Annotated in this window: 47 protein-coding genes and 1 pseudogene (2 of these 48 running past the window's edge); 9 read left to right on the top strand and 39 right to left on the bottom strand. The window is 72.8% G+C overall.

Annotation, left to right across the window (positions count from 1 at the left end; all coding sequences use genetic code 11):
- Positions 1–234 carry the 5' portion of a Bug family tripartite tricarboxylate transporter substrate binding protein gene (locus NRP21_RS12070; RefSeq protein ID WP_257716445.1) on the bottom strand. 762 nt of this gene lie to the left of the window's left edge, so 234 of the gene's 996 nt are visible here — the first part of the coding sequence; its start codon is at positions 232–234; its stop codon lies off the left edge, out of view.
- A 28-nt stretch (positions 235–262) separates the two neighbouring features.
- Positions 263–1,051 carry a GntR family transcriptional regulator gene (locus tag NRP21_RS12065; protein WP_257716444.1) on the bottom strand — a complete coding sequence of 263 codons (789 nt, stop codon included), beginning with the start codon at positions 1,049–1,051 and terminating at the stop codon, positions 263–265.
- Positions 1,052–1,212: 161 nt separating this feature from the next.
- Between NRP21_RS12065 and NRP21_RS12060 the strand changes: the two genes are divergently transcribed.
- Positions 1,213–1,986 (top strand): SDR family NAD(P)-dependent oxidoreductase, encoded by a 774-nt coding sequence (locus NRP21_RS12060; RefSeq protein WP_257716443.1) that lies wholly within the window; start codon positions 1,213–1,215, stop codon positions 1,984–1,986.
- Between the two features lie 74 nt (positions 1,987–2,060).
- Here the strand turns inward: NRP21_RS12060 and NRP21_RS12055 are convergent, their stop codons facing one another.
- From NRP21_RS12055 to NRP21_RS12040, 4 genes are all read right to left on the bottom strand, one after another.
- On the bottom strand, positions 2,061–3,647 hold the full coding sequence (locus NRP21_RS12055) for an ABC transporter substrate-binding protein (RefSeq protein ID WP_257716442.1): 1,587 nt from the start codon (positions 3,645–3,647) through the stop codon (positions 2,061–2,063).
- 104 nt (positions 3,648–3,751) lie between these two features.
- Positions 3,752–5,353, bottom strand: coding sequence for a gamma-glutamyltransferase (ggt, locus tag NRP21_RS12050; RefSeq protein ID WP_257716441.1), 1,602 nt, complete (start codon positions 5,351–5,353; stop codon positions 3,752–3,754).
- A 14-nt stretch (positions 5,354–5,367) separates the two neighbouring features.
- Positions 5,368–6,771 (bottom strand): M20/M25/M40 family metallo-hydrolase, encoded by a 1,404-nt coding sequence (locus NRP21_RS12045; protein ID WP_257716440.1) that lies wholly within the window; start codon positions 6,769–6,771, stop codon positions 5,368–5,370.
- Positions 6,772–6,883: 112 nt separating this feature from the next.
- The gene (locus NRP21_RS12040) at positions 6,884–7,756 is read right to left on the bottom strand and encodes a helix-turn-helix domain-containing protein (RefSeq protein WP_257716439.1); all 873 of its coding nucleotides are present in this window, start codon (positions 7,754–7,756) and stop codon (positions 6,884–6,886) included.
- A gap of 248 nt (positions 7,757–8,004) precedes the next feature.
- Between NRP21_RS12040 and NRP21_RS12035 the strand changes: the two genes are divergently transcribed.
- From NRP21_RS12035 to NRP21_RS12010, 6 genes and pseudogenes are all read left to right on the top strand, one after another.
- Positions 8,005–9,828, top strand: coding sequence for a CocE/NonD family hydrolase (locus NRP21_RS12035; protein ID WP_257716438.1), 1,824 nt, complete (start codon positions 8,005–8,007; stop codon positions 9,826–9,828).
- A 69-nt stretch (positions 9,829–9,897) separates the two neighbouring features.
- Complete coding sequence (ggt, locus tag NRP21_RS12030; protein WP_257716437.1) at positions 9,898–11,517, top strand: gamma-glutamyltransferase; 1,620 nt, start codon at positions 9,898–9,900, stop codon at positions 11,515–11,517.
- Between the two features lie 953 nt (positions 11,518–12,470).
- A complete protein-coding gene (locus tag NRP21_RS12025) occupies positions 12,471–12,680 on the top strand; it encodes a hypothetical protein (protein ID WP_257716436.1) in 210 nt (69 codons plus the stop codon).
- 153 nt (positions 12,681–12,833) lie between these two features.
- Positions 12,834–13,001, top strand: coding sequence for a hypothetical protein (locus NRP21_RS12020; RefSeq protein WP_257716435.1), 168 nt, complete (start codon positions 12,834–12,836; stop codon positions 12,999–13,001).
- Between the two features lie 18 nt (positions 13,002–13,019).
- Positions 13,020–13,208: pseudogene (locus NRP21_RS12015) on the top strand (Gfo/Idh/MocA family protein); the annotation flags it as partial.
- Entirely contained in the window at positions 13,209–13,949 is a 741-nt protein-coding gene (locus tag NRP21_RS12010; protein WP_308219887.1) for a Gfo/Idh/MocA family protein, read from the top strand.
- Positions 13,950–14,074: 125 nt separating this feature from the next.
- Here the strand turns inward: NRP21_RS12010 and NRP21_RS12005 are convergent, their stop codons facing one another.
- From NRP21_RS12005 to NRP21_RS11870, 28 genes are all read right to left on the bottom strand, one after another.
- The gene (locus tag NRP21_RS12005) at positions 14,075–15,346 is read right to left on the bottom strand and encodes an NAD(P)/FAD-dependent oxidoreductase (RefSeq protein ID WP_257716434.1); all 1,272 of its coding nucleotides are present in this window, start codon (positions 15,344–15,346) and stop codon (positions 14,075–14,077) included.
- Positions 15,343–15,621 carry a c-type cytochrome gene (locus NRP21_RS12000; RefSeq protein WP_257716433.1) on the bottom strand — a complete coding sequence of 93 codons (279 nt, stop codon included), beginning with the start codon at positions 15,619–15,621 and terminating at the stop codon, positions 15,343–15,345. The genes NRP21_RS12005 and NRP21_RS12000 overlap by 4 nt, the downstream gene beginning before the upstream one ends.
- Positions 15,618–16,355 (bottom strand): sulfur oxidation c-type cytochrome SoxA, encoded by a 738-nt coding sequence (gene soxA, locus NRP21_RS11995; protein ID WP_257716432.1) that lies wholly within the window; start codon positions 16,353–16,355, stop codon positions 15,618–15,620. The genes NRP21_RS12000 and soxA overlap by 4 nt, the downstream gene beginning before the upstream one ends.
- Positions 16,352–16,681, bottom strand: a complete 330-nt coding sequence (locus NRP21_RS11990) for a thiosulfate oxidation carrier complex protein SoxZ (RefSeq protein ID WP_257716431.1) — start codon at positions 16,679–16,681, stop codon at positions 16,352–16,354. The genes soxA and NRP21_RS11990 overlap by 4 nt, the downstream gene beginning before the upstream one ends.
- A gap of 2 nt (positions 16,682–16,683) precedes the next feature.
- Positions 16,684–17,121, bottom strand: coding sequence for a thiosulfate oxidation carrier protein SoxY (locus NRP21_RS11985; protein WP_257716430.1), 438 nt, complete (start codon positions 17,119–17,121; stop codon positions 16,684–16,686).
- Positions 17,118–17,546, bottom strand: coding sequence for a sulfur oxidation c-type cytochrome SoxX (gene soxX, locus NRP21_RS11980; RefSeq protein ID WP_257716496.1), 429 nt, complete (start codon positions 17,544–17,546; stop codon positions 17,118–17,120). The genes NRP21_RS11985 and soxX overlap by 4 nt, the downstream gene beginning before the upstream one ends.
- A 19-nt stretch (positions 17,547–17,565) precedes the next feature.
- A complete protein-coding gene (locus tag NRP21_RS11975) occupies positions 17,566–19,743 on the bottom strand; it encodes a xanthine dehydrogenase family protein molybdopterin-binding subunit (protein ID WP_257716429.1) in 2,178 nt (725 codons plus the stop codon).
- Positions 19,744–19,756: 13 nt separating this feature from the next.
- Entirely contained in the window at positions 19,757–20,218 is a 462-nt protein-coding gene (locus NRP21_RS11970; protein ID WP_257716428.1) for a (2Fe-2S)-binding protein, read from the bottom strand.
- A 343-nt stretch (positions 20,219–20,561) separates the two neighbouring features.
- Complete coding sequence (locus tag NRP21_RS27900) at positions 20,562–24,647, bottom strand: DUF4157 domain-containing protein (protein WP_308219885.1); 4,086 nt, start codon at positions 24,645–24,647, stop codon at positions 20,562–20,564.
- Entirely contained in the window at positions 24,644–25,606 is a 963-nt protein-coding gene (locus NRP21_RS11960; protein WP_257716427.1) for a DUF6734 family protein, read from the bottom strand. Before NRP21_RS11960 ends, NRP21_RS27900 begins: the two co-directional genes overlap by 4 nt.
- Positions 25,606–28,167, bottom strand: coding sequence for a DUF6519 domain-containing protein (locus tag NRP21_RS11955; RefSeq protein WP_257716426.1), 2,562 nt, complete (start codon positions 28,165–28,167; stop codon positions 25,606–25,608). Before NRP21_RS11955 ends, NRP21_RS11960 begins: the two co-directional genes overlap by 1 nt.
- 66 nt (positions 28,168–28,233) lie before the next feature.
- Positions 28,234–30,222, bottom strand: coding sequence for a hypothetical protein (locus tag NRP21_RS11950; RefSeq protein ID WP_257716425.1), 1,989 nt, complete (start codon positions 30,220–30,222; stop codon positions 28,234–28,236).
- Positions 30,219–33,149, bottom strand: coding sequence for a baseplate J/gp47 family protein (locus NRP21_RS11945; protein WP_257716424.1), 2,931 nt, complete (start codon positions 33,147–33,149; stop codon positions 30,219–30,221). Before NRP21_RS11945 ends, NRP21_RS11950 begins: the two co-directional genes overlap by 4 nt.
- Complete coding sequence (locus NRP21_RS11940) at positions 33,146–35,680, bottom strand: putative baseplate assembly protein (protein WP_257716423.1); 2,535 nt, start codon at positions 35,678–35,680, stop codon at positions 33,146–33,148. Before NRP21_RS11940 ends, NRP21_RS11945 begins: the two co-directional genes overlap by 4 nt.
- Positions 35,677–36,039, bottom strand: coding sequence for a GPW/gp25 family protein (locus NRP21_RS11935; protein WP_257716422.1), 363 nt, complete (start codon positions 36,037–36,039; stop codon positions 35,677–35,679). The genes NRP21_RS11940 and NRP21_RS11935 overlap by 4 nt, the downstream gene beginning before the upstream one ends.
- Positions 36,040–36,042: 3 nt before the next feature.
- Positions 36,043–36,372, bottom strand: coding sequence for a DUF4280 domain-containing protein (locus tag NRP21_RS11930; RefSeq protein WP_257716421.1), 330 nt, complete (start codon positions 36,370–36,372; stop codon positions 36,043–36,045).
- The gene (locus tag NRP21_RS11925; protein ID WP_257716420.1) at positions 36,369–36,854 is read right to left on the bottom strand and encodes a phage baseplate assembly protein V; all 486 of its coding nucleotides are present in this window, start codon (positions 36,852–36,854) and stop codon (positions 36,369–36,371) included. Before NRP21_RS11925 ends, NRP21_RS11930 begins: the two co-directional genes overlap by 4 nt.
- The gene (locus tag NRP21_RS11920; protein ID WP_257716419.1) at positions 36,851–37,999 is read right to left on the bottom strand and encodes a hypothetical protein; all 1,149 of its coding nucleotides are present in this window, start codon (positions 37,997–37,999) and stop codon (positions 36,851–36,853) included. The genes NRP21_RS11925 and NRP21_RS11920 overlap by 4 nt, the downstream gene beginning before the upstream one ends.
- A gap of 4 nt (positions 38,000–38,003) precedes the next feature.
- Positions 38,004–38,291, bottom strand: a complete 288-nt coding sequence (locus tag NRP21_RS11915; protein ID WP_257716418.1) for a hypothetical protein — start codon at positions 38,289–38,291, stop codon at positions 38,004–38,006.
- A 7-nt stretch (positions 38,292–38,298) separates the two neighbouring features.
- Complete coding sequence (locus NRP21_RS11910) at positions 38,299–38,952, bottom strand: hypothetical protein (RefSeq protein WP_257716417.1); 654 nt, start codon at positions 38,950–38,952, stop codon at positions 38,299–38,301.
- Positions 38,949–39,248: a hypothetical protein gene (locus NRP21_RS11905; protein WP_257716416.1), complete on the bottom strand. Its 300-nt coding sequence runs from the start codon at positions 39,246–39,248 to the stop codon at positions 38,949–38,951. The genes NRP21_RS11910 and NRP21_RS11905 overlap by 4 nt, the downstream gene beginning before the upstream one ends.
- Before the next feature lie 5 nt (positions 39,249–39,253).
- Positions 39,254–41,158: an ATP-binding protein gene (locus tag NRP21_RS27895; protein ID WP_308219884.1), complete on the bottom strand. Its 1,905-nt coding sequence runs from the start codon at positions 41,156–41,158 to the stop codon at positions 39,254–39,256.
- A complete protein-coding gene (locus NRP21_RS11895) occupies positions 41,155–42,384 on the bottom strand; it encodes a DUF4255 domain-containing protein (RefSeq protein ID WP_257716415.1) in 1,230 nt (409 codons plus the stop codon). Before NRP21_RS11895 ends, NRP21_RS27895 begins: the two co-directional genes overlap by 4 nt.
- Positions 42,381–43,148 (bottom strand): hypothetical protein, encoded by a 768-nt coding sequence (locus tag NRP21_RS11890; RefSeq protein ID WP_257716414.1) that lies wholly within the window; start codon positions 43,146–43,148, stop codon positions 42,381–42,383. Before NRP21_RS11890 ends, NRP21_RS11895 begins: the two co-directional genes overlap by 4 nt.
- Entirely contained in the window at positions 43,145–43,837 is a 693-nt protein-coding gene (locus tag NRP21_RS11885; protein ID WP_257716413.1) for a hypothetical protein, read from the bottom strand. Before NRP21_RS11885 ends, NRP21_RS11890 begins: the two co-directional genes overlap by 4 nt.
- A 10-nt stretch (positions 43,838–43,847) precedes the next feature.
- Entirely contained in the window at positions 43,848–44,372 is a 525-nt protein-coding gene (locus tag NRP21_RS11880; protein ID WP_257716412.1) for a phage tail protein, read from the bottom strand.
- A gap of 39 nt (positions 44,373–44,411) precedes the next feature.
- A complete protein-coding gene (locus NRP21_RS11875; protein ID WP_257716411.1) occupies positions 44,412–45,992 on the bottom strand; it encodes a phage tail sheath family protein in 1,581 nt (526 codons plus the stop codon).
- Between the two features lie 235 nt (positions 45,993–46,227).
- Positions 46,228–47,850: an MFS transporter gene (locus NRP21_RS11870; protein ID WP_257716410.1), complete on the bottom strand. Its 1,623-nt coding sequence runs from the start codon at positions 47,848–47,850 to the stop codon at positions 46,228–46,230.
- A gap of 203 nt (positions 47,851–48,053) precedes the next feature.
- Here NRP21_RS11870 and NRP21_RS11865 point away from each other — a divergent pair, with 203 nt between their 5' ends.
- On the top strand, positions 48,054–48,749 hold the full coding sequence (locus NRP21_RS11865) for a Crp/Fnr family transcriptional regulator (RefSeq protein WP_257716409.1): 696 nt from the start codon (positions 48,054–48,056) through the stop codon (positions 48,747–48,749).
- A 48-nt stretch (positions 48,750–48,797) separates the two neighbouring features.
- Here NRP21_RS11865 and NRP21_RS11860 read toward each other — a convergent pair whose 3' ends face one another.
- From NRP21_RS11860 to NRP21_RS11845, 4 genes are read right to left on the bottom strand one after another with little or no spacing between them, the layout of a single operon-like run.
- Positions 48,798–49,307 (bottom strand): hypothetical protein, encoded by a 510-nt coding sequence (locus NRP21_RS11860; RefSeq protein ID WP_257716408.1) that lies wholly within the window; start codon positions 49,305–49,307, stop codon positions 48,798–48,800.
- A complete protein-coding gene (locus tag NRP21_RS11855) occupies positions 49,304–49,603 on the bottom strand; it encodes a PqqD family peptide modification chaperone (protein ID WP_257716407.1) in 300 nt (99 codons plus the stop codon). Before NRP21_RS11855 ends, NRP21_RS11860 begins: the two co-directional genes overlap by 4 nt.
- Positions 49,593–50,687: a radical SAM protein gene (locus tag NRP21_RS11850; protein WP_257716406.1), complete on the bottom strand. Its 1,095-nt coding sequence runs from the start codon at positions 50,685–50,687 to the stop codon at positions 49,593–49,595. Before NRP21_RS11850 ends, NRP21_RS11855 begins: the two co-directional genes overlap by 11 nt.
- Positions 50,684–52,699, bottom strand: coding sequence for a S8 family serine peptidase (locus NRP21_RS11845; RefSeq protein ID WP_257716405.1), 2,016 nt, complete (start codon positions 52,697–52,699; stop codon positions 50,684–50,686). Before NRP21_RS11845 ends, NRP21_RS11850 begins: the two co-directional genes overlap by 4 nt.
- 150 nt (positions 52,700–52,849) lie before the next feature.
- Between NRP21_RS11845 and NRP21_RS11840 the strand changes: the two genes are divergently transcribed.
- Positions 52,850–55,726, top strand: coding sequence for an ATP-binding protein (locus tag NRP21_RS11840; RefSeq protein ID WP_257716404.1), 2,877 nt, complete (start codon positions 52,850–52,852; stop codon positions 55,724–55,726).
- A 215-nt stretch (positions 55,727–55,941) separates the two neighbouring features.
- On the opposite strand, the gene NRP21_RS11835 is transcribed toward NRP21_RS11840, so the two are convergent.
- Positions 55,942–56,545, bottom strand: the 3' portion of a protein-coding gene (locus NRP21_RS11835; RefSeq protein WP_257716403.1) for an IclR family transcriptional regulator. The gene runs 251 nt beyond the window's last position; 604 of the gene's 855 nt are visible here — the last part of the coding sequence; its start codon lies off the right edge, out of view; its stop codon occupies positions 55,942–55,944.

The raw sequence follows: 56,545 nt of genomic DNA, 5'->3' as shown, positions 1-56,545 counted from the left end.
CGTCCGCGCCTCCACCACCACGGGCTTGCCGAGCGCCTCCGAGAGCGGCTGCGCGACGATGCGGGCGATGACGTCGGCGTTCCCGCCCGCGCCGAAACCGTGGACAAGGGTGATGGGGCGGTCAGGCCAGGACTGAGCCTGGCCCTGGCCCTGGCCCTGGGACTGGGCATGGGCCAGGCCGGACGTCGCGGCCAGGAAGAGGGCAGCGGCAAGCCCCCGCAGCATGTTACGCATGGGACATTTCCTCGGTTGTCGTTGCTGGTCATCGCGGCCCGCCCTTCTGTTCTGGGGCGGTGGCCGGCACGTCGAAGCTGACGGAGAAGCGAAAGCGATCTCCGCGGTAGTGGATCTGCGCCAGATCCAGGGTGCTGCCCGCCGCGTCCAGCGTCACGCCCGTGAAGAAGAGGACGGGGCTGAGCAGCGGGATATCGAGCAGCGGGCAGAGCTCGGGCGTTGCGAGTTGCGCCTGCACCGTGTCCTCGATCCGCGCGATGGGCAGGCCGAGCGCCTCCTGCAGCACGCGGGTCATCGGCCAGTGGCGAAGCATGTCCACCGGGACTCGCCGGCCGATCTCCAGCGGCAGGTAGTTCACGGCGCGGCTGACCGGCGTGCCCTCGTGCCGCCGCAGGCGCCGGAAGGCCATCACCTCGGCCTGGTCCGGGAAGCGGGCGGCCAGTCCGGCGGGCACGGGCGTCACGGACTGGTCCAGCACATCCACCTCTGTCGCCTGCTGCTGGTCGAACACCGTCTGCAGCGAGCCGGAGAGCATGAGCGTGCGGCCAGCCGGCACGTCCGGGTTCACGAAGGTGCCGCGCCGCCGCTGGCGGGAGATCATCCCCTCAGCCTCCAGCCAGCGCAGCGCCTCCCGCACGGTGATGAGGCTGACGCCATAGTGCCGGGCCAGCTCCGCCTCCGTAGGCAGCCGCAGAGAGGCCTCTGGCGCGCGGCCACGGATGGCCATGAGCAGGTGGTGCGCCACCTGGTACCAGAGCGGCAGGTGGCGGTTGAGCGAGGGAGGGGCCGGCCAGGCGGCGAGGAGGGATCCTGTCATGCGAGCGTTCGTGGCCCTGAGCGTGGAGCCACGGGCTCTTGCGGACCCTCGCCAACCCTCCTTCTCTCGGGCGCCCTCGCCATCCAGCCGCTCGACCACCTAATCCTCTTATGATTATGATGATATGCGGCGAACCGAAAAGGCAAGCGGGAGGATCTGGGTTGAGCGGGATTCGAGCGGGTGGGCAGGGCGAGTACCGGCTCCAGGGCCGTGTGGCCGTGGTCACCGGCGGCAGCAGCGGGATCGGTGCCGCCACCGTGCGGCGCCTGGCCGCGGCGGGCGCGACCGTGGCGGTGGGCTACAATGCCGGCGCAGATCGCGCACAGGCCCTGGTGGCGGAACTGCCAGGTGAGGGGCACCTGACCCTTCGCATTCCCATGGAGGACAGCGCGGCGATCGGCGCCGCCGCCGCGGAGGTGGAACGCCGCCTCGGCCGCGCCGACATCCTGGTGAACTCCGCGGGCGTCACGCGCGCCGTGCCGCACGCCGAGCTGGACGCGATGGACGATGCCAGCTTCGACCGTATTCTCGTCACCAACGTGCGCGGGCCCTTCGCCACCATTCGCGCCTTCGCGCCGCTGCTTCGGCGCGGCGGGGATTCGGTGGTCGTCAACATCTCCTCCCTCTCCGGCAGCACGGGGCTGGGCAGCAGCATCGCCTACTGCGCCTCCAAGGCCGCGCTGGACACGATGGGGATGTCGCTCGCGCGCGTGCTGGGGCCGGAGATCCGCGTCATCGGCGTCTCGCCCGCCGCGGTCGCGACCGATTTCGTTCCCGGCCGAGGTCGCGCCGGTGTGGAGAAGCAGGCGGCCACCACGCCCCTGAAGATGGTGGCCGAGCCGGACGACGTGGCCATGGCCGTGCTCGCCGCCGTCACGCATCTCCGCCTGACCACGGGCAGCACCATCGTCGTGGATGGCGGCCGGCATCTCTGACGCCGGCCGCCTGCGGCAAAGGAAGAGGAGGCGTGGACTAGGGAAACAGGAGCCGCGACAGAGAAGCGCCGGCGTCAGGCCGGCTTGATGTCCATGGCCAGCGTCCGCTCGTCCCGGCGCGGTTGGATCGAGATGTCCTTTCGCGTGGCCCAGAGGTTTTCCAGCATGAGGATCGGCATGATCGGGACATCCGCCATGGCCCGCTCTGTCGCGCCAATCAGAAGCCTCTCCCGCTTGGCGGCATCCATCTCCTCCACCGCCTCGAAGATGAAACGGTCCAGTTCCGGATTGGAGTAGAGCCCGTAGTTGTAGGACCCGCGATTACGCGACTTGTCCTGCGTTGCGATGCAGTTGGTGAGCATGTAGCCGCCCTCGAAGGTCGGGCTGCCCCAGCCCCACAAGGCCATGGAGAACTCCTGCCGGGTGCCCCGGCCGAAGAAGCTGCTCCAGGGCAGGGCCTCTACCGTGGTCTGCACGCCGATGCGCGTCCACATCTGCGCCACGGCCTGGGCGAGCCGCGCGTCATTGGGATAGCGGTCGTTGGGCGTGTGCAGGGTAAGGCGGAACCCCTGGCCGAGCCCCGCCTCTGCGAGGAGCTGGCGCGCGCGGTTCGGGTTGTACTCCGGCACCTGGACGCCGGGCGCGTAGGAGTAGCCGCCCTCCGGCATCCATTGGTTTGTCGGCGCGGCCGTGTTCAGCATGATCCGGTCCGCTAGCGCCGGGCGCTGGATGGAGCAGGAGAGCGCCTCGCGCACGCGGCGGTCGCGGAACGGGTTCTTCGGCAGGGGCTGCCCGTTGTTCCCCAGAACGAAGGGGCTCTCGCCCTCGCGGGAGAAATCGGGGACAAGGTACATGCAGCGGATGCCGCCCACCGCGGCCACCGTGACCTGTGGATCGCTCCGCAGCTTCGGAAGGTCGCTGACGGAAGGGGTGTCGATGACGCCCACATCGCCGGAGAGCAGCGCCGCGCTGCGCGCCGCCGGGTTCGAGAGGAGCCGGAGAGTCACCTTCTCCCAGGGCTGCTTCGGGCCCCACCAGCCATCGAACCTGCGCAACTCCACGCGGCTGCCGGGCGTGAAGGAGACGAAGCGGTACGGGCCCGTGCCGATGGCGGCCTTGCCGGAATTGTAGTCGGCCGTTGTCGCCCCCTCTCCCGCTCGGCGGGAGAGGATGCCGACATAGGTCAGGTTCAGCAGCAGGTCCGGCGCGGGCTGGTGGGTATGGACGCGGAGCGTCAGAGGATCCGCCACCTCCACCCGGCTGACGGCGCGCAGGAAGGTGCCGAAGCCGCCCGGGCTGTTCGGTACGTTCGGCGCGCGCTCGAAGGTGAAGACGACGTCGTCGGCTGTCAGCTCGCCGCCGTCGTGGAACTTCACGCCCGGGCGCAGCTTGAATTCCCAGAGGGTGTCAGTGACGGACTTCCAGCTCTCCGCCAGAACGGGCACGAGCTTGCCGTCCGGCGTCCGGTCCACCAGGCGCTCGAACATGTGCATCGCCACGGTGTGGTTCGGCGTCGCGTGGAAAAAGTGCGGGTCGATCGTCGTGAAGGCCCCGCCCAACCCGATCTCCAGATCGGTGCCGGCGGCCCGCGCACCACGGGGAAGAGAGGCGGGGAGCGCGGCGAGCGACGCCGCCGCTGCAAGGATACTACGGCGCTGCATGGGACATCATCTCCTTCACCATTCCTGCTCGTCTTGCCCGCCCTGTTGCCGCGGGAGAAGCGCAATCCGTGCTGCCCGGCCGGCCGGCGCAGCGAAATCCCGCTTCAGGCCATCAGCGCGACGCCGTCGCGCTGCGGATCCGCGCCGCCTGTCAGCCGCCCGTCCTCCATGCGGATCGCGTGGATCGCCGCGAAGGCGAAGCCCATGTAGGAGCGGGCAACGGGATAGCCCTGGGCCTCCAGCGCATCGGTCACGTAGCGCGGGATACGGTTCGACACGTCGATGGTGTCGCTGTTGACCGAGATGCGCGGCGCCGCCACGGCCTCGAACATCGTCATGCCGAAGTCGATCACGTTGCTGATCCCCTGCGTAAGGGCCGGCACGATGGCCGTGCCCCCCGGCGCGCCGAGGACGATATAGGGATCATCCCCCCGGAACACGATGGTCGGGCACTGGGAGGAGGTTCGGCTCTTGCCCGGCGCGATCGAGCCCGCGCGACCGGGACGGGGATCGAAGCCGTTCATCAGCCCGTTGTGCATGAAGCCCATCCCGTCCGTGATGACGCCGGAGGGATTGCCGAGCGTGTGCGTCAGCGCCACCGAATTGCCCTCGGCATCCACGACCGTGACATGGGTGGTGTCCGCCGCCTCGTAGGGCATGCGCGCGACATGCGCCTTCTCGCCGCGCCGGATGCGGGCCGCGATCTCCGCCGCGCGGTCCTTGGAGAGCAGCATCTCCACGGGAACGTCCACGAATTCCGGGTCGCCGATATGGGCGTCCTTGTCGATGGCCACCTGCTTCATCGCCTCCGCGAGGATGCGCAGGTGCTCCGCGCTCCCGTGCTCCAGCGCGCCGATGTCGAACCCCTCCAGGATGTGCAGGAGCTGGATGAGGCTGAGCCCGCCGCCCGGCGCCTGCAGGCCCGCCACGCGATGGCCGCGGTAGCTGCCCCAGACAGGATCACTGCGCAGGGTGCGGTAGTCCCGCAGGTCCTCCATGGAGAGCAGGCCGCCATGGCGCCGGAAGTCCGCCACGATCTCCTCCGCCATTTCCCCGCGATAGAAGAGATCGGGCCCGTGCTGCGCGATCCGCTCCAGCGAGCGGGCCATGTCGGGGTTGGAGACGTGCTGGCCCGGCCGCTTCGGCGAGCCGTCCGGCGCGCAGTAGATCTCGCGCCCCGTGCGGCTGAAACGGAGGTAGTCCGCGGGGTTCAGCATGCCCGTCGCGCGCTGGTCGAGTGTCCAGTAGTAGTGGACATAGGGGCGCACCATGAAGCCGTGCCGGGCCTGCTCGATGGCCGGGCGCATCACGTCGGCCAGTTCCATCGTGCCGAAGTCGGAGAGGGCGTCGGTATAGCCGCGCAGGTTCCCCGGCGTGCCTGGGGCCAGGTAGCCGATCTCGTTAACGTGGTCTTTCACGAGATAGGCGAAGCCGTCGCGGGACTGGCCCGTCACTATGTCCGCCCACATGTCCGGCTGCGCCGCACGGGGCGCGCGGGCGTAGAAGGTGAGGTGCTGGTGCACGCCGCGCCGGGGCATGTAGACCTGCATCGTCCCGTAGCCGGCGATCCCCGTCATCAGCGGGTCCACCACGCCCTGCACGAAGGCCGCGGCAATCGCGGCGTCCACCGCGTTGCCGCCGCGCCGCAGCGTCAGCACGCCCGCCTCCGCCGCCTCCGGCTGGGCCGCCACCACCATGCCCTTCATGTCCGGGGCTCCTCTCAGGCGCGCCGGAAGGGCGCGAAATCGGCGTCCGTCATCCCGCCCAGCTCGGCGAGCAGCATCGCCCAGCCGCGCAGGCCGAGCGGGATGGATTCCAGGTGGAAGAACTCGTTGGGCGCGTGCACGTCCTCGTCCGGCAGGTTGAAGCCGAACATCAGCGTGTCGATCCCCAGCAACTCCTGGAACAGCGCCGTCACCGGCACCGTGGCGCCGAGCCGCACGGGCACAGGCGTCCGCCCCATCAGCCGTTCCAGCACCGCCGAGCCCGCGCGCAGCAGAGGATGGTCCTCCGACAGGCTGGAGGCGGGGGAGTTGCCGCTCTTCGGCGTGATCCGCAACGAGACCCCGGGCGGGCAGAGCCGCGCAAGGTGCTCCGCCACCAGCGCCACCGCCCGCTCCGGGTCCTGGCCTGGCACGAGGCGCATGGTGATCTTGGCGAAGGCCTCGTCCGGGATCACGGTCTTGCTTCCCGCGCCCGTGTAGCCGCCCCACATCCCGTTCACATCGATGGCCGGGCGCAGTGTCAGGCGCTCGCGCAGGCTATAGCCGGGCTCGCCGAAGGCGGCGGCGCCCACCTCGGCACAGAAGGCGGCCTCGTCCAGCAGGAAGGCCGCCGTGTCGGCCCGCTGCTTCGGGGTCAGCGCCGGCGCGGCCTCCAGGAAGCCCGGCACGGCGATGTGCCCCTCTGCATCGTGCAGGGAGGCAATCAGGCGGGCCATCTCGTGCAGCGCGTTCCGCACGGCGCCGCCGTAGCGGCCGGAATGCAGTTCCTTGTCGGCGCTGCGCAGCGCCACCTCCAGCCCCGCGATGCCCCGCGCGCCGACATTGATGGTGGGGATCGTCTCGCTCGCCCGGCCGCCGTCGGCGGAGATCATGGCGTCGGCCCGTAGGAGGTCGCCGTGGCGCCGGACCAGCTCACGCAGGCTGGGGCTGCCGGTCTCCTCCTCGCCTTCCAGGAAGAACTTAACGTTCACAGGGCAAGCCCCGGTCACCCGAAGGAAGGCGGCCACCGCCTCGACCGCGATGGTGGTGGAGCCCTTCACGTCGGAGGCGCCGCGGGCATAGAGGCGACCGTCCTTCTCCACCGGCTCGAAGGGATCGCTGCGCCAAGCCGCGAGCGGGGCAGGGGGCTGCACGTCGTAATGGCCGTAGACCAGCAGGGTGGGGCGGCCGGGCGCCCCCTTCCAGGCCGCGTAGACGGCTGGCTCGCCGCCCCCGTCCAGCAGGTGCACGTCGGAGAGGCCGGTCCCGCGCAACCAGTCCAGCAGGAAGCCGCGCGCGGCCTCCATCCCCTCCGCGAAGCCCGGGTCGGCGCTGACGCTCGGCAAGCGCAGGAAGGCGTCCAGCCGGGCGCGGATCTCGCCCTGGCGGGCCATCAGGTCGTCGATGACCGCTTGCGTCATCCCGGCGCTCCCCATGCGGCCGCGGGGCGGCCTGCTGAGGCGGGGAGGATAGGGCAAGCCCAGGCGCCCAGCCCGCCGGAAACGGCGGGGATCGTGCAAATCCTGCTTCCGCCTAGGCGGACCCGTCCCGGAAGGCCTGCGGCGTGGTGCCCATTCGGGCACGGAATACCCGGGAGAAGTGGGAGGCGTCCTTAAAGCCGCAGTCCAGGGCCACGGCCAGCACGCCGGCCTTTCCCTCCTTCAGCAGCCCGCAAGCGTGGGTGATACGCGCCTCCTGCAGGTAGCGGTGCGGGGTGCGGCCGGTCGCGGCGCGAAAGAGCCGGGCGAAGTGGAATTCGCTGTACCCGGCCGCCCCCGCCATGTCCCCGACGGTCAGTTCGTCCGCCAGCCGGGCGCGGACCAGCGCCTCCACCCGCCGCAGCCGGGCCAGCGGCAGGGCGGGCGGGCTGGACGGGGCGGGAACGTGGTACCGGCGCAGCAGGTGGGCGACCAGCGCCCGGCACAGGCCGTCGGCCAGTTCCGTCAGGTATGGCCCGCCCTCCTCCATAGCGCCGAGGATCTGCAGGCCCAGCTCCCGGATGAGGCGGTCGGGCCCGTAGAGCGGATCGGACAGGGTGAAGGGGCCGCATCCCCGCCCGGCCATCGACTGGAAGGCCCGCGGCGGCAGCATGACATGCAGGAGGTCGAAGGGATCGGCGGTGGCCCAGCGGCGCTCCACCCCGGGGGGCACGATCCGCACGGCGTGGGACCCTATCGGCCCGGCCCAGACCTGCCGCTCCCCCAGCCAGGCCTCCGCCCGCATGGGGCGCAGGTTGAGCGAGACGATGGTGTGATCGGACAGCAGCGGTCGCATCTTGAAGGCGCCGGTTCGATGGCGGCTCCAGCGGATCACCGAAGTGCCGGTGGAGGGCAGGTCCAGCAGGGCCGCGGCCGGCGGCATACCCCACCCTGCCTGGCGTTCCCGCATGAAGTCCGCACCCGGCATGCTCTGCTTTCCGGCCTCCGGCCCCGTTGCAGCCCGGCCGCCCGCGTGGAAAGCGGGACTGGGGCGAGGAAGACCATTCTGGGGAGCCAGCTGGCTCCGCACCAGGGGGCCCCGCGGCCGGGGCGGGATGCGCCCGTTCCCTCCGGAAGCGCGTGGGGCGGATTTGACGCGGCCCGGCCGCGGGTCCATCGCTGGGCGCCCGCGACTGAGTCCCGCCCCGCCCGGCTGGAACATGCGAGAGGAGCCGCATGTCCGACAGCGATCGCAACAGCACCGCCTGGAAGGTGCCACCGAGCGCCTATTCGGCCACGCGGGAAGCGCCCTTCGCCCTGCCGGCCCGGCCGCTCTCCCGCTACCTGCCTATGCGCGACGGCTGCCGGATCGCGCTGGACGCCTGGCTGCCAGAGGGCGCGACGGGACCCGTGCCGGCGGTGCTGATCCTGACGCCCTACTATCGCCGCTTCGCCGTCACGCCGGGCAGCGAGGCCGATCCCATCCCGAATGCCGGCAAGTTCGTGCGGCACCTCGTCCCGCGCGGCTACGCCGTGGTGGTGGTGGACGTGCGCGGCACCGGCGCCAGCTTCGGCACCCGCGACAGCTTCCGCTCCCCCAAGGAGCGGGAGGACAGCCGGGAGATCGCGGACTGGATCGTCGCCCAGCCCTGGTCGGACGGGCGCATCGGCGCGACCGGCATATCCTACCCCGGCGCGGCCTCCGACTTCCTTGCCGGCACCGGGCACCCCGCGGTGAAGGCGATCGCGCCGCTCTTCGCGGTGTGGGACACCTACGCCGACAACTACTACCCCGGCGGCATCCTGCTGAAGGAGTTGGCCCGGTCCTACGACGCGCTGATGGTCGCCATGGACCACGACCGGCGCGACCTGTTGCGGAACTACGTCTACTACGCGAATCCCGACCTGCGCGGGCCGCACCCCGTGGACGAAGACCCGGACGGCGCGCTGCTTGCCCAGGCGATCCACGGGCACCTCGGCAATTTTCGCCAGCCCGACTTCATGGGCGAGTTCCGCTTCCGCGAGGAAGCGCTGCCCTACGACCCTTCCTTCTCCTCCGCCTCCTTCAGCCCCTACTCCGTGCGGGAGGGCATCCGGCCCGATGTCGCGGTGCTCGCCTGCTCCGGCTGGATGGACGGGGCGGGATATGCCAACGGCGCGATCGCCCGCTTCCTGACCCTGGCGGAGAACCCCGTGCACCTGCTGCTCGGCCCCTGGGACCACGGGGCGCGTTGTAATGTCTCACCCTGGCGGCGGGACACGACCTCCGACTTCGACCTGCTGGGCGAGTTGACCCGCTTCCTCGACCACTACCTCATGGATCGTGACACTGGTCTCGATGCCGAGGAGCGGATCCACTACTTCGCCATGCACGCGGAGGAGTGGCGCTCCGCCCCCTCTTGGCCGCCCGTGCCGGAGAACCGCCGCCTCGCCCTCTCCGGCGGTGGAATGCTGGGTGTCGCGCCCGGGGAGGCCGGCGAGGACAGCGCCCAGGCCGACTTCGCCGCCGGTTCGGGCCACGGCACGCGCTACGAGCGCATCGCCGGGATCAACAGCACCACCTACTACGCGGACTGGGCTGAGCGGCAGGCAGGGCTGCTCTCCTGGACGTCGGAGCCGCTGGAGCAGGACAGCGAGCTCGCCGGCCACGGCCTGGCGGACCTCTGGATCGAGGCCTCCGAACCTGACGCCGCCCTCTTCGCCTACCTGTCCGAGGTGGAGGCGGACGGGACGGTGCGCTACGTCACGGAGGGGCTGCTGCGCGCGCTGCACCGCAAGGAGAGCGCTGCGCCCGCCGCTTACCGCACCACCTGGCCCTTCCGCTCCTTCCGGCGCGAGGACGCCGCGCCGCTGGTACCGGGGCGGGCGGAGCGCATCCGCATTCCGCTGCTGCCCACGGCCTGGCGCTTTCGCGCGGGCAGCTGCATCCGGCTCTCCATCGCGGGCGCCGATGCGGATCATTGCGTGCAGGTGCCGCATGGCCGGCCGCCCGTGCTGACCGTGCTGCGTGGCGGCGACCGCGCCTCCTTCCTCGAGCTGCCCTTACGGGCCATTGACTGACGGATAAGGTCGCCGGCTGCAGGAAATTGCCGGCGAGGCTGGTATTCGCGGAATCCGTGGAGAGCGACAATGCGTGGCATGGTGGTGGCGGCGCAGCCGGAGGCGGCCGAGGCGGGGGTGGAGGTGCTGCGGCGCGGCGGCAACGCCGTGGATGCGGCCATCGCCTGCGCCTTCAGCCAGGGCGTGGTGGACCCGCAGATGTGCGGCCTGGCCGGCTTCGGCGCGATGCAGATCTGCATGCCCCGGCAGGGCGTGCACACGGTGCTGGAGTTCTTCGCCCGCGCCCCGCTCTCCGCCACGCCGGAGATGTGGGCGGATCGGTTCGTCGGCCAATCGCGGGACGGGTTCGTGTTCCTGCTGAGCGATCAGAGCAACGACGCCGGCTACGGCTCTATCGGCACCCCCGGCAACGTGGCCGGCTATGCCGAGGCGCTCTCGCGCTTCGGCACCATGCCGCTGCGGGAGGTGATGGCCCCCGCCATCGCCCAGGCGCATCGCGGCGTGATGGTGCGGCCGTACATGCACTACTACTGGGCGATTGACCACGGCGGCGACGGCCAGGTGAACGTCGAGGATAAGCTGCGCCTCAGCGAGACGGGCCGGAAGGTCTATTTCCGCGCGGACGGCACGCTGAAGCGCCCCGGCGACACCCTCCGCAACCCCGACATGGCCCGCACGCTGGAGCGGATCGCCGAGGGCGGCGCCGAGGTGTTCTACGGTGGCGACATCGCGCGCGAGATGGCGGCCGACATGGCCGCCCATGGCGGCCTGATCACGATGGAGGACCTGGCGGCCTACAGCGTGCGCGAGAAGGCGCCGGTGTGGGGTAGCTATCGAGGCCTGCGCGTCGCCTCCAATCCGCCGCCCGCCGGCGGCGGATCGCTGATCGAGCTGCTGGGAATCCTCGAGCACTTCGATCTCGCCGCCATGGAGCACGGGAGCCCGGAGCACCTGCGCGTGTTGGCCGAGGCGATGAAGTGGATGACCGTGGACAAGGACGCCCATATGGGCGACCCGGACTTCGTGGACGTTCCGCTGGATCGCCTGCTGTCGCGCGAGCACACCGCCGCGCTGGCGGCACGCATCCGCGCCGGGGAGAAAGCGCGCGTGATCCGTGCAGACGAGCCGCGCGACCCGCCCGACACCACGGTGGTTTGCGTGGTGGACGGGGAGGGCGGCGCGGTCGCGCTGACTCACACGCTGGGCATTCCCTCAGGTGTTATCACGAATGGGCTGGGCTTCATGTACAACGGCTGCATGAGCGGCTTCGACCCGCGCCCTGGCCGTGCTGCCTCCATCGCCCCGGGCAAAAGCCGCGCGAGCGCCATGGCACCGACCATCCTCTTCGACGGCCCGCCCGAAGGTGGGGCGCCCTGCATGGTGCTGGCCGCGCCAGGGGGCACCTACATCGTGCCCGCCTTGGCGCAGGCCATCATGAACGTGGTCGATTTCGGCATGAGCATGAGCGACGCGGTGGCTGCGCCGCGCATGGTGGCGCTGAGCGACACGATCGACTTGTGCAACCGCATCCCGCACGCCACCCAGGCCGCGCTGGAGACCATGGGCTACCCCGTCGCCCGGTCGTATCAGAGCCACGCCTTTGGCGCGCCGCACGGGCTGCTGATCCGGGAGGGCCGTTGCACCGGCGGCGCCGACCCGCAGCGGGACGGGGTGGCGATGGCGGCCTGACAACCCCCTCCAGGTCGCCGCGCGCGCCGTGCGGCTCACGCCCGGAGCTAAGCCGGCGGCCCGGAGGCGCTCGACGGCCGGCCCGTCACCGGGCCACAGCCCTCAATGCCGCTCGACGGCACCTCCCATCTCCTGGGGGCCATTCCGGCCGGCTCCAGGGAAGTCGGCGCCGCTCTGTCCTTGCATGAGCCAGACGATACGGCTGCCAGCCCATAGTTCAGCCCCCGCTTCGGCAGCCACGAGGGCCAGAGCGTGGTCGAGAGCGGCAGTATCGTCAGGGCGGTCAAAGTCGATGGGAGGATGTCGTCGACCATCCTGCCCCATCCCGTAAAGGCGATAGGTCGGCATGGCTTGAACCACGATGCGTCCGGAGGCCTTGTTACCACAGGCGGCCGGAATACCCGAGTCGAATCGTATGTTATTCCCGCGACACCGCCCGGATTTGTTCCTGGTGCTCACCGACCGAGGGATCCGATGCGTGTCGCCGGACGACCAACGGCGGGGAGGGGGTTGGTAGCAGCAGAGCTTCGTTGTAGGTCCGCCGGACACTCAGTCCGGCCGCGCAAAACCCGGGCGGTCGCGCCCGCCTCCGGGTAGGTGACGATGCAGGGCGAATGACCGGTTCAGGCACATCAGTGACACGGGACAACTCGCTTCCCATCGTTCTCTTCTCGTGCTGGCAGCATCGTCCTGGAAGCAGCCCCGCAACTTGCGCTGCGCCATAGCGGGGGCGCACTCCGCGCAGCAGTGACGGAACCCCCTTGTCCGGCTCAGAGTTTTGTCCGGCCTGCAGCGCTTCGAGCCCTGCTGGAATCTGGAACAAGCCGAGCTGCGTGCTGCAACGCACAACAAGATCCAGGGTTATAGGACTTCCTGCATGACCTGCGCTGATTCCGATCGCGCCGCAGGGTTGTTGGTGAGGTGAGTGTTGCTTCCTGGCCTGCACCCCCTGGATGGCTGGGGCCCGCGCGCTGCTCCGGGAGACGGATCGCGCCTGGGCAACGCTGGATCCGGCCGCGGCGGCGCTGGACCACGGGGTCGGCATCTTCACCGAGATGGCCGATCCCCCGACCGGCGAGTATCTCGGCAGCCTGCCGCAGGGGCTCGCCCATCTCGCGCACATCATGGCCCTCAATGTCCTTGAGGGCCAACGGGGGTGTTGAGATTCCCTGTGTCCGAGCCTCGGTTCCGGCCAGGAGACGCTCGAGCAGGCCGAGGAGCGGTCCTGACAAAGGCCGCATGGCAACACATGGCGCGTTGCAACTGCCTAACCTGCTGCTGGGACACGGTTCAAAAACCCTTGAAGGGAGCTTTCGATGTTCGGTCTCAAGAAGAAGATCCGCTACGCGGTGGTCGCGGGCGGCCAGATTTCACAGCAGGCCTTCATGCCGGGCATTGGCCGTACCGACAACTCCGAGCTGGCCGCGCTCGTCACCGGCGATCCGGTGAAGGCCGACAAGCTCGCCAAGCTCTACGGCATCTAGGCCTGGACCTATGATCAGTATGACACGTTGCTGAAATCGGGCGAGATCGACGCCGTCTACGTGGCAACGCCGAACTTCCTGCACGCGCAGTACGCGGTCCCGGCCCTGGAAGCGGGCATTCACGTGCTCCTGGAGAAGCCTATGGCTTCCAGCGTGCGGGAAGCCGAAGCGATCCTGGCGGCACAGAGGAGCAGCGGCGCCAAGCTGATGATCGCCTATCGCCTTCACCACGAGCCGGGGACGGTCGAGATGATCACACGGGCTCGGGGCAACGAGTTCGGCGAGCTACGCAGCTTTGTATCCACTTTCACCCAGGACGTCGCGGAGGCCAACTCTCGGGGTCACAACGGCTACTGGGGTGGTCCGGTGCCGGACATGGGCACCTACCCGCTCAATGCAGTTCGCAACCTGTTCGGCCTGGAGCCGGTCTCGGTGCATGCGGTGGGAACCAAGACACCCGGCCGCGGCTTCAACTTCCACGATACGGTGGCGGTGACCTTGCGCTTCCCTGGGGAGCGCGTGGCGCAGTTCACGGTAAGCTACGCGACCGCACCGTCCGAAGGGTTCGACCTCGTCGGGACGAAGGCGAGCATCCACGCCTCACCCTGCTTCATGTTCGGCGCAACCACCGGCATCGCCTATGTCGAGAATACAAGTGAGGGCAGCAAGGAGCACAGCTTCGACCCGGTCGAGCAGTTCGGTAACGAGACGCAGTATTTCTCTGACCGTATTCTGAACGACCGCCACCCCGAGGCGGATGGCGAGGAGGGGCTGCTGGACATGCGTGTCCTGGCGGCCGTCGAGCGCTCGCTCGAGACAGGCGAGACGGTAACGCTGGATCCCGCCCAGCGCAGCCGCCACGTGCAGCCCGACCAGGCTCTCAAGCTCAAGCCTGCCAAGGAGCCGGGCGAAGATGAGCTGATCAGCGTGATCCCGCAGTCGGCGTAAGCGGCCGACCGGAGGCGGCGTCACCGCACGCCGCTTCCAGCGCGATTACGTCCGCGGCTTGGCCTGTCTCGCCAAAAGCTGTGGAGCCGCTTGGCGTGCAACATGCAGCACGCGCCAGCTTCCTGTCAGCCGAACATGTCGCGGGTGATGCTGGCGTACCAGCCATCGGCGTACAGGGCCTCCAGGCGCCGCTGCTCCGGTAGGTCGCCGCGGGGGGAAGTGCCTCCAGATCCGGGGACCTCCACGAAGCTCTGGCTGCCTGCCGCCGCGCGGAAAATGTTCGCGACCGAGATCGCGTAGTCCGGCCCGACATGGGAATAGCAGGTGTTGACGAAGACCGACGCCGGCGGAGCCTCTCCGCGGAGCAGGGCGGCGGCGGCGGCCACCGCGGCTTTCGCCTCGGAATTGGCGAGGAAGCCGGATTTCGGCATGGGGCCGGGAAACATAGCGTCCCCAACCACATGGACGCCCGGCGCCGTGCGCGACTCCAGCGTCTGCGAGTTCACGGGCACCCAGCCCGTGCCGTCGGCCAGTCCGGCATCGGTCGCGATGGCGGCGGCTGATTGCGGTGGGATGACGTTCGCCACGTCCACACGGTGACGGGTGCCGAACTCCGTCTCCAGCTCCATGGCCCCGGGATCCACACGGACCACGCGCCCGTCATTCGCGGCGGAGACCCACTCGATCATACCGGGATAGAGGGCTCGCCAGGCGTCCTGGAACAACGACTGCTTGGAGAAGGCGTCCTTCGCGTCGAGAGCAAGGATCTTGGAGCGCGGCTTGTGCCTGGAGAGGTAGCCGGCGATGAGGCTGATCCGCTCGTAGGGACCCGGGGGACAACGGTAGGGGTTCGCGGGAATGACGACGCCGACGACGCCACCGTCCGGCATGGCTTCCAGTTGACGCCGCAGCAGCGAGAGCTGGGCGCCGTCGGCGGCGATCCAGGCATGGGGCATCCGTTCCGCGGCAGCCTCGTCGTAGCCGTCGAGGGCATCGTAGCGCAGCGCGATCCCGGGGGAGAGGATGAGGCGGTCGTAGGAAAGAACCTCCCCGCCGCCGAGCCGCACGCGACGCGCAACGGGGTCGTGGTGGATGGCGCGATCGTGGATCACCCGCACGCCACGGGCGCGCAGGCCATCGTATTCGTGGGTGATGTCGGCCAGGGAGAGGTCACCCGCGAGGACGCGGTTGGCGTAGGGGCAGGTGATGTACCGGGTCCGCTGCTCCACCAGCGTCACGTCGAGCCAGGGGTGTTCGCGGCGGGCGTAGGATGCGGCCGTGGCGCCGCCGAACCCGCCGCCGATCACCAGCAGGCGGGCCGCGCCCTGCGCGCGGGCCAGGGGGGGCGCGCCGAGGGCGGCGCCGAGGAGGGCCCGGCGGGAGACGGAGAAGGTCATCGCAGCCCCGCGAAATAGGCGGCCACGGCGGCAGTCTCCGCCTCTGTGTAGCCGCGCGCGATCCGGTTCATGATGGTCGCGGGCCGCTCGTTCGCGCGGAAAGCGGCCATGGCGGCGGCGAGCTCCGACGCGTCACGGCCGGCGAGGGGCGGCACCGATCCGGACCCCGCGCCGCGTGGGCCGTGGCAGGCGACGCAACTCTCGGCCACGCCACTCACGGGCTGCGCCGCGGCGGCGGTCGAGAGGAGGATGAGGGACAGCGCCGCGCGGATCATCGCCGCAGCCCCGGCGCCTCGACCGGCAGCCCCTTCGCGCGGCTCGCGAGGAAGAGCTCCAGGGTGAGGTACTCCCGCGATCCCAGCGGGAACTGCTCCGCCCGCACGCCGAGCGAGCAGGCCCGCAGGCGGCGGTGGAGCGAGCCCATCGTGTTCCACTCCAACCGATAGGCCGGATAGCCGGTGCCGAGGCCGTTGGAGATGATGTCCCCCCGGAGTCTTCGCCCCGCATTGTCGTCGTGGCATCCCCCGCAGGACAGGTTCAACTGCCCCTGCCGGGTCTCGTAAAAGCGGCGGCCCTCCTCCAGGAACGAGGCGGCCGGCCCATCCGTCGTGACCGCGACGGGCATCCCGCGTGATTGCAGCGCGATCGCCGATGCCAGCGCCAGCAGCGCCTCGCTTTCCCGGCCGAAGGCGGGCTCGCGCTGTTGCTGCGTGCGGCATCGCTCGATCCGTCCTTCAAGGTCCAGCAGCGCGCCGTCCGCCGCGACCAGGGGATAGCGCGCGGCCACCCCCGCCATGCCGGCGATGCTCCCGTGGCAGGCGGCGCAGGATTGATCTCCCGCCCGCCATAATGCCTCGCCCTCGTCCACCCAGAGCCAGCCTGGGTGGCGGGAGGGGTCTTCCTGCGCCGCGCGGATTTCCGGCGAGAGATACTCCTGCGTCGGCCGGACCTCCGCGGCCCCGAGGAGGAGGGCGATGAGCGGCAGCAGCCTTCGCCAGCCGAGAGTCACGTCACCACCAGGCGCGCCTCGCGCCGGTAGATCGTCCCGCCGTCCTCCTCCCACGCGAAGACGAGGTCGCCCGTTTCCGTGGCGACCGTGGTGAACTCCAGGTAGGGGTTTGCCGCGATGCCCGGGGAAAGCGCCATGCGGAACACCTCCTCCCCGGCATAGGTGACGCGCAGGGTGTGCAGGATCTTCCGGGGCACCGGCGTCAGCCCCGGTGCGTCCACCGCGCGCTCCATCGGGTGGCGGACAAGGACGCGCACCGTCACCACCTCGCCGCGCTGCGCGGAAGGCGGAAGCGTGATGCGCGCGGTGATCGGGACCGTACGCATGGCTATCCCGTCTCCACGCAGGCGCCGAGCACGACGATCACCTCGCGCGTCGCGCGGTGGACCGCGCCCCGGCTCGTCTCGGCGATCGCGACGATCGTCTGGCTGGTGGCCAGGCGGATGCGGGTGGCAACCTCTGCCCGCCCGGCCCGTGGTGTCAGCGAGAAGGTAGCGACGAGGGGGAAGGGATTCTTCTCCGCCAGGATGTGGATGGCCGTGATGTGGTCCTCGGCCGTCATGGGGCTGTCGACCCGGACAGAGAGGTCCACCGAGTTCCCGTTTTCCGACAGCGGCGGGATCTCAAGGAAGATCCCCCCCTCGGCCGGGGCGCGGCCGGCGAGGATGGCGCGCGTCGCCGCGGCGAAGTCCTCCGCCGCCGCGCCTGAGGCACCGGCGACCGCCAGGGGAACCGCCAGCACGGCGCGGCGGGACAGCACCGTCATCGCTCCGGCGCCTCCAGCGCGCTCAGATACGCCACCACGTCCTCCACCTCCTGTGCTGTCAGCACCGGGCGGCCCCGGTATCGCGGGTCCACCCGCACCAGCCCCTCCGTGCGGTGATAGGCCGGCATGATCGCCTGCGGGTTCCACAGGGTCGGGTCCACCACCCGGAGCCGGATCTGCCCCGGGCTCAGGCGCGATCTGACTCCCGCGAGCGGCGGCCCCACCTCTCCCATGAAGCTTTCGGCCGCGCCTGGTATGGAATGACAGATCAGGCAATTCGCCGTCTCCCGGTTCCGGACCACCGCCTCGCCCCGCGCCGGGTCGCCGCGTAGCCCGTCCAGCGGCGCCTCGATGGCGTCCTCCGCCATCGTGAAGGACGCCACCTGCCCCACCGCGGGGGCGGCGAGGAGGGCCAGGGCGAGCACCAACGCGGCCGCCCGCACCTCAGCCCCGCTGCCGGAGCTGATCCCCCAGCGGCATGTCGCGGATGCGCCGGCCCGTTCCCGCGAAGACCGCGTTCAGCACCGCCGGCGCCGCGACCATGATCGTCGGCTCGCCCACGCCGCCCCAGAAGCCGCCGGACGGCAGGATGATGGTCTCGACTTTCGGCATCTCGCCGAGGCGCATCACATTGTAGGTGTCGAAGTTCGTCTGCTCGATGGCGCCGTCCTTCACTGTGCAGGCGCCGTACAGCATCGCGGAGAGGCCGTAGACGAAGGATCCCTCCACCTGCATCTCGATCTGGCGGGGGTTCACCGCGTGCCCGCAATCCGTCGCCGCGACGATGCGGTGCACCTTCAGCTCCCCACGCTCGACCGAAACCTCGGCCGCTGCGGCGACGTAGCTGCCGAACCCCATCTGCTGCGCGAGGCCGCGGTGAACCCCGGCCGGCGCCGGGGAGCCCCAACCGATCCGTTCGGCCACCGCGTTGAGCACGGCGAGGTGCTTCGGGTGGTTCGCCATCAGAGAGCGGCGCAGCGCCAGCGGGTCCTGGTTCGTCGCGTGCGCCACCTCGTCCAGGAAGCATTCGAGGTAGATGGCGTTCTGGTTGTGGTTCACGCCCCGCCAGAAATGGGCGGGCACGTGCGGGTTCCGCATCGCATGGTCGATCAGCAGGTTGGGGAAGGTGTAGCCGATGGCTCCTTCCGCACCCCCGGCGTTCAGCCCCTGGAACTGCACGGGGTCGCGCCCGTTCTGCAGGCCGCCCGGGAAGGCGGTGGACAGGATGGACTGGCCGGAGATGCGCATGTGCAGCCCGACAATCCGGTTCTCCGCGTCCAGCCCCGCGACGAGCCGGCACTTGGTGACGGGGTGGTAGCGCCCCTGCACCATGTCCTCCTCGCGGGTCCACATGGTCTTGATCGGGGTGCCCGGCACCTGCCGGGCGATCAGGATCGCGTCCGCCAGCCAGTCGTGCACCGTGCGCCGGCCGAAGCCGCCACCGAGGTCCACGCGGTGGATGTCGCAGGCCGTCTGCGGCAGGCCCGCGGCCTGGGCAGCGGCGGCCAGCGCCGCCTCCCCGTTCTGGGTCGGGCACCAAACGTCGCAGCGCGTCGGCGTCCAGACCACCGTCGCGTTCATCGGCTCCATCGGCGCGTGGTTCTGGTAGGGGTAGGAGTAGGTCGCCTCGATCCGGCGGGCCGCGCCGGCGATGGCCGCCCGCGCATCGCCCTGCTGGTTGCCGATGAAGGCCTCGGGCGCCGTGAGTCCCTCGTCGAGTATGGCGGAGATCGTCTCGGAGGAGACGCGGCCATTCTCCCCTGTGTCCCACTCCACCGGTAGGGCGTCGAGCGCAGTCTTGGCCTGCCAGAAGGTGTCCGCGACCACGGCGACGGCGGAATCGCCCACCTTCAGCACGTGGCGCACGCCGGGCTTTCCGGACACCGCCGCCGCATCGAAGGACTTCACCGTGCCCCCGAATACGGGGCAGCGCCGCGGCACCGCCACGAGCATGCCGGGCATCCGCAGGTCCTGGCCATAGACCTGCTTGCCCGTGGTCTTGTCAGCAGTGTCCAGACGAGAGACCGGCTTGCCGATCACCGTCCATTGCTGCGGGTCCTTTAGCGGAACGTCGGCCGGAGGGGTCAGGCGTGCTGCCTCCGCCACGACCTCGGCGTAGCGCAGCGTGCGCCCGCTGCCGCTATGGGTGATCACGCTGTCCTTCGCGGAGCACTCGCCGGCCGGCACGCCCCAGCGGGTGGCCGCGGCCTGGGTCAGCATCATCCGGGCCGCCGCGCCGCCCTTGCGGACGATTTCCTGGCTCGACCGGATCCCCTGGCTGCCCGCGGTCAGGAAGTTACCCCACACCCGGTTCCGGGCAAGGCTCTGCCCGGGCGTGACGTACTCGGTGGAGAGCTTGGACCAGTCGCAGTGCATCTCCTCCGCGAACATCTGCGCCAGGCCCGTCCGGACGCCCTGGCCCATCTCGGTCTTCGCCATGCGGAGCACCACGCGGTCGTCGGGGTGAATCACCACCCAGGCGTTGAGTTCGGGCGGGGCGCTGGCGGGCGCACTCTGCGCGGCAGCGTGCCGGGAGGGCAGGTGGAACCCCAGCAGCACGGCCCCGGTGGCACCCTTCAGCAGCCCCCGGCGGGATGGGCGGACGGTGTCAAGCGTTGTCATGTCGCGCCCTCCCTCAGCCCGCGGTGCCGCCGAGGGCAGCCTGGCGGATGCCCGCGCGCACGCGGTTGTAGGTGCCGCAGCGGCAGATGTTGGTGATGGCCTCGTTGATGTCCTCGTCCGTCGGGCGCGGCTTCTCGGCCAGCAGCGCGGCGGCGGCCATGATCATGCCGGACTGGCAGAACCCGCATTGCGGCACGTCCAGCGCGCGCCAGGCAACCTGGAGGGGATGCGTGCCGTCGGGCGACAGGCCCTCGATCGTCAAGATCTTCTGGTCCTCGGCCACGGCCGAGAGCGGGAGGGCACAGGAGCGGACGGCCACCCCGTCCAGATGCACGGTGCAGGCGCCGCACTGGGCGATGCCGCAGCCGTACTTGGTACCGGTCAGCCCGATATGCTCGCGAATGGCCCAGAGCAGGGGAGTTTCCGGATCTGCATCCACCTGCACGCTTCGCCCGTTGATGTTCAGCGTCGCCATCTTGGTGCCCCTTCCCGCGCGAACTTCCGCCGCGCTGCTGCCATGACTATCGTCAGGGTCCTGCCCGGGCCGCAACGATGAAGTGTGCCATCGCCACTCCGCGCACCGAAATATTCGCTTGAGGCAAAGGGGTGCCGGATGCCGGGGTATCAGGGGGCCGAGCCCTGATCGGGACTGCAGCTCGGGTGTGCCTGACCGCCGACAGGCGCCCAACCCTGGGCGGTCGCACCCGCTTTGCCCTTCTCGGCCCCGGCGAAGGCAACGGCCAGGCGCCGTAGCGCAATGCGCCGTCACATCCCGGGAACCAGGCATCCCTCCCGGTGCGGCCGTTTCGTCCGCCCCTTCACTTCGGCGGATAATGTTCCACGCGGATACGGACGCCCTGCGCGCTGAAGATCTGCCGGAGCAGCTGCGTGGCCTCCGGGCTGGCGACGCGCCAGAGGATCGGCGTGTTCCCCGCAGCCTGCATCTGGCGCTGCGCCTCGGCCATGATGCTGGTGTAGCGCTCATTGTACCATCGCTCGGCGAAGCCGCTATGGGGATTGGCGATGTACGCGTTGGCGCCTTTCACGAAGAAGCCGTTCGCGAGGTAGTACTTGGCATCTATGAGATAGCCGTCGCGGAACCCATCGAACTGCACGGGCACGTCCGTGCCCGGGCGGGGCACGTAATAGCCCTGCCCCATCCGAAGCCCGGCGGCGTGGAGTTGGTACGCGGCGTCCTCGCGCCTCATGTTGTTGACCGAGAAGTCCCGCAGGACAGTGCCGGGCCCGCCCGGATCGGCCCCCGGCCTCCGTGCCCCGGCCCCACCCTGTGGGGTGGAACGGGCCGGGGAAGGTGGCGCTGGCGCGGCCATGCTCGGTGCCTTTCGCGGCCCGGTGGGCAAGGGCACGGGAACGGGCCGTGGCGGCCGGCCCGGTTGGGCGGGGTCGTCGTCCCGGGGCGCCGGCTTGCGCGCGACCCTGGTGCTTTCCTCCAGCGCGGGATCCGCCGCTGCCTCATGCGGACCGCTGGAGTTGACGGCGGTGGTGGGCGGGCGTCCCCGGCCCTCGCGCCGCGTGGATGGCGGCTCTGCCGGCGCGACGACATCGGCCGCGGTGCCGGTGAAGCGCTTCTGGAAGCCCTCGTACTGCTGCATCTCCGACCACCGGCGGGTCTGCAGCGTGCCGTCCAGCGCGCGATAGGTGAGGGAATAGGGCTCATTCACCGTCGGGTCGGGATCGTAGGCGAAGCGCGTGCGGTGCCGCTGGCCCGTCACCGGGTCGGTCCAGTCCAGGACCGAGTGGACAGGCTTCATCGATCCCTGCCGCTCGTGGGCACGCCGCAGCGCCCGGTAATCCGCCACCGAGGGGAGACGCCGCCAGATGTCAGCCGCGTCCGCCGGCGGATGGTAGTGCCGCTCCAGCACCCACTCGCCCCCTGCCAGATCGGGGTCCGTGCGAAGCATGGCGTAGGAGTTCCAAGTGGTGTCGCCCTGCGTGATCACGCGCTTGCCGCTCTTGCGGTCCCGCCACAGGTCCAGCTCCATGTGCGGCTGCTCGCGGATCATGCGCTCGCGCGTCCGCACGGCGTCGCGCGCCGAGGTGATGTTGTGGAGATAGTCCTCGGGGCTGAAGTGGCGGATCACGATCGTCCCGTCCGGCAGCGTGTCCGGCGGCGCGCGGGCCGGGCGGGGCGATGGTGCGGCGGCTCCGCCGCTGGACTGGTGCGGCGTTGCGGTCGCCTCCGCCGTGGCCGGCGCATGGGGCTGCGCCGCGGCGGGGTGCGCCGCGCCGCCTGGCGGCTCCGCCATCCCCTCCGCGGGCGGTTCAGCGGCGCGCGGGCGCTTCGCCCCGGGGCGGCCAGGCGCCTCCGACGCCACCCGCTGCTGCCGCACCCCGTGCACCACCTTGCCCAGGGCGGGCGCCACAGTCTGGGCGGCGGCGCCCATCGCCGCCACCCGCTGGCGGTTCGCCTCCAACCCGGAGATGCTGCCGCTCGCCTCGGCCTTGTTGATGGCGGCGATCTGGTCCAGCAGGTCTGCCCCGGCGATGAAGAGCTGCACCTCGTCCAGCGCCCGCTCGGCCAGGGCGGTTCCCCGCTGCGCCAGTACCACCACGCGCGAGCCTTCCCGGACGACCCGCAGCCGGCCGAGCTGGCCCGCCGCCCCGCTCAGGCCGCTGGCCGCCGCGCTGAGCAGGGCGAGCACGTCGCCCAGCGCCTCCGGGTCCGGGTTCTTCCAGTCCAGGCGGCCGTCCCTGTAGCGGTCGATGAGCCTGTCCGCCGCCACCGCCGCGCCCAGCACCCCGCCGACCGCCCCCAGGCCGGGCACCACGATCGCCACCGTTCCCACCACGGTCGCCAGGTCCCGCAGGCGGCTGCGCGCGAGGGCGTCACCGCGGTTTGCGTTGCGGAAGGTCTGGCTCTCCCCGGCGAAGGGCGCGGCGCCGGGAAGCCGGAACTGCAGCCAGCCCCGCCCGTAGTCGTTTGAAGCCGCCAGCTGCTTCGCCGCGGCGAAGGCGGCCTCGGCCGCGGAAGCGCCCTCGCCCACGGCGTCGCCGCGCCCGGCGGGGGAGGTCACGTCGGAGATGCGGGCGCGCCAGCCGCCGCCGGGCCGCGGCTCGGCGACCATCTGGAGCAGCAGGGGATAGGTCTGGCCCGTCACCTCGCTGGCGACCAGGGCGCGGGGCTGCAGGACCGTTCCTCCCAGGTCCGCGCGGCGAGCGGCCGCGAGACTGCTCTGGCGCTTCAGGGTTTCCACTTCCTCCCGCAGCGCGCGCTGGCGGAACGGGTCCCCTTCCCGCCGGGCTTCCTCCAGCTCCGCCTCCAGGTTGGCCAGGCGCAGGGCGAGGTACTCCTCCGGCGGCCTGGTCTCGAAGGCGTCAGCCTCGTCCACCCGGCGCTTCAGCCTGGCCAGCTCGTCAGGGTCGGCCGCCTCCTCCATCTGCTTGCGCAGGGCATCGCGCTGCTGCGCCATGGCCGCCTCGCCCTCACGCGCGATCTCCTGCGGCGGCCGCACCTCCACCTCCGCCTCCGCCACGGAGGGCCGGCGGCGGAGCACCGTGCCGTCGGACTGCGGGCGGTCGGCGGGCGTCGCCACCACGCGCAGCGTGTAGCGGCCGGGCCGGGTCGGCCAGACCACCTCCCGCTCCCAGTCGCGCGGGGAGGTGGCGGAGCCCACAAGGTTGATCGTGGCACCGACCGTCTCCACGATCGCGGTCGCGCCCTCCAGCCTCGCCGCCGCCTCGCTGGCCATGGCCGCGCCGTGCCGGCCCTCCGCCTCGTGCCGCTCCGCGTCGGCGCGGGCGGCGGCCGTGTCCTCCGCCCGCGCCCGCGCGTCGCGGCCGAACTGCTCCAACGCCCCCTCCGTCCTGGTCACGGCGCGGGCGGCGCCGCCGGCCCCCTGGACGGACCAGGCGTATGAGACCGCGTTCGCGGCCTCGAAGACCTGCAGCCGGGGGGAAGCGAAGGAGAGGGCTGCCCCGTACTGCAGGTTCATCGTGTAGATGCTCTTCCCCCCCGTCGCCTGCAGGCGCGGCCCGATCAGGGTGGCGGGGTAGGGATCAGCGACGACCACCGCGCCACCGCTGGAGGCGTCCCGCGTGGCGGAAGGGGGCGGCCGGCGCTGTGCGCCCGCGCCGCCGCCGGGCGCCACCACAAGCGGCACCGTTACCGGTCCCGACCTTGCCAGGGCATCGCCGTCGAGCTGCGTCGTGTCCACCGAGACCTGCAGGTCCCGACCGGTCATGCGGGCCCTGTCCTCCGGCCCGGCGGGGGCCAGCCCCAGGAACCACTTCGGTCTGCCCGCCCCGCCCGGCAGCGGCATGAAGCGCAGCGTGACGTGGTAGGTGCCGATGGGCAGGGTGGTCCGGGCCACCGCGAAGCGGCGCGGGCCGCCGGTGGTTTCGATGACCAGGGCGGGCTGGCCGCCCAGCAGGAGGCGCAGCCCGGTGATCCGCCCCTCCGGCGCCTCCAGCGCCAGGACGGCCGGGCCGCGTTGCACGGCCACGGGGCCCGTGGCCGAACCGGTTCCCTCCGCCAGCCGGCGCGCCTCCGCCTCCTGCGCCAGGCTGGCGCGGGCCGGCTCCGGGCTATTGGCAGCGCCGCGCTGCTGCAGCACGTGGACCAGTTCGTGGCGCAGAAGCCGCGCCCCGTCCGGCGTGCCCGGCGCGTAGCGGCCCGCCGCGAAGCCGACATGGTGTCCCACCGCGAAGGCCCGCGCGCCGAGCCGCGCGGCCAGGGCCGCCGCAGGGCCGTCGGCGTGGACGCGGACGGCGGCGAAGTCGTGACCCAGGCGCCTCGACGCGTCCTCTCGTGCCGCGGGGGGCAGGGGTGCGCCGGGCCGGGTGAGGAGGCCGCGCAAGGCCCCCCCGATCTCCGGCGCCGGGCGGGCCGGAACGGTGCTCGCCGCCCGCTGCGGCGGCGCCGCGGCCGGGCGCGCGACCTTCACGCTGCCTCCTCCCGGGGGCAGAGCGCCAGGCAGCGCCGGAACAGGTCGGGATGTTCGCGCTCCACCCGCGCCGCAAGCCGCGCGCGCACCTCCGGGTGGTGCTTGGTGTCCGCGATGACGTGGGTGAAGCCGGCGCGCCCGCCGCTCTCGAAGGCCTCCGCCTCGCTCCCGAAAAGGTAGGAGACGCCGATCCCCGCGAAGGGCGAGCCGGGCCGGTTCCGGTGGTAGTCCAGGCAAGCCGAGAGCAGGTGCTGCTCAAAGATCAGCATGTCCGTCGTCAGCGGGCGTCGCCGCGCCCAGACGGGCTGGTTGGCCGGGTGCTCCAGCATCCGCATCGCCTGGTCCACGTAGTGGGCGACGAAACCGGGGCAGGAGCCGCCGAGAACGCCGCAGTTCTCGGCCCGCAGCACGCCGCCATGGGGCATGTAGGCGTCCAGTTCCTCCGGCAGCCAGCCGCCGGCGGCGTGGATGTCGGCCCTCAGGCTGGCGCAGCGATAGCCGGATGCGCCGTAGCCCACGAACTCGGGATAGGCGGCGAAAAGCCCGGCTCCGGGCCAGTCCAGCGCCGGCGCGTCCCAGAGGTAGACGTCGCTGTCGATGTGCAGGAACGGCGCGGACTGGGCCCGGTAGGCGTGCAGCTTGCCCAGGGCCCAAAGGTCAGGGTCCACCCCCTCCAGCGCATCCAGTTCCAGAGTCACCTCGTCGAAGGCCAGGCCGAGCCCATCGACGAGGAGCTCGGCGCCCGGCCCGTCTGCCACCAGCCGGGTGCGGCCGAAATGGCGCCGCCCGCTCTCCACGGAGAGGATCCAGGAGAGGAGGTGGTCGCGCTCCGTCGCCCAGCCGCTGCGGCGCCCGCCCGCCCGCATTGGCCGGGTCCAAAGCGACCACACCGCGGCGGGTGCGGGGAGAGCAGGGCCAAGCACCGCAGGCCCGGCCGCCGTGGATCGGGCGGCCGGCATCACAGCCTTTCCGTCCCGATGCCGGGCAGGCCGCCCGCTGCGCCCGCCGCGCCGTAGCGGCCGTAGTAGCCGGACGCGGCCGTGACCATGAAGCCGGTCTCCAGGTCCGGCTCCGGTGCAAGGGCGGGCGGTGGGGCAATCCCGCGCATCGCCTGGGCCTCCTCGGCCGTGCGGAGCAGGGCGCGCTTGACCACCAGCCGCACCGGCACGGGCGCACTGGCCCCCAGCGGCAGCACCGTCTGCCTCTCGTCGTCCTGCGTGGTCCATTGCAGCCGGGTGAAGCGCGCATCGCCCTTGGCGCGACTCATGACACCGATCCGCCCCCCGGCAACGAAGGCCGTGGGCGGCGCGACGGTGCCCGCCGGCCCGGAAAAGGGCGGGATCGTGTCCACGATGCCGTTCGCCCAGGTGACGCGCGCGCCGAAGGCCAGCCCGTTGGACCGGGCGGTGATGTCGAGATCGGTGGTCCAGGCGAGCGTGCGGCCGCTGGTGTCCGTCCGCACGAAGGGCACTGTCCCCAGCACGGGCGGCGAGCCGGCGAGCTGGCCCTGGACGTAGTGGACGAGGTTGAACTCCATCACGGCGAAGGCGCCGGAGAAGCCGACGGTCCGGAAATAGAAGGAGTGGAAGAGAACCCAGAAATCCGCGTTGCTTCGCCAGTTGAACACCAGCCCCGCATCGCCCGTGCTCTGCGAGGTGAAGGATGCCCCGGCCTGCATGACCGTGCGGTCCGCCGAAGTCAGGCTGAGGGCGAGGGCCGGCGCTCCCGGCTGGAACGATCCCAGCATCCCCGCGCCGCTCTCGGCCTGCAGCAGCGTCCCGTCCGGCTGGACCTGCCATCGGGCGGCCGCGCCGGAGAGGTCGGCCGTGGTGAACTGCCGCGCGAACTCCGCCTGCGTCCCTCCGCCCGTGCGGCGGGTCAGGGTGGCGCCCAGCATGTCCTGGGCCGCGGGCAGGGGCGTGATCACCAGGCGACGTGCCGAGACAAGGGCGATCTCGGCGGCCAGCGCCACCTCCTGCGTGCCGACCACGCGGGTGTCCTTTGAGCCGGGCACCACCTGGTCCATGGTCACGGGCACGTCGGCGACCAGGCGCACGCTGGCGGGCGTCACGGAACTCGGGTCCAGCGCCGCGCCGCTCGCCACCATGATGCCGCGGCCGAAGGCGTCGAGCCGAACGGCCTGCCCCGGCGCCAGGTCCGCCAGCCGGCCATCCCGCGACCAGCGCGCCCGCAGGCCCGGCAGCCGCCCGGCGGCGGGCACGAAGAAGGTGCGGCAGTCCTCCACCAGGAAGAACAATCCGCGCGCCGCGTCGTAATCCACCAGGGCGAGGGGGACGTGGTGGTGGGGCGTGCCCTGCGGCGGGATCGCCTCTCCCTCCGGCCCCGGCCAGAGCAGGTTGCCGGTCATGGCGTCGATGGCGGTGCGCGCGGCGAAGCTCCACCAGTCGCCAACGCGGTAGTGGCCGGGGGTGAAGGCCACGGTGATGCCGGCCTCCAGCGGGACCGGCGCCTCCGCCAGCGGCACGCCGGCGGCGACCTCGGCCGGGTGATCCCAGCGGCGCAGCAGCACGGGGCCGGAGAGGTCGAGCGGCGGCACCGGCGTCGCCGGGTCGATCGTCAGCGTCCCCGCGTCGGTGTCGATGGCGGCGATCCGCAGCAGCGCGCCGCGTCCGCCCTCCAGCTCCATGCGCGCATCCAGGATCTCCGCCACGCCGTTCGGGCGGAAGCCGAGGAGGTCGTCCGCGCCGAGGTCCGAGACGGTGAGCTCCTGGCCGGAGACGGCGGTGACAGGGGTGGCGACGCTGCCGTTCTCCCGCGACCACTTGAAGGTCGGCGCCCCGGCCGCAGCGTCGTCCGGCGCCGGGCCGAGCCAGCCGCCCTGGTGCACCTCCACCCGGTAGAGCTGGTTGGAGAGCGCGGTGTAGCGGGCCTGGGGCGGGAGGGTGCAGGGGCCGGGCGCCTCTCCGGCCGGCAGCGTCTCGGCCAGCATGCGGCCGCGCGGCCGGCCCAGGGATAGCGGCTCCCAGCCGGCCGGGAAGTCCTCGGCCGCGGCATCGGGCGCGGCCTGCTCCAGCCGCAGTTGCCAGACCAGCCGCGTGCGCGTCGCCGTGTCCGGGCCGCCCAACGCCGTCTCGCGCAGGGATGGGTCCTGCAGCGCGCTCACGTCGCGCTCCCAGACATCGAGGAAGGCGAGGTAGCGGCCGGTGACGGTTGGCCAGTCCAGCCCGGCCAGCCCGTCCCGCGCGAGGGGGAGGTCGGGCTGGGTGCCGAGCGTCACGCCCGGAGCGTCGTTCTCGCAGAGCAGCCCCTCGACGAAGAGCCGCCCCGACCCGAGTATGAGGTCCTTGCCCGAGGCTGCGAGCCCGACCGCGAAGCCACCCCCCACCGCCGGGACGCCGGAGGCGCCCAGGGTTTCCGCGATCGCGGCGCGCCCGAGGTAGCGGTCGATCTCCTGCCGCTCGTTCCAGTCTGAATCGAGCTGGACGCGCCCCTGCTGCATCAGCACGCGCGTGAAGCGGCGGCCTGGGTCGAAGCCGAGCCGGCTGAAGTCGCCCTTCATGACAACGGTCCTCTCGCCGGGTGCTTGGCGGCCCGGGTGGCTCTGGGAAAGGTCGGCGCGCGGCGGTCAGGCGTCGCGGACATGGAACACCCCGCTTTCCAGCCCGAAGGGCGTGTACTCCGCCAGGCGCAGGCGCAGCCCGTTCTCGGCGGGCGTGTCGAGCGCCGCGTTCCAGGCGCCGATCTGCCCGCCATTGTCCGCCCCCGCCAGGATGGCCGGGTCGGTGGAGGCGAGGAGCCGCGCGTAGCCCGCGGCGCCGAAGCGCAGCGTGCGGAACATCGGCGCGGGCCATGCCGCGCCCTCGGCCGGGGAGACGCAGGCGTGCCGCCGCGGCGTGCGCGAGCCCGGCGGCACGAAGGAGAAGCGGACCACCCCATCCTGCAGCCGCTCCGCCGAAACGGGGCCTAGGAACAGCGTGTTGGAGGCGAGCGGCAGCGCGAGCGCCGCGACGCGCCCCCGGATCGTGGCGTTGAAGGCCCAGAGGGACGGCCCGGCACCATCCCCCGTTGCGGCGGCGATGGCGGGGGCCTCGGCAATGCCCGCATCCAGCACGCTGTCGCTGATCCGCAGGGCGGCGTGCGGCCGGGCATGGATGGGGCCCGCGATGCTGTTGCGGAGCGCGAGCGTCAGCGGCGCCTCCACCGTGACGCTGGGCGCGCCGGGCGAGGCCTGCGCGCCGTCGGGGTTCAGGCGCAGCCCGGGCACGAGGGTGCAGTGGCGGATTGTCACCCGCCGCAGCCCGTTCGGCTGCCCGTCCGCGCGCTGCGCCGGGATCTCCAGCCCCGCGCCGAGGACGAGGAAGCCGTCCAGCACCAGCTCCGAATCCTCCCCGCCTTCCAGCGCCAGGGGCTGCGCCAGGTCGAGCACCGGGCGGCTGCCGCTCGCCGCGCGGATCTCCAGCACCCGGTTGGCGGCCACGGCAATCGCGGCGGGGGCGGCGTGGCGGAGGCTGCCGGCCACCTCGATCACGCCCTGCGCCGGGCCTGCGCCGAGCGCCGCCGTCAGGTCCGGCGCCCCGGCCGGCACGCGGATGGTCGCGGCGGCCTCTTCCTCCCGCGGGTACGGGCCGCCGCCCAGCAGGCCCGGCCAGGCCAGGGCGTGGGTGACCCGCACGGGGCCGGCGGGGGGCGCGGCAAAGGCGATGCGGCCCCGCTCCGGGTCCAGTGCCACGCCCTCCGACGGCATGTTCGCCCAGCCCGGCGTCGCCCCGCCCGTGTCCGAGAGGTCGCAGAGGTGGAAGGGCTGGACCACCCCGCCCACCTCGATGCGGACCGAGCGCGCTGCCCGCGCCTCCGCCGCAGGGCCGCGCAGGCGCAGCGGCGAGGCCACCTCGTCCGGTCCGGAGAGGCGGCCGGAGAACGGCAGGGGCATGTTGAACAGCGGCATATCGCAGCCCAGGGGGCTGACGGTGAAGCGCCGCGCATCCAGCTCCCCCGGCGCCGCGTCCAGCAGCTGCCAGATGCGCCAGGGCCAGAGGAAGCACCCGACATTCATCAGGTTCCAGCGCCCGCCCCGGTCGATGCCCCGCAGCTCCGCCCCGTGGGCCAGGGTGTCGAAGGGACCGCCGGGATCGGCCATCGCGGTGGGGTCGCGCAGGGCGGCGTTGTGGATGCCGGGGCGGCGATGGTTCAGGTGCTGCGTCACGGCCATGCGGCGGCGGAACTCGACCACGGCGGCGTCCCGCCCGGTCACGTCCCGCGCCACCCCTTCCAGCGCCACCGCGGTGCCCTTGGCGCGGCGATGGCGGATGGTGTTCGCCACCTCCGTCCGCGACACGGGGGCGCTGCTGTCCGGCCGGATCGGGAGGTAACCGACGAGGTCGCCGATATAGGGCACCACCCAGTCGGCGCAGGTCTCGATGAACTGGTCGTCGTAGAGCTGGTCGAGGTTCTCCTCGATCGCGGCGATCACCTCGGCCAGCAGCAGCACGAACTGGTGCAGCGGGCCGGTCCGGGTGCCCCGCGCCTCGGCCAGGGCCGCGTCCCGCATCCGGTGTATGGCCGGAAGAAGCGCGAGCAGCCGGGCGGCCGCATCGGGGACCGGGCGATCGCTCATGGCAGGACCCCGAAGGCGATGGGCCGCGGATCGAGCAGCAGGATCTCCGCGGGGCGGGAGGTGCCGCCCCCGGGTGCCGGGACATGGGCCTCCAGCACGGGGTGAACGCCGGGGGCCATGGCGCCATCCAGCCGGTACAGCGCCTCCAGGTCGCAGGCCAGCACGCCGGGCACGTCCTGGATCACCGCCACCACCTCGCTGTGCCGCACGGGCTGGCCGAAGTCGCGGCGGGGCAGGGCGAAGGCCTCCGCCAGGGCGGCGCCCACCGCGGCCTCCACGGCGCCGCGGATCAGGGCCGGGTCGGTGCGGAGCGAGGCGGCGACCTGGAAGAAGACGGGAATGGCGCCACCGAGCGCCACGGCCACCCTGGGGTCGCTCGCGCCGCGCAGGGCGGCGAGGAGGCCGCGGGCGAAGGGACCCGTGGGGTCCGGCGGCAGCCCGCCCGCCCCGGCCACGGTCAGCAGCACGCCCCGCCGCCGCGCCCCGGCCCGCCAGGTGGCGTGCGCCTTGAACACGCCGGGATAGGCGAGCGCGAAGTTCCGGTAGTCCTCCAGCGAGACGACGCGGTCCAGGGTCAGCACATGAAGCGGCACGGTCTGGCGCAGCATCGCCGGCGCGTCGGGGTCGGCCGCGTCGGCCGTCGGGATGGGGTTGGTCACGCTCCGCACGCCCAGCGGCCGGGTCATCAAGAGGGAGACCGCCCCGGCCCCCACCAGCCCTGGGGAGCCGATCCCGGCGCGGTAGGCGGCACCGACGTTGCCCGCGCCGGTCGGCAGGCGCGCGCCGGTAACGCCGTCGCCGAAGGCCACGCGGGTGCGTCCGTCCTCCTCCAGCCAGGTGGTGAAGACCCGGTCCTCCGGCCCAGCCCCGTAGAGGCTGGGGACCTCCCGCCAGGCCTCGCCGTTCACCCGCACCGTCAGCGTGGAGCGGCTGCCGCCCTCCACGGGGTCGGTGACATGGGTCAGGGCGGGCTGGCCCAGGGTGAAGGCCTGGAAGAGCCGGGCCGCGTCGCCGCTGCCCAGCGTCTCCGCCACCGCCGCGCCGTGCGTGGCCACTACCACATTGGCGTTCACGCGCAGGGAGGCGCGCTCGTAGGAATGGGCGAGCGGCCGGGCGAGGGTGAGTGCCGTGCTGTTGCCGCTGACCGCGACGGCGGCAAGAGCTGCGATCTCCGCAGCCATCACGCCGGGCAGGTCGGCGCGCTGCCCGACAAGGGCGACGTACTGGCCGGCGCGCAGCCCGAGGTAGATGCGGTCCAGCAGGACCGTGCCGCCCGCCACCGGCTCTTCCACTGGGGCGTCCGCCAGGGCCAGGGGCTCGCTGTCGCAGTGCACCGCCGTGCCGCGCCGGCCGAAGCCGCCCAGCGCGACGCCCTCGCCGAGGTTCAGCTCCGTCACCCGGGCGGAAAGGGAGAAGGCGACGGCGCTGCGGTCCCCCACGGCGGCCACGCCGAACACGGTCGCCGTCCCGCCCTCCTCCAGCAGCGCCAGGCTGCCGGGGCCGATGCCGGAATAGGCGTGGTCCAGCGGGACGCGGGTGTTGTCCCGCCGCGGCGCGCCGTCCCCGTCCCGCACCAGGGCATTGCCGTCCCAGAGGTAGTCGAGCGTCCGGCCGACGCTGTCCCAATCCACAGGATGCGGCGTGCCCGGCGGCGCGCCGGGCACCACCACGCCGCCCTGCACCACGCCGCCCACCAGCGGCAGCCCGGCGGCCCCGCCCGGGCCCGGGGGCAGGGGCGCGCCGGCGATGGTGGCGTTGACGAGGGTGACGTTCGACACGCTCGCCCCGACGACGAGGCCCGGCGCGTTGGGCACGCGCTGCCCCGCCGTCAGCAGCGCCGTCGCCGGGCCGCCGGGGCCTTGCCGCTGCGCCTCGGGCAGGGTGTTCCAGGCCGGGGCGTTGTGGCCGAACACGGCGGCGCGCTGGCGGAAGCGGAAGGCGCCGGGCGTGCCGTCCAGCCCGGCGGGCGGCGGCGCCGGGCGGGTGGCGGCGTGCATCACCCCCGCCATGACCGCCGCCGCCGGCCAGGACTTGGAGCGTACATAGGCGAGCAGGTCGCCATGATCCCAGCGCCGGGTAATCACGTCCTGGTCCAGCGCGGCGCCGGTCAGCGGGCGCTGCGCCAGGTTGAAGGCCGCCATGGGCAGGGCGATGGGCTTGAAGGGCGGCGGCCAGGGAGCAGGCTTCGGCACCTGCAGGGCGATGCGGGTGGTCCCGGCCGCCGCGTCCGGCTCCGCCGCCGTCACGGTGCGGACCCAGTGGCCGCCGGGCCCGGTCAGCACCAGCCTGTCGCCGGGCCGCACCCCGGTGGCGATGCCGCGGGCCAGGATCACCGCCGTGCCGGAATCCGGCACCGGATGGGGCTGCCGGGTGACGGCGCGCATGGCGTTCCATTCCGGGCGCCCGGTGAAATCGGCCAGCGTCTCGAAGGTCTGGGGCAGCGCGCCGGCGGCGGGGATGCTCTGCACCCGTGTACCGGCGGGGATGGGGGACTCCTCCGGCGCGCCCGCCGCATCCTCCAGGGTGAAGGCCAGGTAGGCGGTGGCAGCGATGCCCGGCGAGGGCTCGAACCCCGTTAGCCGGCCCAGTGCGACGAGGGAGCGCCGCTCGGTCGCGGTGCGGAGGTAGCTCTCGTTGGCGATGCGCTCCTGGTAGAAGGTAAGCACGTCCGCCATGGCCGCGGCGGCGTCCAGCAGCGCGATCGCCGGGTCGGAATCCGCGCGGCTGGTCAGCCCGTGCAGGCCGGGGAAGCCGGCATCCGACAGGCGCGAGAGCAGTGTGGCCTTGAAGCTGCCATGGGTACCGATGCGGTAGGCGATCGCGGGCAGCCCCGCGCGGTTCCACAGCTCCGCCGGGGTCTCCGGCCCGGCGCCGTCGCAGCAGCCGCAGCTCTGCTGCCCCGGCCGGCCGGTCGCGGCGGCGCTCACTGCCCCCCCCACAGTTGCAGCCGCAGCACGCCGCGATCAGGGAAGCTTGGGTCGTTGTCCAGCCGCGCGATCTCGTTCGCGGCCAGGGGCAGGACACCGGCGGCGGCGGCATCCGTGCGCGGCTGGGCGTAGCGGCGGAAGGCCGTCGCCTCCACGCCCACCACCCCGGGCACGGACTGCACGGCGGCCAGGATGGGGCTGAGATAGACCGCCTGGCCGAAGGTGAAGCGGTCAGGGTGGAAGAGCCCGCCGGGGCCGGTGTCCAGCACCGCCAGCAGCGCCTGGCGCAGGGCTGCGCGGAAATAGGCCGGGCCGATCTCCACCGCCAGACCGATCTCCAGCGCCACATGGTTCGGCGCCACCACCTGCACGTCGTGGCCCAGGAGGCGTAGCGGCTCCAGCGCGTCCGTCAGCTCCCCCGCGAAGGTCTCGTCCACCTCCTCCCCGCCCAGGCGGTCCACGGCGACGACATGGGTGTGCCAGCTTCCCGTCCAGCGCAGCGCGGCAGCGGCGCGCTGGATGCCGGGCAACCGGCGGCCTCCCTCGGCGTAGTCGGCCGGCGTCACCGCGCGCTGCTGCACGCGAAAGGCGGCGGGAGCGCGGCGGCGAACCGACTCGATGCTCTCCGCCTCGGCCCCGCCCGTGGCGGGCATGGGATTGTCGGGCTTCAGCGCCACGGCCCCCAGCGCCGCGACGAGGTGCGCGATGGCGCCGGCGCCGACATTGCCGGCGACCCCGTTGCCCACCCGGTAGCGGGCGGAGAAGGCGGCGCCCTCCGGCGGGCGCAGCCCGTGCCGGCCATCCCCGAAGCGCAGGTGGCCGCGCAGGTCGTTGTCCACCTCCACGGTGAAGGCCGCCTCCGCCTGTGCGCCGAGCAGGTCGGGGTAGCGCAGCACCCAGTCCGCGTCCGTGCCGTCAGGTGCGGCGCTGGAGACGCCGAGCACCGCCGGCCAGGCCTCGGCCGGACCGTAGCGCGTGGCGGCGGCGGCGGAGCCGCGCTGGGCCGGGCCGTAGGGCGCGGCATGGGTCAGCGGCCCTTCCCGCAGCACCGGGTTGAAGCGCGGTGGCAGCGCCGTCCAGGCGCGGTGCGCGCAGGCCGCCTCCGGCGCGTCGGTCAGCGTCTCCGCCGGGCGGGGCGCGGCGAGGGCAAGGACCGTGGCTGAGGGCACGCGGCCCAGCGCCTCCGGCTCCGGCAGCGTCATGCCGTGGTCGGCCAGCACCACGTTGCCGCAGGCGGTGCTGACATCCTCCACGGCCACGGCGCCGCCGGGCGCATCCAGCAGGGCGGAGACGCAGACGGGAAAGGGCAGCGCGTCCTCCGCGGCCCACTCGATTTCCGTCACCGGCAGCGGCGCCTCCGTGGGCGGATCGTCGAAGGCACCGCCCAGCGGGTCCACCCCCGCCGTCACGCGGGTCAGCCGCACGGCGCAGCGATGCGCGGGGTCCGCGCCCTGCGCGTCGCCGGTCGCGGGGTTCAGCCGCTCCTGGATCACCAGCACGCGGCCGGGGGCGAGCACCTTCGTGAGGTCCCCGCGCAGCGTGGCGCCCAGCGCGCCCCGGGGCAGGCAGCACTCCCGCCCGCCCCAGGCGTGGAAGCGCAGCAGGTCCAGCTCCGGGCGGAGCTCCACCGCCTCCATCGTCTCGAAGGGCACGGCGCCGGCCGCGACGGCCTCTGCCACCACCTCCGGCCCGGGGGCGAGCAGGCTGCCACGCCCGGGCAGGCGGGTGAGCAGCGCGGAGCCGGCTGGCAGGTGAACGGGCGCGGCGGCACCCGCGCCGAAGGTGAAGGCGACCCAGGCACGGGCATTGCACCCGTTGTGCATGACGTAGTCCACCAGCCGGGCGTGGCGGCGGGCGGAGATGCGCTGCCGCACCGTGTGCAGCGCCGCCTCCGTCGCCACCGCGTCCTGCCGGTAGCTGAGGTGGTCGCCCACCGCGGCGAGCATCTCGATCAGCGTGATGCCGAGATCCGCCAGGTCGTCCCCCGGCATGGCCGCGCCGAGCACGGCCACGCGGTCCAGCATCAGCTGGCGCAGGCTGGCGTAGTCGCGCGCCAGGTAGTCCAGCGGCGGGGTGGGGCGGGCAGGGGGCGGGCAGGGCGCGGGGGCCACCGCGTCGAAGTCGCTCTCGCAGCCCGGGCGGAAGGTGAAGTCGATGCCCGAGAGAACGGGGTCCATGCCCAGCGGCGGCCCGGCCTCGCCCGGCGCCGCCCGCAGACGGAGGTGGTAGACCGAGAAGTCCCCCGCACGGTCCGTGGAGACGACCAGCGCAGGCCCCGCCTCGTCCTCCTCCAGCCGCACCGCCGTCACCCCGATGCCGCGGATGCTGCCGCCGCCCGTCAGGAGGATGTTGGCGGGGGAGAGGGCGGGCAGCGGCGCGGTGTTGACGAAGCGCAGCACCAGGGTTGTCAGCGGCGGGCCGCGCGGATCCTCTGCCGTGTCCACCACCTCCAGGCTGTCCAGCCCGTTGAGGTCGGCGCGCCCGGCGATGGCGCCGCGGCGGCGGTCGTCGCAGCAGGTGTAGCGGGTCATGCCGGCACCGCGCGGGCAAAGCGGGCCGTGACGGGCTGCGCCGCCCCGGCGGGCTGGTAGCGCACCACCACGGTCAGCACCGCGTCCTCCGCCGCGACCTGCACATCCAGCACCTGCGCACGCGCGCCGAGCCAGCGCTGCAGCGCGCTCTGCACCAGGAACTGCGTCGCCGTCGCGATCTCGCTGCCGTTGGGCGCGAAGATGAGCTGAAACAGCCCGCTGCCGAAGTCCGGGCGGTTCACCCGTTCCCCGGCCTGGGTGAAGAGAACGGTCTCGATCGCCTGGCGCAGCGCCTCCGCGCCCTCCGCCGTGGCGGTGCGCCCGGTAGCGTCGAAGCGGAAGGGCTGGCTGATGGCCATGGCTCAGCTTCCCAGCGCGCGCGCCTGGGCCGGCGCGATCAGCGGCGGCCCGGCGGGAATGCCCTCGGCGGAGCGGCACAGGCCGGTGGCGGCCTGCACCAGCGCGGGCTGGCCGCCGATGAGGACCCGGGCGGCAGCGACGAACCAGGCCGCGGTGACGCAGGGCTGCGGCTTCGGCCCGACCGCGAAGGCGCAGCCCGCGACGATCGCCGTGTCCGCCAGCACGGCAACCGGCGCACCGCCCGCCAGCACGCGCGCCACGCCGGGCAGCAGCGTGGCCGGCGCGCCGTGCGGGCACTGGACGGTGCCGGCCGTGGTCACCAGGGGCGTCATGGCAGCACCACCAGGGCGTCGTTGTTGAGCGTGATCTGCAGGCCGGACAGGGCGAGAATTCCGCTCGGCACGGCGAGGGTGGCGCCGGTGGGATCGACGGTGAGCTTGGTACCGCCCTGAAGTTCCAGCGTGGTGATCGTGGCGCCCGGCACCGTCTCGTTCACGGTCAGGCTGAAGGCCTCGGTCTTGAGGGTCTTGATGGAGGGGATGGCGGGCTGCGGCGCCTCGCCCGGGCCCCAGAAGCAGCCGGTCCACACGGGGTAGTCGGGGTCGCCGCCCTCAAACTCCACCCAGACATGCGCGCCAACCGGCGGCAGGAAGAGGAAGCCGACGCCCGGCCCGGCATAGGGCACGCAGGGCATGGCCCAGCCAGGAACCTCGGTGCCCAGCACCGCCGGCACGCTGACCTGCAGGCGGCCCTGCATCAGCGGGTCCAGATTGCTCTCGACCTTGCCGCGGTACTTGCCGAAGAAGGGGGTCACGGCACCACCACCGGCAGCAGCGCCGTCTCCCCCTCGCGAGTCAGGGTCACGTCCTGGGTGTAGGTGCCCGGGCCGATTTTGTGAGTGACGCGCTTCACGTAGTAGAGCCCGTCATGCGTGTAGCCGGCGCCGCGGACACCGACGAGGCCGCGCGCCCGCAGCGCCCGGCCGTAGCGCAGCGTGTCCACCTCGCCCCGCGCCGTCACCACCGCGTCCGAGGCATTGTCGGTCACGGCCTGCGCCCGGCCATAGGCCTGCACCATGTTGAGCCCGCCCGGGGCAGAGGCCAGCACGCTGCGGGTGGTGTGGAGCGGCGTCGTCGCGGGATCGAGAACCAGCGGCGGCAGGCGGGTGCTGGCGAAGGTCCGCACCGGAAGCCGCGCGCCCGTGACGCTGTCCTGCACCGTGTCGCCAACGACGGCGGGCGCCAGCGCGTCGTACTCGAACTGCAGCTTGGCGCCGTTGCTGTCCCGCCCCATGCCGATGTTCAGCGCGGGTTGCGGCAGGTCCAGCCGCTTGGGCGGGCCCCAGTAGCCACGGTTGGTGCCGGGCACCGGGCCGGGCTCGACGTAGAAGACGAACCCGTTGCGCGCGGCGAGGCCGCGGAGCATCTGCAGGTCCGTGCCGACCTGCATCGGCACGCGCATCACCGGCAACGGCATGTCCAGCGCCATCGGCGGCCGTACGTCCGGCACGATGGCGTACTTCGCGTAGCCGAGCATGATCTTCGCCGCTATTGCCATGTCCGGCAGGCAAGGATGCGCGGCGCGCTTCTCCTCCAGATCCATCATCACGGAGACGTCCTCGCCGGTGATGGTGACGAGCGCGCTGCCTGGCTCCGTATCGGGCGCGTGCTGGCGGTGGGTGACGACGCCGTCCATGAGCACGGCGGGGAGGCCGTTATGCGTCACGACCAGGATCACCCGATTGAAGGGCTTGAGGACGGGGCCCAGCAGCATCCCGTAGTCCAGCACGTCGGCCAGGCTGCCGCGCCCGAGGGAGAAGGAGATCTGGAAGCCGTTCGGCCCGTCGTCGCGGTGCGTCACCTCCACCGATTGCAGCGCCTCCATCAGCGTGGGCGGTGCGGGCAGCGGCAGCGTCGGGCCGATCAGCATTGTCAGGTGGACGGAATCGAGGAGCGCCATCGCCTCAGCCTCCCGGCAGGGGAATGGCGAGCGGCTGGCCGGCGACCGGCAGCGCCGCCGGGTCCATCGCCGCGTTCGCGTCGCAGATGCGCCAGTAGAGGAGGGGATCGCCGAGGGTCCGCGCGGCGAGAATGTCTAGCCGCTCCCCCTCCGCGGGATTGACGCGGGCGAGCAGGGGGAGGGAGGCGGGATCCGGCAGGATCCGGCGCAACGCGTAGGTCACCGCGCGCCCGTCCGGCATCGTGTGGACCGCGGTGGGCAGGGCGGCGTAGCGGCTGGCCGGGTCGAACATGCGGGCCTCAGAGGAGCTTGACGTTGCCGCCGGCCACGGCGGTGATATCCGTGACCGTGTTCAGGGCCGCCATCCCCTCCTTCATCACCTGGTGCGCCAGGAAGACGTAGTAGCCGGGGTTGGTGACGGAGAGGTCGTCGTAGCCGAGCACCGTCAGCCCGAGCGCGACCTTGGCGCGGATGGGGTTGAGCAGGCTGTCATGCGCCTCCTCCGTGATGGTGAAGTCCGAGAGCTGCACGGGCACGATCCGCTTGGCGCCCCAGACCAGCAGCGTCAGCGGCGCGGGCGGCGGCAGCAGCTCCACCGTGCCGGCCGCGAGCAGCACGGCGTTCGCGATAACCTGGATGCTGCTGGGGTAGAGCAGCATCTCCAGAAGGCTGAGCTGCGGGTAGATGCCCAATCGCGCGGCATTGCCGGGCGCGTCGCCCGCGTCGGCAGCGTCGATCTCGATGTCCATGCGCAGGCTCTCCTGCGGGGCGCCGGTCAGGCGCGGCGCGGAGAGCCGGGTTCCCTTCTCCCCGGCCGTGCGGGAGGCGAGGGTGCGGGTCACGCTGTCCGGATTGTACTGGAAGACCACGAGCTTCGGGACGGGCACCACCGGGTCGATGCTGACCAGGGCGCCGCGCAGCAGGCGGGGGCCGCGTGGCTCGGCGTCGCTCATGCCGGCCTCCGCAGCGCGGCCAGGATGCGCGCCGCCGCCTCGCGCCCGCGCCCGGCCGGGGTGGCCGCGCGCAGGGTGCCGCCGGCCGGTGCAACGGGCGCAGGGCCCCGTGCTGGAACGGCGGATGCGGCGAGGCGCGCGAGCTCCCCGCGCAGTGCTGCCTCCATCGCGGCGGCGTCGCCGTGCGGAACGCCCTGCAGCACCAGCCGCCCGATGCGGATCCGCACCGGCGGGGCGGCACCGGGGGCATTCCCGGGCGCGGGATCCGCGAGACCGCCACCGGGACTGCCGGGCATCGGTGCTACAGCCATCCCGCCACCTCCGCCGGGGTCAGCGGCCGTTCCAGCTTCGCGCATTCCCGCCGGGCCGCGCGCAGCAGGTGGGCCATGCCGATGGGGGTGCCGTCCTCGGCCGCGAGGAAGGCGGCCGCGAGGGCGATGTTGCGGATGTGCCCGCCAGCGAGATTGGCCTGGGCGAGCCGGGCGAAGTCCAGCGCACCGACCGGCGCCGCGGGCGGGAAGGCGCCGCGCCACAGCCGCTCCCGCTCCGCCGGGCCCGGATGGGGGAAGCCGATGACGAAGCGAAGGCGGCGCAGGAAGGCGTTGTCGATCGCCTCGCGGAAGTTGGTGGTCAGCACGGCTAGGCCGCGGAAGGATTCCATCCTCTGCAGCAGGTAGCTGGCCTGCTGGTTCGCGTAGCGGTCGTGGCTGTCCTTCACCTCGCTGCGGCGGCCGAACAGGGCGTCGGCCTCGTCGAACAGCAGTACCGCGCCGCTCGCCTCGGCCGCCTCGAAGGCGGCGCGCAGGTTCTTCTCGGTTTCGCCGATGTACTTGCTCACCAGCGCGCTGAGGTCCACGGACCAGAGGTCCAGCCCTAGGGCGCCGGCCAGCACCTCGGCCGCCAGGGTCTTGCCCGTGCCGCTGGGGCCGTGCAGCAGCGCCGTCACGCCGCCGCCCCGGCCGGCGGCCCGGAAGCCCCAGGCGCCGTGCACCAACCCGCGGTGGCGCACCTCCGCCGCCAGCTCGCGCAGGGCTGCTTCCTGCGCCGCCGGCAGCACCAGCGCGTTCCAGTCCGCGGCGGGACGCAGCCGCGTGCCGTGGGGGAAGGCGGTCCGGCCCGCGTCCCGGCAGGCGGCCCAGAGTCGGTCGGGGGTTCCCGCCGCGGCCGCGGCGGCTCGCAGGGAGGCAGGGCCGAGGTCGAAATGGACGGCCGCCTCGTCCACCGCCGGGGCCGGCTCCTCCGCGTCCAGGCCCAGCGCGGCGCGCAGCAGCACTGCCCGCTCCTCCGGCCCGGGGCGGGCGAGGTCGATCCGCGCCACCGAGATACCAGGGAGGGAGAGGGGGGCCTCGGCCAGGAGCAGCAGCGGCGTGCAGCACTCCCGCACCAGCGCGCCGAGCGCCCGGAGCGCCGCGGGGCCGGCGACGCCCTCGCAGTCGATCAGCAGCGCTTGGCGGCCGAGCAGCGCCTCCCGCTGCCAGAGCCGCAGCAGGGCGGGGTCGAGATCCGCGGCATGCGCCGTCGCCAGGGTGCAGCCGAGCCGGGCCGCTGCAGCGGCGGCGACCTCGGCCGCACCGTCCGCCAGGGAGCCACAGAGCTGGACGGCACCGACCGGCGAGGCATCGCGGGTGGCGCCTGAGGAGGCCAGGAGCTCGGCCAGGGCGGCCGCGACGGCAGCCTGGCTCGGCACCAGTTCCTCCGGCGCGGCGACGTCCTGAACGCGCGCGGCCACCCGCTCGTCCCGGTAGCCCGCACCGGCCAGGGCGTGGAGTATCCACTCGTCCGGGCGCAGCACCGCCTCCACCAGCGGGCCCGGGCCGGGCTCCACCAGCCGCCACCAGCGCAGCGGCGAGGAGGGCTGCAGGGCCGTCCAGTGCGGGCCCGGCAGGGCCGCCAGGGCGAGACCGAAGCTCGGGGCGGGGTGAGCGCCGCCGTCCAGCTCCGGCGCGATGCTCATCAGGAGCACGTCCCGTTCGAAGGCGCTGAGGCCGAAGACGGTGCGGACGGCTTCCAGCGCAGTACCCGGCGTGTCCGCCTCCGTCAGCCCGGGCTCTCCAGGGGGGCGGCCCGCCGCGTGCTCCGCCAGGCGCTGGCCGACACGGCGCACGGCCGCCATCAGGGCAAGCTGGTTCTCCTCAGCCCAGTCCGGCCCGGCATCCGGATCGTCCGCGGGCCCGATGGCCGGGGCGGGGCCGAAAGGCGCGTTCACGGCAGCACCAGGCGCGGCTCGGGCTCGCCCGCCGCGTCCTCGCCCAGCGGGGTCTCCGCCCCCTCTACCCGCACCCGCAACCCGTAGGTGCCTGCCACCACGCCGCGCACGGCGAAGGCGACGCTGCCGGCCGCCTCCGCGCGAAGCGGCGCAGGGAAGACGTGGCGCACGGCACCGGAGGCCTCCAGCAGCTCCAGGGACGCGCGCTGGCCCGGAGCGAGCGGGGGCACCAGCCCGACCGTGACGGTGGCGTTGCGCGGCGCGGCGCCCGTGCCGCTGACCTCCGTGACGGCCACCGCGAAGGCGCCGCCGGGCCGGGCGACGGCGGGGTGCAGCACGAAGGGCACGAGGCGCGACGCCTCCCCGCGCCGGGGTGAGGGCGGGTCGCCCACCAGCACGTCCTGGCGCACGCGCAACCCCACCGGGCCCGCCGGAAGGCCGGGCGGAAGAGTGAGCAGGAGGCGCCGCTCCGCGACGGCATCGGGCGCGACCTCGACTCCACCCACCTCCGCCCGTACGGCCGGTCCGGCCAGGCGCTCCCCTACCACGGCGATCTGGCTGCCCGGCGCGATCGGCGCCGCCGGATCCGCGGCGTTCTCCACAGTCGTCACGGCGGGCCGGAGGAGCGGGGCAGTGGTGAGCTGGGGCAGCGTCACGGGCGGGGCGGCGACGGTGGGCAGTTCGGCCTCCAGCAGCACCGGCCCCGCACGGTAGGCGACGGAGAGCGCGTAGCTCGTCTGGAAGAACACGGACCAGAGCTTGGCCATCTCCTCCAGCGGCAGGGGCAGCGGTGTCAGCCGCACCCGCTCCGCCTGGTCGGCGAGGCCGGAGGCCAGGCCGGACGCGCCCTCCGCCGCGGTGATCATCGCGTTCGTCAGCACGGGGGCGGCGTGCAGGTCGCGCATCACGCTGCCCAGCAGCAGCTGGGCGCCGCCGTTCTGCTCGCCGTAGAAGCTGATGAGGTAATCGAGGTCCAGCGGCACCATCGGGCGGCTCACGGCCTCCCCGCCGGCCCGGCGGAGCGGCAGCTCGCGGTTGCGGTGAGCCGGGTTCACGTGGGCGGCGAAGAGGAACAGGTTCACCCCGAGGGAGGGAATGCCGCCGCCGCCCGGCTCGGCCGGGCGCAGCGCCGTCACCGCTGAGCCGGGCACGTCGGCCTGCGCGACCTCGAGCAGGCGTTGCCGCAGCGTCGCGGTGACAGTGGCAATGGCCTGGAACGTGCTCATCCCGGCCGCCTGTCACGGCGCGCCAGATAGTCGCCGAGCGACAGGGCGGGCCGGCGAGGGCCGGGGAGTGTGGCCGGGGCGGCGGGGGGCGGTGCCCGGAACTCGATGGCGCCGATCTCGATCACCACCGGAGCGGGGGCAGCGGGCATGGGGCTGGGCTTGGCCTGGGGCTGCTCCGCCTGCCCTGCCGCGCGCGGGCCGGAGGGGAGTGCCTCAAGGGGCGCTGTCCGGACCGGCGGCCGATCCGGGGCGGGGGTGTCCGGTGCCGGGCGGGGCAGAAGCGGCACTGCGACGGAGCCGGGGGCCGCTGGCGCGGGCGGGGCGGCGGAGACGGCCAGCGGCAGTGCGGCTACGGCCGGAGCGGCCATCGGGGCGTCCATCGGGGCGGACTGGAGCGGGGCCGCCTTCCCAGCCGTGCGGGAGCCCTCCGTGGCGCGTCTTCCTTCCGGCTCCACCTCTGGCTCGGACCGCCCTGGCGGTGCGGAACCCCGGGCGATCGGAACGCCGGGCCGCTGCTCCTGCAGGGGCGCCGTGGCGGGTGCCGTGGGCGCGGCGGCCCCTCCATGCCGGCCGGGCCCCTCCGCGCGCGGGCGGCCGGTTGCGCGCGGCGGTGCCGGGTGCGGCCGCTCCGGCGCGGCCCGCGAAGGGGGCTCCCCCAGCGTTGCCTCGGCCGGGGCGGGGCCGAACAGCAGTGGCGCGCGCGGCTGCAGGGCCGGCGTCTCGCGCAGCGCGCGGGCCACAAGCCGGTCCAGGTAGTTGCTCACGCCGACACCATCGAGACGTAGCGACCGCGCCGGGACGCGGGCATGTCGAGGATCGTCGCCTCCTCCCAGTGATAGGCGCTGGCCAGGAGGTGGACATCGGCCAGCAGGCGCCCGGCCCGTCCCTCCAGCTCGTCCAGGAGGAAGAGGGTCACGTCGAAGGGGAGTTCCCAATCATGGCCGCAATCCGGGCAGGCGAGGGCGACCGACACGTCGCTCTGCGGCATCGCCGCCTCGAGCCCCGCGGAGACCAGGGCCTCCGCGGCCGGCGAGGCCTCCCCATGCAGCAGGCAGCGCTCCAGCAGCGCGCGCTTCATGGCGGCCGGGCCCCGTTCCGCCTCGACGGCCAGGAGGTCCTCGCTCGTCGGCAAGCGGAAGGCCAGGTCGTCCGGGCCGTTCGCGGTCTCCGGGGGAAGGTGAGGTGGCTCGGGCTGGCGCAGCGCCCGGGCGCTGAGCGCGACGTCCAGCCGGGTGCCGCAGGCCGGGCAGTCCGCCGCGGCCTCGAACCCATCGCCGAAGCAGCGCGCGCGGGCTTCCAGCAGCCGGGCGTCCCGCGCGCCGAGGTCGAGCGCCATCGCTTCCGCCGGATCGAGCGACGGATCGAGGGCCGTGAGCAGGAGCAGGGCGGTCCGTGCGGGGGAGAGCCCGCGCGCGGCCTCGCAGAGCTCCAGCAGGGCCCGGCCTTCCGGCACCCCGGGCATGTCAGGGCTGGAAGGAGAAGCTGGGCTCGACCGGCGGGGTCAGCGCCTCATCGCGCTTCCAGCCCTCGTTCTCCAGCTTGATGGATTGGATCGCGATCCCGTTCGCGTTGGCGTCCAGCTCCGGCAACGGCGTGTATTCCGAGACCCAGCAGCGGTACAGGAAATAGCGCTGAACTGCCTGGCCCGCGTCGTTGTACAGCTCGATCGTCACGGTCTTGCGGAAGTTGGCCGGCGAGGATTCACGACCCAGTCCGGCCTGGAAGGCCCAGACCGCGCTGGCCCACTGGTCGAAGGCGGTGTCGAAGGTGACGCCGCGCTCCAGCGTCACCGGCTCGTACTCCGTCCGCCCCGGCGACTTGCGGCTGCTGGAAGGGTCGCCGCCGCTGCGGTGGCGGACCACCTCGGTGACTCGCTTCAGCCCCGTCACCTTGCTGACGGCCGCGACGGTACGCTGGTCCCAGAGCACCAGGAACTTGAAGTTCTTGTACGGGTCGGCGGGTGTCGTGGTGGCGAGCACGGGGGGCATGGTGGGTTTCCTGCGCGGGGACGGGCGGCGGGGCGGGCGTCAGCTCGTCTGGCCGGCGATCTGCTGCAGCTTCAGCACCACGAACTCCGCGGGCTTGAGCGGGGCGAAGCCGACGATGAGGTTCACGATGCCGCGGTCGATGTCGCCCTGCGTCGTGGTCGTGGCGTCGCACTGCACGAGGTAGGCCTCGCGCGGGGTGGCGCCCTGGAAGGCGCCCTGCCGGAACAGGCCGTGCATGAAGTCGTCCACGCTCATCCGGATCTGGGTCCAGAGCGGCTCGTCATTGGGCTCGAAAACGGCCCACCGCAGGCCCTGGAACAGGGTCTCCTCGATGAAGAGAGCGGTGCGGCGGACGGGGACGTATTTCCATTGGCTGGCCATCTGGTCCGCGCCGACCAGCGTGCGCGCGCCCCAGACCACCGGGCCGTAGATGGGGAAGGTGCGCAGCGCGTTGACGCCGCGCGGGTTGAGGTTGCCGTTCTCCGGGTCGGTCAGCCTCAGCACCGGTGTCGCGCCGGCCAGCGTCGCGTCCACGCCAGCGGGTGCCTTCCACACGCCCCGCGCCGCGTCGGTGCGCGCGTAGATGCCGGCGACCGTGCCGCTCGGCCCGACGGTGCGGAGACGGAAGCCGTTCAGCGGATCGGGGATGGAGAGACGGGGGAAGTACACGGCCGCGTTGGCGTCCCGGATGTTGGCGGACTCCACCCAGGCCGCCATCTTCGCCTCGTCCTCGGCGCCCTTGGCCGGCGGGTCCACCAGCAGGAAGGCGCGGTGGGTCCGGCAGAAGGCCTGAGCCTTGCTGATCACCGCGCCGAAGCCCGTGGAGTCCAGCGCGGAGGCCCGAGGCAGGCAGAGCAGGTTGAAGATCGCGGGGCTGATGCGCTCCAGTGCGTAGAGGCCTGTCCCGGCGTCCGGGCTGCCGGTCAGCGCCTTGGCGTCCGGCAGCGCGCCCTCCGTGCCGCCGGCCAGGGGCTTCCACGCCGCGTCCGCCACGCCGCCGCGCGCATCCACGGGGGCAAGCGTGGGAAGCTGGCCGGGCGGCTGTACCTCCAGCCGCACGAGGCGGGACCCGGTATTCACCACGTCCGGCGCGAAGCCTGCCTCGCCCGGCACCATCGAGAGGTTGAGGAAGGTCTCGCTCTCCAGCACGGAGAGGTTGCCGGCCGTCGAGACCACTTCCTGGACCATCAGGTTGAACAGCTTGGGCGAGCCGGCAACGGCGGTGGCGACAACCCGAAGACGGTTGCCCCACTTGCCCGGATCAACGGCCTTCACCATCAGCGACTTGCCCGCCGGCTCCATCGAGAGCGCAGCCGGGGCGGCGGGAGGAGTCGCAGCGTCCGGGGGTTCGGGGACGCCGGCAACGCGAACGATCCAGGCCGTGCTTCCGCCGTTAAGGAAGAACTGCTGGACCGCGTAGCTGCCCTCGCTGTCGGCCCGTAGGCCGCCGAACACACGCTCGAAGGCAGCCCAGCTCGTCACCTGGACAGCGGTGTCGAGCGGACCGCGCGAGAAGCTGTCCACGAAGGCGGTGCTGGATGTGCCGACGCCGATGATGGTGCGGACGCCGCTCGGCAATTCCTGGACATAAACGCCAGGGTAGGTGAGTGCATCCGGCATGTAGCCTCCGCAGCCAGGGTGAGCCGAGCGAGAATGCGGTCTGCAAGGACTGGCAGCGGGCCTGGTGAACAGGGTGAAACGTGCACCCGGCGATGCCAGCTGGTTTTAGTTCCAGTTCCCAAACATACGCTAAAGCGAAACAAGACGGGGTGACAAGCAGATCGTTCCGGGCACCGGAGCGTGTCATGCCTCGTGAAAGCTGGCCTTCCCGCCGGACAGGCTGCTGAGGGGCACTTCACGAAGCAGTGTGAAGCGGAGCGTCGCAACTGTGATCTTCCATCGAGCACGCGCTTACCATCGTGAGGCACAGCGTGTTTGCGGAAGAGGGCGCACCGATTTTCACCTGGGCCGAAAGTGTCTCTCTGCCGCTTGGCAGCGTTCGGGTCGGGAGGTCAGCCATTACCCAGAGCAGGTCCCGAAGCGCTGGCCGACGATCAGCGCTCGGATTATCGGTTCCGGATCGACGGATCATCATGGGCGCCTGGCCTGGATGGTGCGGGAGGATGGGCGGCAAGGATGACGCCGGGGAAACGAGGCCGGGCTTCCTGGCGTTTCCGGCGCCACGCGGCCTGCGGCGCGGCCACAAGGCGCGCGACAGCAGGAGGGTGCCGAGTAGAGCCAGGCCGCACGCAGTCCAGAGGGCGATCCCATGGCCGGCCGCGGCAGCAAGGGCGGCCATGCCAGGAGCCCCCAGGAGGACGGAAAGAGCCCGCCCGGTGAAGAGCATGCCGATGAGGCCGCCTGCCGAGCGCCGCCCGTACAGGTCCACCACCACGCTCGGCAGCAGCGCGACGAACCCGCCCTGGCACAGGCCGAAGCCGAGCGCGAAGAGGATGAACCCGATGGCGCTCCGGGTTTCCGCCCACCACGCCATCGTCGCCGCGACGCCGATGCAGCAGGCCAGCAAGGTCCGGTCGCGCCCGAACCGGTCCGCCACGGTGCCGAGGGCAAGGCGGCCGAGGATCGAGCCGATCCCGATCAGGCTCAGGAGCCAGAGCGCATCCGAGGCGGCCAGGCCGGCTCCGCGCGCCGTCGCCACCACGTCGGCGTAGGGGAGCGCGACAGCGACGGAGAGGAGGAGGCTACCCGCCAGCAACAAGTAGTACTGTCTCTCCCTCAGTGCCTGGCCGATGCCGATGCCTTCCGGCACCGGCGCATGGTGCCGGCGTGCGGGTTCTGCCGTTCCATCCGGCTCCAGGCCGCAAGCCTCGGGCGAGCGGGCCAGGCATTGCGCCGCCAGCAGTCCGGTGACGGCGACAAAGACCGCCGTGATCAGAAAGGCCACCCGCCAATCCCCGCAGAGGGCCAGGAGCGAGGCCGAGACCGGAACCAGCGCGGTGCCGACTCCCACCCCCGAGGTGGCGATGCCCGAGGCCAGGCCGCGCCATGCCACGAACCAGCGCTGCACAGCCGCGACCGCCGGAACGTAGGCCATCCCTGCGCCGGTCCCCACGAGCAAGCCGTAGCAGAGCAGCACCTGGGAGAAGTTGCGTGCCACCGCCGCGAGGAGGAACCCGGAGGCCATGACGACCATCCCCAGCGCGATCGGCCAGCGCGCGCCGAAGCGATCCGCGAGCGGACCGCTGACTCCGCCGATGGCGAAGGCCATGGCGCCGCTGACGGCATAGATCAGGCTGACCGAGAGGTCCGAGACGCCGAAACTGGTCCGCAGAGACGCGGCGAAGGCAGGAACGGAATAGATCGCACCGAAGCAGAGCGCCTGCACGACGAAGGAGCCCCCGACCACCGCCCAGCCGCGAAATCTCAGTGGCGGCCGGGGCACGACCGGTGCCGGCCTTCTGGCGGGAACCGTCGGCAGGGGCTGTTCTGGCAGGCACGGGCGAGCAATCAACGTCATCGTGGCCCCCTTTTCGGAACGCCACGAAGCTGACCTCTCCACCCCGCGACGCGCGGTGCCGAAAGTCACATCGCGCCACGCCGCAAGGGCGGGAAGCTGGGTCCCGGTCGCGAGACCTCCGTGCCAGGGGTGACATCCCGAAGATGGTCATGCATTTACGGCGCGCTGAAGCGGCGGCACTGTGGCTGGATGAGCCATGCCCCATGGATGATCTGAGCCACCTGCCCTTTTTTCGGCCCTTCGACCGGACGGCGCTGGAGCCCCTGGCGGCCGTGGCACGCTGGCGGGGCTTCTCGGCAGGGCAGGCGGTGCTGGAGGCGGGCGACCTGACGCAGGAGGTCAGCTTCGTCTCCGAGGGCGAGCTGCGCGTGGTCTCGCGCAGCAGCGGCGGCCATGAGATGATCCTGAACGAACTGCGTCCGGGCAGCCTCTTCGGCGAGATCGCGGCGATCGATGGTGGGTACCGCTCCGTCAGTATCGTCGCGCTGACGCGGGCCCGCCTATGCACCGTTGCGGCGGCGCCCTTCATGGCCTTCGTCCTGTCGACGCCCGAGGCCTCGCATCACCTCATGCGGAGCCTGACCGCCCTGGTGCGGGAGAAGGACCAGCGCCTGCTGGAACTCGCGGTGCTGCCCGTGCGCGCGCGGCTGGCGGCGCTGCTGCTGCGCCTCTCCCGCCCGCGGGAAGGCGGCGGGCGCATCGTTTCGCCGCCGCCGCCGCACCACGAGCTCGCCTCGCGCATCGGCACGCGGCGCGAGGTGATCTCCCGCACGCTCGGCGCCATGGGGCGCGACGGTGTCATGCAGGTGACCAGGGGCGGCCTTGTGCTGCCGCGACCCGCGCTGCTGGAGGCTGAGGTGGAGGCCGGCTACGGCACACCCTCCGGCCAGGGCGGATGACCGCCGGGGAACGGAGGCGGCCAGCGCCGGGGGCTGCTCCGCCGAGGATCAGAGGACCGTTGCGGCCGCCAGCTGAAGGATGACCTGGCTGCGGCCGGCCGTGTAATCCGAATCCCGGAAGGCCATCAGCGCCTTGACCGCCTGGCCCCACTCATCCCCGGCATCCGCCACGCGCGCGCTCATCTCCTCCATCTGCGACAGACGCTGAAAATCCCAGAGCGTGCGGAAGCTGCCGAGGCTCCGCTCGCTCTGCTGGAAGACCGTGTAGGTGCCGAGATAGCGCAGGCCCGGCACGGAGGACGTGCTGAGCAGGCCGTTGTTGTCGCGCAGAAAGGCCTGGAACTCGACGTGCTGCGCGCGCGGGACCTCGTACCCCCATTCCAGCACGAGGCGGCCGAGCGGGCCGAGATCCTCCTCGCTGCCTGCCGCTGGCAGGATCAGGAACTGCTCGCCGCTCCGCACGACGGAGACGAGCGGCACGGCGCTGGCGGGCGCCACGCGGCCTTGCGCCCTTAGCAGCGCCTCGGCGGCATCGGCCGGGTTCGGTGATTCGGTCATGCGGGGTCCCTTTCTTCCCTGTCCAATCCGGCCACTCGCAGCAACCCGCAGGCGCGCAGCCCGGCGAGCCCATCCTCCAGCGTGCGTCTCGCCGCCGTCGCTGAGAGCGCCTTCGCCGTGCGCGCGGCGAAAGCCTCAGCTAGTGCCGCGTCGTCCCGCCCATCGGCGAGCTCCAGGATCAGCCAGGCCGTCGCGTTCAGCTGGTGCAGCCGCGGTGCGGCCGGTGTGTAGGCGAGGCAGGCTCCCAGCTCGGGCAGGGGACGGAGCCGGAGCCCCGGCGAGCGCTCATGGCGCATCGTGGTTCGCCCCCAGTCCAGGTCTCAGCCCAGGTCCCAGTTCCGGCTCCGGCCCTGGTGCCGGCAGGACCCGCAGGTCCACGCCGCCGTTCAGCCCGGAATCGAAGGGGTCCGGCGCGTCCCAGCGCCCGTGGAAGGCATAAGCGGTGGAGCGGCAGCCGCCATGCGTGTGCTGGGTGGAGGCGCAGCCGCCGCAGCTCGCCTCCACCTTTCCAGCGCGCAGGTGGCGGTAGAGTGGATCGTCCCAGGTCGCCAGGAAGGGCATCGTCGTCACATCGCCGTAGTCCACGTACTCGCGCAGGTACATGCAGCCGATGGAGTGCCCGTAGGCATTCACCGCTGCCATCTGCCAGCAGCAATTCGCGTCGTTCGGGTGCCAGGACTGCATGAGCCGAATCCCCTCCGGCGGACGCAGCGCAGCGATCGCCGCCATCATCTCCTGAAGCGAGAGCGAGAGCGTCCCCCAATCCCGGCGCATCCGACCCAGCGGGTAGGGGCGCAGCACGCCCACCGCCTCCGCGCCTTCCGCCTTCGCCAGTTCCAGCAGCGGCTGCAGTTCCCGATGGTTCCCCCGGTTCATGATGACCAGCACTGTCACCGGCAGCCCGGCACGCCGCAGGGCGCGGATGCCGGCGATGCTGCGGGCATGACTGCCGGGCACGCCGGTCAGCGCGTCATGCGTCTCCGGCGTCGCGCCCAGAAGGTCCACCATCGCGTCGCCGAGGCCGATGGCCTTCAAGCGGCCGGCCATCGCGTCGTCCACCAGCGTCGCGTTCGTGCGCAGCCGCGTCATCGCTCGCGGCGCGGCATGGGCAATCACCTCCAGCACGTCCGGCCGGTGCAAGGGCTCCCCGCCCTCGATCATCACGGAGATCACTCCGGCCTCGAAGAACTCGTCCAGCAGGCGGATCCAAGTCGTCGCCGGCAGCTCCCGCGGGGAGGGCGCGCGCGTGCAATCGGCGTAGCAGACGCGGCAATCCAGGTTGCAGGACTGCGTGTAGCCGATGGTCACCTTCATCGGGCGGTGCAGCGGCGGGGAGCCCCCGATCAGGCGTGCTGCCGGGCTCGTGCCAGTCGCGCTCATTCCGGCTCCTCCAGGGTCATGGCCATGGCGGCGGCGGCATCCACCCGGCCGGCGCCGATGTCCCGCTGCCACGCCGCGCCCGGATCTGCCTGCCTCTCCCGCGTGGTCGCGCGCAGGATGGCGCGAATTCGTTCCGCCGTCAGGCGCGGCCTTGCCTGGAGCATCAGCGCGATGACGCCCGCGACCTGGGGCGCGGCCGCGCTCGTTCCGTCCATGCGGATGCCCGCGGCGAAGGTCTGCCCCGCCCCGTCGCGCAGCCCGCCGAGGCCGGAGGCGCCGGGCACGGCCAGGCCCGGCGCCGCCACGTCCGGCTTCTCTCCCCCGATCCGCGTGCCGCCCATGGAGCTGAACGGCGCCGGGCCGCCATCCGGAAGGGCGACGGCCGCCACGCAGATCGGCCCCTCCGCGCAGGCCAGAGAGCCGAGAGAGCAGCCCGGCCCCTCATTCGCGTTCAGCGTCTCCTCCCCGGGGTCCGGCGGCTCGAAGCGCGAGCCGCTGTGGCGCCGCAGGTCGTCTCGCTCGATCCAGGCATCGAAGAATGCGTGGTTCGAGACCGCCTCCGGCCCCAGGCTCAGGGTCACCTGCCAGACCTCCTCCCGCCCGGAGGGCCGGAGGCGCAGCTCGAAGTGCTGGACCGGCTCTTCGGTCGTGGGCGGGCGCGTGGTGGAGGCGGCGGTGCCGATCGGGTCTTCCCCGGCGGCGTCCTTCAGCACCAGCACGGCCTGCCCGCGCAGATCCTCCGGCCTCAGGGCGGACGCCGGTGCTCCCCCCGGCCGGCCCAGCGCCAGGTCCAGCGCCGGCATCCCCTCCTGCATGGGCGCGTAGATCCGCAGCATGTTCGGGGTCGGGTCGCCCGCCTCGAACCGCCAGCGCAGCGTCGCGGGCCGCCCCGCCGCTACGCTGCCGGAGCGGTTCAGCCCGGCATCCCGCATGTTCCCGGCCGCGACCGTGATGGCACGGCTCGGCATCCTCAGCAGCGCGTCCAGCGCGCGGTCCATCAGCCCCTGGCCGTCATGCGCGCCCGTGTTGGCGCCGACGCTGAGATTCACCACCGCCGGCATCCCCTCCCGCGCGGCGAGGTCGAAGAGGGCGCAGACGCCGTCGAACACATCCACCGCGTCGCCCTCCGAGACGAGGGCGCGGGGACGCAGGTGCACGAAGCCCAGCGCCGCGCCGGGCGCGATTCCGGGCGGGGTGCCCCTGGCCCAGGCCCCTTCCTGCGGCCGTCTCCCCGCGGCCACGGAGAGGACGTGCGTGCCATGGACCGAAAGGCGGCGGCCCAGCTCGCTCACGGGGCGACCGGCCGGCTCTGCCGCGTAGCCGTTCTCCCAGGGGACATAGCCGTCCTCGGGATAGGGATCGCCGCCCGAGAGTAGTGCGTCCAGCTCGGCCGGCCCGTAGCGGCGGCCCGGCACCATGGCCCCGCGCGGTGCCGGGCCGTTCTGGTCCCAGAGCAGGCGCAGCCGCGTCCCGCCCAGCCCGTCCGTGCCCAGGCGAAAGGCCGGGTGGGCGAAGGCGCAGCCGAAATCCACGGCGCCGACGAGGACGCCCGTGCCGTCCGGCGCCCCGCCGGGCAGGGGCGGAAGGTCGTCGGGGCGGGCGTGCAGCGCCTCCATGGCGGCGGAGAACGGGCTTCCGGGCAGGCGCTCGACCCGCATGTCCCAGCCCTCCCCGGCAAGATCCTCCAGCCGCGCAAGAAGCTCGGGTAGGGGATCCTCGGCCGCCATCCCGGGCTGCAAGGCGAGGTCGATTCGCAGCGCGGCGAAAACGGCGCCCTCCGCGCGCGGAGGGTGGCCATCCGGCGGCAGGATCGTACCGTCCGCCTCCTGCACGGCGTAGCCGAAGCGGACATCCGGCCGGGCGCGGATCGCCGCGCCATCGGGAATCCGGGCCAGCACCCCAAATTCAGACTGCGATGGTGCCAGGGCCAGGGCGAAGGCGGCCGCGCGCAGCACGGGATCGAGGGCGGATGATCCGCCAACCCCGTTCGAATCACCGGAAGACAGCGCCATTCCTCCTCCTGCGAAACGAAGGGTAGCAGTGCCGGCTGTTGCGCTGCGGTGATTTCGATCACGATCACGTCGTCTTGCCGCATTGCCGGAGAAATTCGCCTGACCCCGGTTCTTCCCTGCCCTGCATGTGGCTTCGTCAGCCCTCCCGGAATGCGGTTCTGCGGTGCCTGCGGGGAGAGGCTGCGGCCGTCGCCCGACGCGCTCGCCGCCGAGGCGGGGGAGCGCCGCCCCGTGACCGTCCTCTTCGCCGATCTGGTTGAATCCAGCGCCCTGACCGCGCGCCTGGACCCCGAGGATCTGCGCGCCGTCCTGCTCGCCTACCGGGAGGCGGCGGGGGCAGCGGTGCTGCGGCAGGGCGGGAGCCTGGCCCAGCACCAGGGTGACGGGCTGCTGGCGCGCTTCGGCTTCCCTTCCGCGCGGGAGGACGATGCCGCCCGCGCCCTGCGGGCCGCGCTGGACCTGGTCTCGGAGGTGGAGGCGCTGCGCGGGCGGCTGGGCATCGCCCTGCGGGTACGGGTGGCGGTGCACAGCGGCATCCTCGTCGTTGCCACCCTGGGCCACGGGGTTGCCGGCGAGCCTGGCGCCATGGTCGGCGAGGCAACCACCATCGCCGCGCGGTTGCAGCACGCGGCCGCCCCGGGGGAGGTCCTGGCGAGCGAGGCCACCCGTCGCCTCGCGCCGCGCCGGTTCCGGTTCGTTTCCCTCGGGGAGATCGAACTGCCTGGCCTGCCACGGCCCGTCCTCGCCCACCGGGTCGAGGCGGAGCTGCACGCGGGTTCCACCATGGCGCCGCCCACCGCCGCCCTGCCCCTGGTTGGGCGGGAGGACGAACTGCGGAGCCTCTTCTCGGCCTGGCGGGACGCCGGGGCGGGCGCCGGCACCACGGTCCTCGTCGAGGCCGAACCGGGCCACGGCAAGAGTCGCCTGATCGAGGAGTTCCGCGCGCGCCTCGGCGCCCCGGGCCAAGAGGCGGTGGCGATCGCCTGCAACGCCCAGGAGGAGGCCAGCGCCTTCCGCCCGCTCCTGGCCTGGATCGCCGCCGCAGCCGGGATCCCGCCCCGCGCGGCACCCTCCGAGGCCCGCGCCGCCCTGGTGGGCTGGCTGGCACGCCACGGCCTGTCCGGCACGGATCATGCGGCGCCCCTGGCCGTGCTGCTGGACCTCGCCTCGCCCGCCCAGGTGGCCGAGATGGAGGCGGCCGGCCGCCGGCGGCGGCGGCGCAACATGGCGGCTCTCCTCGCCGCGCTCCACGCCGCCGCTGGCCCGGTGCCCCTCTTCATCGCGGAGGACATCCACTGGGCCGATGACAGCACCTTGGCCGTGCTGCGCGCTCTGGCCGACAGCGTTGCCGCCCCGGACACGCCCGGGCTGCTGCTGCTGACCCGCCGCCAGGAGGGTCGCAACCTGCCCGGCCCAGCCCCCCTCACGCTGCGCCTGGCACCTCTGGGAGAGGCGGCGGCGCGCGACCTCGCGGCCGCCGCAGCTCCGGAGGGGGCGGATCCCGCCCTCCTGCGCCGCATCATCGCGCGGGCCGGAGGCGTGCCGATCTTCCTGGTGGAGGCCGCGCGGGACGCCCAGGCGGAGGCGGAGCTGCCGCTCAGCCTGCGCGCTGGCCTCACCGCCCGGCTGGACGCCCTGCCGGAGGCCAAGGCCATCGCCCAGCTCGCCGCCGTGATCGGGCGCTCTTTCCGGGAGGACATGCTGGCGGCGCTGGCCGAGACGGTGGGGCTGCCGGCCACGCGGCGCCCCCTGCGCCGCCTGGTGGAGGCCGGGCTCATGGAGCCGGAAGGCCCGCCCGAGGCCCCCACCGGCTACACCTTCCGGCACGAGCTGATGCGCGACATGGCCTACGAGACCCTGCTGCGCAGCCGCCGCGCCAGCCTGCACCTGGCGCTCGGCCGCCTGCTGCCGGAGCGCTTCGCGGAGACAGTCACGGCCCGGCCGGAGCTGCTGGCGCGGCATCTGGCGGCCGGAGGCGCGGCGGCCGAGGCGATTGCGGCCTATGAGCGGGCTGCCATCCGCGCCGGCCGCGCCGGGGCGCATGGGGAAGCCGCGGGACACTTCCAGGCCGCCATCGCCCAGCTGCCGAACCTGGAGGCGACGGGACAGGACGCGCTGGAGGCGCGCCTGCATATCGGGCTGGCCGCGCAGGTGACCCTGGTGCGCGGCAACGCCGCCCCGCAGGTGGGCGAGGCCTTCGCCACCGCCCATGCCGCCGCCCTTCGCCTTGATGACCGGCCGCTGCTGCTGCGCACGCTGCGCGGCCTGCAGACCTTCCACCTCGTGCGCGGCGCCGTGGCGGAGGGCCACGCGATCGGGGAACGGATCATGGCGCTGATGGACGGCGAGCGGGACGAGGCCGCGCTCCTCCAGGCGCATCGCCCCTTCGGGCTCGGCCTTCTCTACCTCGGCCGCCACGCGGAGGCGCGCTGGCATCTCGAACGGGTGCTGGCCCTCTACGATCCCACGCGGGACGAGCCGCACCGCTTCGACTACGGCTCAGACCCGGCTGTCCTGGCGCGGGCGCATCTGGGATGGGTGCTGTGGTTCCAGGGCGAGGCCGAGGCGGCCTTCGCCATCGACAGGGCGGCCGTGGCGGCGGCGCGCGAGCTGGGCCATGCGCACAGCCTCTGCTTCGCCCTGGCCTTCCGCTGCGTCCTGGCGCAGCTGGCAGGACGGCCGCAGGACACCCTGGCCGCTGCGGAGGAATTGCAGGCGATCGCGGCGGCCCAGGACTTCGCTTACTGGTCGGCCTGGGGAGCCATCCTGGGCGGGTGGGCGCGCGGGCGGCTGGGCGACCGGATGGCGGGCGAGGCGGAGATGCGCCGCGGCCTCGGGGCTTATGAGGAGATGGGGGCGGGGCTACTCCGGCCATTGGGCCTTGCGCTCCTGGCGCAACTTCTCCCGCCTGATGAACGGGCCGAGGCGCGGCTTTTGCTGGCCGAGGCGGTCGCGCGGAGCGCGCGGGGCAGCATCGTCTTCTCGGACGCGACGATCGCCGGACTGCAGAGGCAATTCGATGCCTGAGGATGTTGGCACCCCGCCCTGACTGCCGCGGCAGCAGGCGTTTCCGGGCCGGCGCATGGACGGGGACCGTGCGGTCCGCAACCATCACCCCGCCATCATGCGGGTCGTTCGCCGCGGCTCCATCGGCAACGACTCTTCCGGCTCCGCTCGCGTTCAGGATGGGGCGGCGGCGGGTCGGAGAAGCCCTGGGCGCCCGTCAGGATGCCTGGATCGGTTCAGGCGCCCGCCCCGCGATCGGAGCGCCTGTCCGTGGCAACAGTGCTCCTCATGCTTTTCGGTATGGCCGCGTACCGGAGAGAGTCCGCCAGCCTCGCGAGACGCGGGCCGACCTCGGAGCGTAACCGGGCCGCGGACAAGGTCACGGCGGCTGAACCGCAGTTCACGGCGAAGGGCACCGACCCATCGGGTGCCAGCACGGGCACGGCGGCCGTGTTGTAGCCCTTGTGCAGCACTCCCGCGTTGATGATGAAGCCGCGCTGCCGGTACTCGGCCAGGGCTTGGGCGAAACCGGCCTTCGCTTTGCCCCATCGCACGCCGTCCTTCTCCTCCAATTCGGCCGTCGCACGGGCGCGCTCGTCCTCCGGCACGCCGGCAAGCCAGGCCCAGCCGAAAGCCGAGGTCGAGAGCGGCACGCGCGAGCCGACGTGCAGGTTCATCAGCAGGCGGTTGTCACTCTCGCACCGCTGCAGGATCACCATGTCGATCCCGTCCCGTGCCGCGAGCCCGCCCGCGCCCTGGAAGGCATCGGCCAGTTCCTGCAGGTGCGGGCGCGCGACTTCCGCGATGCCGAGGCCCGCGATCGCGCTGTGCCCGAGGCGG

The sequence above is a fragment of the Roseomonas populi genome, from assembly GCF_024594815.1.
GTDB lineage: Bacteria > Pseudomonadota > Alphaproteobacteria > Acetobacterales > Acetobacteraceae > Roseomonas > Roseomonas populi.
This window is presented reverse-complemented; position numbering and strand designations above follow the sequence as displayed.

What these genes read in the sequence shown, in the direction of transcription:
- NRP21_RS11910 (WP_257716417.1), bottom strand. Translation starts at nt 38,952, where the DNA reads ATGAGCGACGCCGAGCCACGCGGCCCCCGCCTGCTGCGCGGCGCCCTG.
- NRP21_RS11990 (WP_257716431.1), bottom strand. Translation starts at nt 16,681, where the DNA reads ATGCGTACGGTCCCGATCACCGCGCGCATCACGCTTCCGCCTTCCGCG.
- NRP21_RS11870 (WP_257716410.1), bottom strand. Translation starts at nt 47,850, where the DNA reads ATGACGTTGATTGCTCGCCCGTGCCTGCCAGAACAGCCCCTGCCGACG.
- NRP21_RS11935 (WP_257716422.1), bottom strand. Translation starts at nt 36,039, where the DNA reads ATGGCCATCAGCCAGCCCTTCCGCTTCGACGCTACCGGGCGCACCGCC.
- NRP21_RS11850 (WP_257716406.1), bottom strand. Translation starts at nt 50,687, where the DNA reads ATGAGCGCGACTGGCACGAGCCCGGCAGCACGCCTGATCGGGGGCTCC.
- NRP21_RS12035 (WP_257716438.1), top strand. Translation starts at nt 8,005, where the DNA reads ATGTCCGACAGCGATCGCAACAGCACCGCCTGGAAGGTGCCACCGAGC.
- NRP21_RS12055 (WP_257716442.1), bottom strand. Translation starts at nt 3,647, where the DNA reads ATGCAGCGCCGTAGTATCCTTGCAGCGGCGGCGTCGCTCGCCGCGCTC.
- NRP21_RS12020 (WP_257716435.1), top strand. Translation starts at nt 12,834, where the DNA reads ATGTTCGGTCTCAAGAAGAAGATCCGCTACGCGGTGGTCGCGGGCGGC.
- NRP21_RS11905 (WP_257716416.1), bottom strand. Translation starts at nt 39,248, where the DNA reads ATGCCCGGCAGTCCCGGTGGCGGTCTCGCGGATCCCGCGCCCGGGAAT.
- NRP21_RS11840 (WP_257716404.1), top strand. Translation starts at nt 52,850, where the DNA reads ATGCGGTTCTGCGGTGCCTGCGGGGAGAGGCTGCGGCCGTCGCCCGAC.
- NRP21_RS11930 (WP_257716421.1), bottom strand. Translation starts at nt 36,372, where the DNA reads ATGACGCCCCTGGTGACCACGGCCGGCACCGTCCAGTGCCCGCACGGC.
- NRP21_RS12005 (WP_257716434.1), bottom strand. Translation starts at nt 15,346, where the DNA reads ATGACCTTCTCCGTCTCCCGCCGGGCCCTCCTCGGCGCCGCCCTCGGC.
- NRP21_RS11880 (WP_257716412.1), bottom strand. Translation starts at nt 44,372, where the DNA reads ATGCCCCCCGTGCTCGCCACCACGACACCCGCCGACCCGTACAAGAAC.
- NRP21_RS12045 (WP_257716440.1), bottom strand. Translation starts at nt 6,771, where the DNA reads ATGACGCAAGCGGTCATCGACGACCTGATGGCCCGCCAGGGCGAGATC.
- NRP21_RS11960 (WP_257716427.1), bottom strand. Translation starts at nt 25,606, where the DNA reads ATGCCGGCCGCCCGATCCACGGCGGCCGGGCCTGCGGTGCTTGGCCCT.
- NRP21_RS12000 (WP_257716433.1), bottom strand. Translation starts at nt 15,621, where the DNA reads ATGATCCGCGCGGCGCTGTCCCTCATCCTCCTCTCGACCGCCGCCGCG.
- NRP21_RS11895 (WP_257716415.1), bottom strand. Translation starts at nt 42,384, where the DNA reads ATGAGCACGTTCCAGGCCATTGCCACTGTCACCGCGACGCTGCGGCAA.
- NRP21_RS11845 (WP_257716405.1), bottom strand. Translation starts at nt 52,699, where the DNA reads ATGGCGCTGTCTTCCGGTGATTCGAACGGGGTTGGCGGATCATCCGCC.
- NRP21_RS11970 (WP_257716428.1), bottom strand. Translation starts at nt 20,218, where the DNA reads ATGGCGACGCTGAACATCAACGGGCGAAGCGTGCAGGTGGATGCAGAT.
- NRP21_RS11985 (WP_257716430.1), bottom strand. Translation starts at nt 17,121, where the DNA reads ATGACGGTGCTGTCCCGCCGCGCCGTGCTGGCGGTTCCCCTGGCGGTC.
- NRP21_RS11975 (WP_257716429.1), bottom strand. Translation starts at nt 19,743, where the DNA reads ATGACAACGCTTGACACCGTCCGCCCATCCCGCCGGGGGCTGCTGAAG.
- NRP21_RS11955 (WP_257716426.1), bottom strand. Translation starts at nt 28,167, where the DNA reads ATGAAGGGCGACTTCAGCCGGCTCGGCTTCGACCCAGGCCGCCGCTTC.
- NRP21_RS11915 (WP_257716418.1), bottom strand. Translation starts at nt 38,291, where the DNA reads ATGTTCGACCCGGCCAGCCGCTACGCCGCCCTGCCCACCGCGGTCCAC.
- NRP21_RS11855 (WP_257716407.1), bottom strand. Translation starts at nt 49,603, where the DNA reads ATGCGCCATGAGCGCTCGCCGGGGCTCCGGCTCCGTCCCCTGCCCGAG.
- NRP21_RS11950 (WP_257716425.1), bottom strand. Translation starts at nt 30,222, where the DNA reads ATGAGCGATCGCCCGGTCCCCGATGCGGCCGCCCGGCTGCTCGCGCTT.
- NRP21_RS11865 (WP_257716409.1), top strand. Translation starts at nt 48,054, where the DNA reads ATGGATGATCTGAGCCACCTGCCCTTTTTTCGGCCCTTCGACCGGACG.
- NRP21_RS11860 (WP_257716408.1), bottom strand. Translation starts at nt 49,307, where the DNA reads ATGACCGAATCACCGAACCCGGCCGATGCCGCCGAGGCGCTGCTAAGG.
- NRP21_RS12010 (WP_308219887.1), top strand. Translation starts at nt 13,209, where the DNA reads ATGATCGCCTATCGCCTTCACCACGAGCCGGGGACGGTCGAGATGATC.
- NRP21_RS12040 (WP_257716439.1), bottom strand. Translation starts at nt 7,756, where the DNA reads ATGCCGGGTGCGGACTTCATGCGGGAACGCCAGGCAGGGTGGGGTATG.
- NRP21_RS11920 (WP_257716419.1), bottom strand. Translation starts at nt 37,999, where the DNA reads ATGGCGCTCCTCGATTCCGTCCACCTGACAATGCTGATCGGCCCGACG.
- NRP21_RS12025 (WP_257716436.1), top strand. Translation starts at nt 12,471, where the DNA reads ATGGCTGGGGCCCGCGCGCTGCTCCGGGAGACGGATCGCGCCTGGGCA.
- NRP21_RS11940 (WP_257716423.1), bottom strand. Translation starts at nt 35,680, where the DNA reads ATGACCCGCTACACCTGCTGCGACGACCGCCGCCGCGGCGCCATCGCC.
- ggt (WP_257716437.1), top strand. Translation starts at nt 9,898, where the DNA reads ATGCGTGGCATGGTGGTGGCGGCGCAGCCGGAGGCGGCCGAGGCGGGG.
- NRP21_RS11875 (WP_257716411.1), bottom strand. Translation starts at nt 45,992, where the DNA reads ATGCCGGATGCACTCACCTACCCTGGCGTTTATGTCCAGGAATTGCCG.
- ggt (WP_257716441.1), bottom strand. Translation starts at nt 5,353, where the DNA reads ATGAAGGGCATGGTGGTGGCGGCCCAGCCGGAGGCGGCGGAGGCGGGC.
- NRP21_RS12065 (WP_257716444.1), bottom strand. Translation starts at nt 1,051, where the DNA reads ATGACAGGATCCCTCCTCGCCGCCTGGCCGGCCCCTCCCTCGCTCAAC.